The following is a 49,878-nucleotide window of genomic DNA, read 5'->3' as shown; positions in this document are numbered from 1 at the left end:
AGAAATTTCTTTGAGATTTTCGTGGTTAGTTCTTGGGCGTTATTCATGAAGGGGCTGATATTGCAGGGAGCACCTGAACCAAAAGCAAAAGGCAAGCGAGTTAAACCTGGTGAACAGCCAAAACGAAAAATGATAAGCATCCGGAGTTTATTCCCTGATACGGCATAGTTACCAATAAAAAACCATTTTCTTCAGTGTATTTAAGTTAACCTATTGATCAGTTTTTTTTCTGATGGTTCTATTTGTGTCTAATTGTGTCTAAAAAATCAATAAAACAATTAAGGGAAAATCTTCATTTTTCTATTTTTTGCGGGAATTGCTACTTTACTCAGACTATCTGTTGTCGTCTTCTGGCAAGAGCACAGCTACCAGCCAAACAGCTTCAGGTCTTTGGCAGGACGAAAATTGGTTGAAAGAACGGCATGTTGATTCGGGTTGTATCTGGTCTCGGCATGCAGTTTCTGGTCAAGAAGCAGGGCCGGAATATTTCTCACAGGTTGGAATGAACGGTATTTTTTGCCGCGTTAGCGGCTTGGTTCAACAACGTACATAACAACGTGGTGAGGAACTAATCTGACCGCACAGTGTCAAAAACAGTACGGACGAACTGTTCGGGTCTTTGACCTGACAGGTCTACATACGATCAGTGCTGTTCACTCAGCCTGCTTGATATAAATTCAGGATATCACTGGCTTTTCTAGCTTGCGTGTAGCTTATGGAAACTGGTTGTCCCTATTAACTAACAGGTGTTTCTATGATTCTTCCAGCTACCCACACAACCCGGGCCATTTTGGCTCATCCTGTCCATCAGCTTCTGACAACGCAGTCAACAAACCAGTACACGACTGAAAGTTTTGGTAATCAGCCGGGGGCGGAGGTCCTGGCCAACCGGCTTAATCAATTGGGTGAAAACCTGAAACAGGTTCCTGCACATGTACTCGCGCACATCTGCCATAACTTCACCACTGCCTTTAATCTGCATTCAATCCTGATTGCAGAATCCAGCCAGTTGAACGCCATAAAAATCCTGCTGGCCGCTAACAACTGCATGGATCAGGAATCAATTGAGTTATTTGCCAAGAAATTCCATGACATTCCAGACTCCGATCCCAGCGCGACTTTAAGAAACAAAGCGGCGGAAGACAATCAGCTGGTAATTACCCAGCCCGAGGTACATCAGGGTCAACCAACGACATTCAACTATCGACAACCATTATTGGAGCACTTTATTGTCTGCGCATTCCCGGAGCCAGAATTTACTTTGCAACAGCAGACGCAGCTGAAAGATGCATTAACCCTGGCAGGCAGGCAGATTACCGGCAATTGGGGCTTCGGATGTCTGGATGAGCCAGTACCCTATGGCAACTTTAACCGGGAAACCGTCGCCCGCCTCTCTGCCTGTCTGAGCTACCCCAGGCAGCCTGAATGTGCCGAAAAGCTGGCTCAGATATACATGGGACTTCAGGAGGCGTTGTTCAATCCGGAGTCAGATTTGATCCAGCTGCTGAAGGACAACCAGAAGGGGGAACTGGTAACACTGCTGGCGAAGGAAAGCGACAATCCGGCCACCCTGAGCAATGAAGCAGCCTTGATGTTATCACTGGCAGTCAGTGAGAATCATTCGGATGCTGAGAGATTGGCAGAAGAAGGAGAAATTGAGAGATTGACGGAAGAAATTGGTATTTTTTCAATAGATCTGGGCCGTTTTGCCGACGCAAATCTCGTGTTGAATTTCGCCGGGGCTGCCAGCAAAACCCAACTTGCTAATGACGACATCAGGGCAGCAGAGGTAGCAGTTATCCGCTTCGCTTATGAACTTCTGGGTGTGAAAATTCCCTTGGAGTCACTGCATACATAATAGTTGCCACTTCTCCCGAGTCTGGAAACCTGAACGAGGTCGGTCAGTGAGTAATTCATAGCCCACTCATTTTTCAAAAGAACCAGCAACGTTTTTTGGGGGAGTAGAACGAGCCTCAAAATTAAGATCGATCTCTCGATATTCTTCGCGATCCCTGGTCAACATAATCACGGCTCCATCAATAAGACTGGTGCAGGCATCATGTACATGAGCACTGTCATTCATCAAAGAACTGGCCATAAATGAGTCAACCTGATTGGAGCGAATGAGTTCATTCAGTTTTCTGTGCATCTGCTCATCCTGCTCGCTCAGCTCCTGCTTTAACTGTTCCGCATGCTGACGAATATGATCATAATTGCGTCGGACTCCCAATACATCAATAAGCTTCAGGACAGAGGCAAGGCACAGTCTGAGCTGGTTGTATTGGTGGCGTATCTGCTCATTATCCGAATGCAGGTAATGCCCCATATTTTTATAGATATGCTTGACATGTTTGATGGCCTGGACAAAATCACGACAGGCAACTTTAAGTGCAAATAACTCCTGCACCTGCGCTCTGGGAAGATTCCCTTCTATGGCTCCTGAATAGTGAATAATGTCCGCATAGATACCTTTGATATGTCGGATATACAGCTCTTTTATGGTCCATGGCTGATCATCGCGCATCCAGCTGTTCACCAGATCCGTCAGACTGTCCGACTCCCTCAGCTTGTCGCCGGTAAGATATATTCCATAACAGATCAGTTCGAGTGTATTTCTGTATAAATGGTCGCACTCCCGGGTCAGGGCTCTTAGCGCCGTATCCGGATAATTCAGTGTTGCCGGGGTTAAGTAGCGCGCCCGGTGAATGGCAGGATTATCCTCAGTGGCAAGATTCAGATGAGACTGCCTGTCAGGATCGACAAAGAGCGTCTCCAGCCAACGGATAAGCAGCTGGAAAAAAGGAAGTTGAACCACTATTCCCATGACATTAAAGAGACTGTGGAACAGCGCAAGCTTCAGAGTGTAGTCGTCTGCCCCGATTGGAAAGAGTCCGGCAGTAAAATCCACAAGCACTTTTAACTGGGGCAACAAAAGGATAGCCAGAGCAGCGGTGGCCACATTAAACGTAATATGTGCCACAGCCAATCGCTTCCCTGCTGCATTTGCCCCCATCGCTCCCAGCACTGCCGTTATGGTTGTACCGATATTTGAACCGATAGCCAGTGCTAACGCATTATCGTAAGTCAACTGCCCCGCTGCCAGGGCTGAAAAGGTGAGCACCAATACCGCATTGGTGGACTGCATGATGATGGTGGCCAGAACACCAAAGAGTGTGAAGACCAGAATGCCCTGCATTCCTTCCATTGAGAAGCTGCTGAAATCAATCACAGTCTGGAATGCTTCAAAACCCTCTTTCATGTAATGAATACCAAGAAAGAGAAAGCCTATACCCAGCAAAATACAGCCGAAGCCGCTGAATGTTTTCTCCCGCTGGCTCCTCAAAATCAAACCGAAAACGAGTAATGGCATGGCATAGGAAATCAGCTTTAACTTCATACCATACAAGGCAACTAACCATGCACCGACAGTACTGCCCAAATTTGCCCCAAAAATGATGCCAACGCCGGCAGCCAGGCCAATCAGGCCGGCACTGAGAAATGAAATAACAATGACGGAAACCAGCGAACTGGACTGCAGGACTGCGGTCGTGGTGATACCAAAGGCCAGACTTTTCCAGAGACTGTCAGTGGTTTTCTGCAGGAACGCCTCAAGCAGCCCCCCCGTAAAGACCTTAAACCCTTTTTCCAGATAAACCATGCCCAGCAGAAAAATAACCACACCTGCCGTGATCACCTGAAGCTCTGAGCTAACCCAAAAGCCGTAAGTCAATAGCAGCAGTGCTGTTGGAAGAACTACGCGTCCGAGCATATTTAGTCACTTATCCAGGCCAACCGGTAACCCCCAATCGCCATGAGCAGAAAATACGGGGCTATAGCGTCTGTTATCGACGGGTAAACAGGATCCCTCCAATGTATCTGTTCTTCAATTAATCACCATCGGGAAGACGGTTCAGCCCTGGCTGAAAAACGACGGGGCGCAAGCAAGGGTCTGGTCAAATATTGCAACATGGATGACAACAAAAAGCCGCATTGAGCAAGGGCTACGGCCCTGACTTACGCAATACAATCCAGCAAAGTATCTGAATAAAACATGTGCCTTATAACTTGATAAATAGAGGGCAGTAACCGACTGTTAACAGGGGTAACCAGTAAAATGAAGAGCAGCATTTTATAAGGGTCAAACTCACCATTTTCTTGCCAATCAAACAAAATACATTACTTTTATTCATATCGAACGAGTAATAAGCAGAACCATTCTGTGAATTACCCCATACCTGCGTAACTGACAGGTAACCGTTCCAGTCTTGCGTTACAGATATTTGTCGACTTTCTTAATGTCCGTGTTGATGCATTATTTATTGCCTCATACGGTCAAAGGCTCCAGTAGATTGAGGGTATACAATGAAATTACTGGATGAGTTACATCATCGGCTAGGTAGTAAATCCCGGATTCGCTCGCTATTCAAAGATGTCAGTGTTCAGGAGCTGGAAAAAATTCTGGACCGCCTGAAAGGGGTACATAAGGAAAAATTGCAATCCAGGGTTAAAGAGGATGCAAAACGACAGAAAAAGATGAAAGACATTGTCGCTATACACAAAGAAATGGCGGAACTTGGTATTACGCTCTCAGATCTGGACAACATTAACGACCCGGGCAAAACGGGCAAACGCCGACGAACTGTCGCAAAGCATACCTTTCAATATGAAAATCCAGCCGGACAAACTGTGTACTGGGAAGGCTCAACCACTGGAAGACTACCAAAAGACTTTCAGGAGTACCTGGAAAAAACTCAGAAAAAGCGGGCAGAGTGCATTATCAAGTAAAGTCAGGATTCTGTAAAAATCCCGCTTCTCATCTCACCGACATTGATCAGTTACAGCTGTTGCATGTGGATGACCATTGAGCGAATCCAGAGCGTCAGGTCATCCATATCTTCAAGGGACAGTAGTAAAAGGGCCATATCAAGTGGGTCCAACTCGCCTTCATGTTGGAAGACTTCACCTTTGCAGGCTGAAATCATATTCCGCAGTTCATCCACAGCCATCTTTACTTCCTGATTAACCTCCAGCAAAGCCCGGGATTGTTGTTTTCTAAATCCTGCGATGCCCAGGCGGTCCTGTTTTGCAACGCCCGACTTCAAGCTATAAACAACGCTGGCAAAGTGTTGATTCAACTGTTCAACAGAACGCTGCAAGTCTTCGGTAAGCCTGGGAGGTCGGTACGTTAATCGCTCAGCCAGTCGGCAGATCAGGTGTGCCAGGTTATTCTGAGTCTGTAAGAGGGAGAGCACCAGCCCCTTGGGCTGCGCGGTCAATGTTGGCTGGTTGAGCCTGGCCAGAATTTCCTGCTCCAGTTTTTCCACGGCGGGCAGAAAATCAACAAGCCATTTCGCCCGTTCATGCCACTGGTCATCGGCAGTTAACCGGCTCTGCAACTGCCTGTTCAATAGCACCAGGGCATCCAGGATCACCTGTCGATGCTGGCTTAACGGCTTATAGGCAGAGCTGGAAAAAATACTGGTAAAGGTCGTAAGATCCATAACGATCTTATCGACTCAGAGTATCACCGGATTAGGGCAGATTACGCACCAGCAGTGAGTGGGCATTTGGCAACACACCGTCAGGCTTTGGTATTTTTACCAGGTGGCCCGATCCGGGAGCTACATCAATACGTTCACCACGGCGATTTTCCAAATGCTCCAGATTAAACACATAGTTGCCTTTGGGGGTCATCAGCTCCAGGGTATCCCCCAACTCAAAGCGGTTTTTCACATCCACCGTCAGCTGCTGATCGTCAAACTCAACAATTTCACCGACAAACTGCTGCTTGCTTTCCCGTGAGTTACCGGTTTCATAATTCTGATACTCATCGTGCACATGGCGACGATAAAAGCCTTCGGTATAACCTCTGTTGGCCAGATTTTCCAGAGTGTCCATCATGCCCATATCAAATGGATTCCCCGCTACGGCATCATCAATGGCTTGACGGTATACCTGGGCGGTTCTGGCAACATAATAAAAAGACTTGGTGCGCCCTTCGATCTTGAGGGAGTGAATGCCCATCTCCGTCAAGCGACGAACATGCTGGACAGCCCTGAGATCCCGGGAGTTCATAATATAAGTGCCATGCTCATCTTCAAAAGCAGGCATATACTGGTCCGGACGCCCCCTTTCCTGCAACAGGAAAATAGAGTCAGATGTTTCGCCAGTCCCCAGGGTTGGAGTAACCATTTCCGGGCTGCTACTGACCGGAATCACATCACCGCTCTCAGTCTCTTTCGCCTCATGGGCCTGATACTGCCAGCGACAGGCATTGGTGCAGGTTCCCTGGTTTGGGTCTCTTTTGTTGATATAACCGGAGAGCAGACAGCGGCCCGAGTAAGCGATACAGAGCGAACCATGAACAAAGACCTCAATCTCGGTATCAGGGCACTCTTCCCGGATCTCCTGAATCTCCTCCAGGGATAACTCACGGGACAGAATAATCCGCTCAACCCCCTGCCTGGCCCAGAATTTTACCGTGGCAAAGTTCACTGCGTTCGCCTGAACCGAGAGGTGGACTGGCATATCCGGCCAGGTTTCACGCACCATCATAATCAAACCCGGATCGGACATGATCAGTGCATCAGGCCCCATGGCAATAACCGGCTCCATATCCCGGAGATAGGTTTTCACCTTACTGTTATGGGCCGCAATATTACTGGCCAGATACAGTTTTTTGCCCAGGGCGTGAGCCTCATCGATGCCTTTTTTCAGATTATCCAGTTTAAAGTCGTTATTGCGGACTCTCAGACTATAGCGGGGCTGGCCAGCATAAACAGCATCTGCACCATAAGCAAAAGCAAAGTGCATATTCTTCAGTGTTCCGGCTGGCGAAAGGAGTTCCGGTTTCATCATGACCTACAGCTGATGTTCTTGAATGGCGCGCATTATAACAGTGCAACCACAATGCAACAGTAGTGAGAGCACACAGTTACTAAGTGCAAAGCAGGGGATGGCAGGTTTTGATCCTGAGCAGGAATATTAACAGAGGGGGGAAAGCGCAACAGAAGTGAGTGGCGGTCCGTATCAGTTTGCCTGATACGGACCAGAGCAAAGCAAACAAGATTTACTTGATCTTGTATTCCTTGTACTCAACGTGCTTGCGAACAACCGGGTCATACTTCTTGAACACCAGCTTGTCAGGCGTATTACGCTTGTTCTTGGTGGTGGTGTAGTAATGACCAGTGCCTGCGCTGGAAACCAGCTTGATTTTCTCACGAATACCTTTAGCCATGATTTATGCTCCTGCTAAGTTAGCTATCTCGACTTAAAAAGATTGACCGCTGGCGCGCAGATCAGCCAGAACGGCATCAATGCCTTTCTTGTCGATAATACGCATGCCTTTTGCAGAAACACGCAGGCGCACAAAGCGCTTTTCACTTTCAACCCAGAAGCGCTTGTGGTGCAGGTTAGGCACGAAGCGACGACGGGTTTTATTCTGAGCGTGGGAAACATTGTTCCCGGTAACCGGGCGCTTGCCGGTAACCTGACAAACCTTGGACATGTGGATGGCCTCTCAAACCGTCTCTTAAACCAAAATCACCAGCCATGAGGCCGGAAAACTTAACTGAATTCCAGTGTCTGCTTCGGGCAGATCTGCCCATGGTTACAGAGTCAAGAGACCTTCAAGACTCATCAGCAGCTACCCTCATACAAAGATCGGGCTTTATACCAGAATTGGACGCCGCTTGCAAATTCCATCAGGACTACGGATTATGCTTAGCCCCCGCAAAATCAGCAATCCCAAGGCATTTTAGCTATTTCTCGACTATCTTGACGAGAGGCTTGACGAGCAGCTTGACAGAAAAGCTCAACAAGAAGGCTGTCAGCAAAGCCAGGCTGACATTGTTAACGCAACCAGACACTGTTTAATCGGCTCATTGCCAATAGAGCAAACGCAACTTTATACAGCGGTATTGATCGATGTCACCCAAAAGTTGTCACTGCGGAAAACCAATGATAGTAGATCGTTGTGATCAATTTATTCTGGCCCATAAGCATTGACAGTTATGGTAAGTAGTTGGCCAAATTGAATCGTATATTTCTGGCTAAGTGGGCAGTTGCTATGCAAGGCGCAACGTAGGGAGCATAGCCGTAGCTATGTGACCGGAGTTGCAACGGCGCAGAGTGACTGACAACTTAGTCAGAAATATATGATTTCATTTGGTTAACTACTTATAACCCGGCAAATCAGGTGGGACAGTTTGCCGTACTCAATTCCAGTGACAGAGGAATATCATGGACCGCTTTACCGATTTTCGAGCCATCATCGTTAATCAGGTTCAATCGCTTCTGGCAAAGCGCATGTCAACCAAAGAATATGAGCAAATACAGGCGCTTGCTGATGCCTATTACCGGGGAGTTGCCAGCAAAGACCTGACCCGGATCAATACCGATGACTGCTATGGCGCACTCCTCTGCCTGTGGCAGTTTCTACAGGCCCGGCAGCCGGAACAAATCAAGATCCGCGTCTACAACCCGGAACCGGAAACCCACCACTGGCACTCCACACACAGCATTGTTGAAATTATCACGGATGATATGCCCTTTCTGGTGTCTTCTGTGTTGATGGAGCTTGATCGTCAGAAAATAAAAGTTTACAGCCTGAATCACCCCACCCTTCGATTAGAAAGAGACAGCACAGGTCAGCTGCAAGGCATCAGCACGCTACAGGCAGAAATAACCGAGGCCGTTATTCGGGTTGAAATAGACCGCCAACCGGAACAACTGGATTTAGAAAAAGTCGCTGCCGGTATCCGGGATATCGTTGCGGATGTTCATAAAGTGGTTTCTGACTGGGAGGCAATGCAAACCAGGCTGGATGACGCCATTCAATGGTGTCAAAGCCACCCTGTGCCATTACCGGATGTTGAACAGAAAGAAGCGCTTGCTTTTATGAAGTGGCTGAAAAAAGACAATTTTCTGTTCATCGGCTTTCGCTATTACGAGATCATCCATGGGTCAAACACACTAAGACTACGCGCCAACAGCAAAACCGGTCTGGGGACATTTCGGGAGGGCCCCCATCAGCATCCGGTAGAGCAAGAGCTGTCCCCCTATATTGCCTCACAAATTCAGGCACCTGAGTTACTGGTTATCACCAAATCCATCAGCCGCTCAACGGTTCATCGACCCGCACACCTGGACTATATCGGGATAAAACAATTTAACGATGCCGGTGTAGTCACCGGGGAATGGCGTTTTTTCGGACTGTTTTCGTCAACCGCCTACAACGTCCCGCTGGATGACATCCCGCTGATACGAAAGAAAGTGGCCAGGCTTTTAAAAAGCAACAGTTGCCCGATAAACAGCCATCGGGGTAATGCCCTTCGCCACATTATTCATAACTATCCAAGGGACGAGCTCCTGCAGGCAAGTTTTAAACAACTTAAGACCGTCATTAACGGGATTCTTGACTGCCATGAATTGCGGCAGTTGAAAGTATTCCTTCGTCCCGACCCCTATGACCGCTTTATTACGGTGCTTATTTACGTATCCAGAGATAATTTCAACACAGAACTTCGCTTACAGATGCAACAGATCCTGCTCAGTGAGTTGAGTGGCAACAGTATTGATTTCAATGTTCAGCTATCGGAAAACCCAATGGCGCAATTGCAATTTACCGTGCATTGTCGTCATGCCAGCCAGCAGGATATCGATGTTGAACGGCTGGAAGCCATGATTCACGAAGCGATGCTGAACTGGACAGATTACCTGCAACAGGCGTTAAAAGAGGCATTTGGCGAGGCTTCGGGTAACCGGCTGGCACAATGTTATCTGCAGGCATTTCCCGCCGCGTACCGGGAGGATGTTACCCCCCGACAGGCAGTAGCAGACATTCAACGTCTGGAATCGATAAAAGACAGTCATCAGATAAAAACCAGTCTCTACCGTCCGGTTACCGACCATTATCGGTGGCACTTCCGGGTGCTGGGTAAAGGGCCTCTCCTGGCACTCTCAGATGTACTTCCCATTCTTGAGCAAATGGGCGTCCGGGTTCGCAGCGCAAGGCCTTACGCCATCAGCCCCTACCGTCAGGAAAATGCCTGGGTGCTTGATTTCAGTATCGAGCCTGATGGCCATGATAACGCTCTGACAGCCAAAATAAACCCGCCGGACGTTGACAACTCAAACCAGACCAACCTTGAAGATACCCATCTGCGGGAGCAGTTCCGGGAGGTGTTTAATCGCACCTGGAAGGGGGATATGGAGAATGACGGTTTCAACGGCCTGGTGGTTTCAGCCGGTTTGAACTGTGAGCAGGTTGTGCTCATCAGGGCTCTGTCCAAATACCTGATGCAACTGCCAGTGCCCTTCAGCCAGAGCTATATGCAGAAAGTGCTGAACAGTAACCCATCGGTGGTGCGTGAAATCGTAGACCTGTTCAGCATCCGTTTTTATCCGGATTTCCGTGGTGATCGCCTTAACATGGCCAATGCCTGCTCTAACAGGATTTACCAATTGCTGGACAGTGTCGCCAACCTTGATGAAGACCGGATCCTGCGTCACTTTCTCAGTGTTATCGAGGCCATGTTGAGAACCAGCGCCTATCAGAAACAGGGGGAGCCAAAAGGTTATCTGTCGTTCAAACTGCAACCGGAAAAGATTCCAACCTCACCTCAGCCAAGGCCCATGTTTGAAATATTTGTCTACTCGCCTCGCTTTGAAGGCATCCATATGCGCTGTGGGAAGATTGCCAGGGGAGGATTACGATGGTCAGACCGGATGGAGGATTTCCGCACCGAGATTCTGGGGCTGGTCAAAGCCCAGATGATCAAAAATGCCATTATTGTTCCCCACGGGGCCAAGGGGGGCTTTGTCACCAAAAATCTCCCGGCCAATGGCTCCAGGGAAGAAATACAGGCGGAAGGGATTGCATGTTATCGAGCATTTATCTCCGGACTTCTGGATCTGACCGATAACCTGCAGGGCGGAAACATCATCCCTCCTGAAAACGTCATACGCTACGATGATGACGACCCTTACCTTGTGGTGGCAGCGGACAAAGGCACCGCCAGCTTTTCCGATATCGCCAACGATGTATCCCAATCCTATGGGTTCTGGCTGCGGGATGCGTTTGCCTCTGGTGGCAGCCAGGGCTATGACCATAAAAAAATGGGGATCACTGCCCGGGGTGCCTGGGAGTCGGTAAAAAGGATCTTCAAAGAGCGTGAAATCGATACTCAGACCCGGGATTTTACGGTCATCGGTATTGGTGATATGTCCGGTGATGTATTTGGCAATGGCATGCTACTTTCCAACCATATTCGTCTGATCGCCGCCTTTAACCACCAGCATATCTTTATTGATCCTGATCCGGATATTTCAGTCAGTTTCAATGAGCGTCAGCGCCTGTTTAATTTACCCCGGTCCTCCTGGGACGATTACGACCGCAGCAAACTATCAGAAGGTGGTGGCGTATTCAGTCGCCAGCTGAAAAGCATTCTTTTGAGCAAGCAGGCCAGAACCGCACTGGCAACGGATAAAACCATTCTGTCGCCTGCGGAACTTATCCAGACAATTCTGAAAGCACCAGCGGATCTGTTGTGGAATGGCGGGATTGGCACTTACATAAGAGCCTGCAGTGAAAGCAATGCCGATGTCGGGGACCGGTCCAATGATAATGTCAGGATCAGTGCCAGTGAACTGAATACCAGTGCGGTAGGGGAGGGCGGAAACCTGGGCCTGACTCAGTTGGCAAGAATTGAATTCTCCAGCAGGGGGGGCCTGATCAACACCGACGCCATAGACAACTCAGGGGGGGTCAACAGCTCAGACCATGAAGTCAACATCAAGATTCTGCTCAATCAGATGGTGGATGATGGTGACATAACCATAAAGCAGCGTAATAGTCTGCTGGCCAGTATGACCGATGAGATCGCCAGGCTGGTTCTCAGGCATAATTTTTTACAGAGCCAGAGGCTAAGCCTGAGCCTGCAACAGAATGTTCTGCTGTTTAATGACCATCGCTTTCTGATCAGAAATCTCGAACAAAAAGGGCGTCTTAACCGGGCTCAGGATGGCCTGCCATCGGATACAGAAATTAAAGCCAGGGTGAAAGCCGGTGAAGGCCTTACCCGGCCAGAAATAGCCATTCTTTTGTCCCATACCAAGCTGGAGCTGTTTGAATCCCTGGTCTCGGCCAATGTGGCTGATGACCCGATACTGGCGGCAAAACTGCTGGACTATTTTCCATCACAGCTGCGCAACCAGTTCCCTGATCAGATCAAACATCATCCATTAAAAACTGAAATACTGGCGACCCATCTCAGCAACGAGGTTGGCAACCGGATGGGAGCAACGTTTATTGAGTATATCCATCAGGAAACCCGACAGTCGGAGCTTAATTGTGTCCGGGCATTTATGGCGATAAAAGAGATCTTTTCCATTCCATCCATCTGGGATCAATTTGAAAGCCTGGGTTTTGATGTCAAAGATGATATCCAGAGAGTTGAACTGTTTCGAATACAGCAGCATATCGAAAAAGCCTGCATCTGGTTGCTGAAGAATCATGGCTGCCCTATGGATATAGAGTCGCTCATCAGTAACTATAAACCGGGCGTCTGTGCCGTCAGCGGACAACTGGCGGAGCTGCTGGGAGAGGAAGATTGTGCCTGGCTGGGTGGCAGGGTTACCCGGCTTCAGGAAGCACAGCTGCCGCAAACGCTGGCGGAAACCTGTGCGAGCCTTCGATATCTTTATTACGTACTGTTTATGGTCAGTGTGGCGAATGAATATCAATTTACCGTTATTGATGTGGCCTCTGTCTTTTTTGCCCTTGAAGATTATCTGTGCCTGCCCTGGTTAAGAGAACGTATTCGTCAACTGCCGGTTAACGACCTCTGGCAACGCAAGGCACAATCTTCCCTGAAAGATCAGCTGGATCAAACCCTCAATGATAATTGTATTCATGTTCTGACCCATTCACAGGGAAAGCCGGAAGAGCGCCTTAAGCGGTGGCTGGAAAAAAATGCTGAGCTGATTGATCGCTGGAAAGCGACAATCCGGGAAATACAATCCGCCAGAGAGCAAAACCTTGCCATGCTGTCAGTAGCGGTACAGGAACTGTCGCTTATTGCTTCAAGCTAAGGGGCTTGTCCAATTTGCTGAATGCCTCGTGGAGTAACTGGTCAATAGAGAGATTATCATGCAAGCAACAACAAAGGTGCTGGACGGTGGTTGCGCAAGCCAGGTGACAGTCAGTTCCTCCAATACAACCCAAAGTGACAGTAACGGACAAAAATCACCCCTTCCCGGACCACAAAATTATGGTGTATGGAAAGTTGAGCGCCGCTGCCCACTGGATAAAAAAATCAAGTGTTTGTTGTGGGGGAAGGGCCCCTCGTTATCGGGAAAGTGTTATCAAGTGTCTTACAGAGTATAAATTGCTGCCTGAAACACCGGCAAAATCAGGTTGTGGTTTAAGCGTCCAAACAGCGGGGCAGACACCTGAGACAGAGATAAAGAAATGAAAAATACAGGCGCAAAAAAAAACGGTCATCAGGGGAAGATGACCGTTTCATGACGTCTCTATTGTTACAGCAACATCGACAAAGTACACAGCTAAGGGTTTATCGCGATCCGGGTGACTCAGCATCCCATGGAAGTAATCAACCAAGCCCACCCCACAGGTTATGTAACGGTCAACAAAGGCCATTCTTTAGACTCAACTGGATAAAAATTCGGCAGAAAAAAAGCCAGCATCCGGGGGAAGGATACTGGCTATATAGCTTCGGCTACAGGGGAGCAGCCTACCACTCAAGTTAATGTCAACACAAAACACACAGTGAGCAACAAAAAATCAGAATCGAACTACTGCCTTTTTCTCATCCTAATAAACTCAGACAAGCAAAATTCCAAAAAGTTCCCTGAAAAATAAAAAAAATTAAAAAAAAGCCAGCATCCTGAAAAAGGACACTGGCTTTACACGATAGATGCGGGGAAACATATACCGCTTCAACATCAACAACACTTAACACACAAGGAGCAACTCATTTGAGACTCACTATATGAGACAAGCAATATGGTAATAAAGTTCCACCGTTTACAAAAAACTTACAAATAGAAGGAACCCATCAAATACATTGAAACCGTGTACTAATGGGCTTCATCCCAGTTATCCCCAATACCGGCTTCAACCAAGAGTGGAACACTGAGCTCGGCAGCACTGGACATCTGCACTTTTATCCCTTCAACAACGGCCTCAACACTCTCATTGGCAACTTCAAGCACCAGTTCATCGTGGACCTGCATAATGACACGGGCATCAAGCCCCGACGCTTGCAGCCACTCATCAACCCTGATCATCGCCTTCTTGATTATATCTGCGGCAGTGCCCTGCATAGGCGCATTGATCGCTGTTCGTTCAGCCCCCTGACGGCGCATACCATTGCTGGCATTGATTTCCGGCAGATACAGACGACGACCCAATATTGTCTCCACATACCCCTTTTCCCGGGCGAAGTTTTTGGTTGTTTCCATGTACCTTAAAACACCCGGATAACGTGCAAAGTACAGGTCGATATATTCCTGTGCCGATTTTCTGGATACCCCCAGCTGTTTGGCGAGTCCGAACGAAGACATGCCGTAGATCAGGCCAAAGTTAATGGCTTTGGCACTTCGTCGCTGATCACCCGTTACCTCATCAAGCGCCACGCCAAATACTTCAGCCGCTGTCGCCTTATGGATATCCAGCCCATGGGCAAAAGCATCCAGCAGGCCTTTATCGCCAGAGAGGTGTGCCATGATTCGCAGCTCGATCTGGGAGTAATCTGCCGCCACCAGCTGGTGACCTTCCGGTGCAATAAATGCCTGTCGCACCCGACGGCCTTCCGGTGTTCGAATGGGAATATTCTGCAGGTTAGGATCCGAGGAGGATAGTCGTCCAGTGGCGGTTACGGCCTGATGATAAGAGGTATGGATACGACCCGTCGCCCCATTAATCATCTGCGGAAGTTTCTCGGTGTAGGTGGATTTGAGCTTGCTTAAGCTTCGATGCTCAAGAATCAGCTTGGGCAGTTCATAATCCAGGGCAAGCTCCTGCAAGACCTCTTCGGCGGTTGATGGCTGCCCCTTGGGCGTTTTCTTGATAACCGGCAGTTGCAGCTTATCAAACAGAAGCTCCTGCAACTGTTTGGGTGATGATAAGTTAAATGCCTGTCCTGCCACATCGTGGGCCGCTTGCTCCAGTTCCTTGAGGCGCTGGCCAATCTCCAGGCTCTGTTGTTTGAGCAGGACACCATCCACCAGGGCACCATGGCGCTCAATACGTGAAAGAATATCCACCAGCGGCATTTCTACTTCCCGGAACACCGCCGTCAACGAAGGCTCAGCCTGTAACTGCTCCCAGATGGCAAGATGGAGACGTAGCGTAATATCCGCATCTTCTGCCGCATAGGGGCCCGCTTTCTCAAGCTCAATCTGGTTAAACGTCAGTTGTTTAGCACCTTTGCCGGCAATATCCTCATATTTAATGGTTTTATGATTCAGGTAATGCTCAGCCAGGGCATCCATATTGTGCCGGGTGGCGATGGAGTTCAAACAGTAGGACTCAAGCATGGTATCAAAAGCGGCCCCCTTGATTTGAATGTCATATCGGGCCAGCACGCTCTGGTCGTACTTAAAGTTCTGACCTACTTTCTGTTTGGCCGGGTCTTCCAGCAAAGGCTTGAGTTTTTCCAGTACCCAGTTTCTCTCCAGCTGGGCTGGTGCTCCCAGATAATCATGGGCAACGGGCACATAAGCGGCCTTGCCGGGCTCAATGGCAAATGAAACTCCCACCAGTTCAGCCACCATGTAATCCAGGCTGGTGGTTTCGGTATCAAACGCAAACAGCTCTGCCGATTCCAGCTGTGCTATCCAGTCAAGAAACTCGGTCTCCTCAGTGACCACTGAATACTCACCGGTAGTACCTGATGTTTGTTCGTCAGATTCATTGCCATCGGAAACAGAGCCTTCTTTCTCCAACTCGGCAATCAACGTCCTGAATTCGTACTCTTTAAACAGCGCTAACAGTTGCTCTTTATCAAGGGGCTGCATTTCCAGACTTTCAATGGCAACCGGCAGCTCTACATCGGTCTTGATGGTGGCCAGCTGCCGGGACAACAACACAATGTCCTTGTGCTCGGTGAACTTCTCAGCAAAGTTTTTGCTCCCCCGAAAACCAAGCGCAGCCACTTCATCCAACCGCCCGGCAATCTCATCGATACTGCCGATGCCATTAAGCAGAGCCAATGCTGTTTTCTGACCAACACCCGGCATACCCGGGATGTTATCGCTGCTATCGCCCATCAATGCCAAATAGTCAATAATCAGGCTGGCAGGAATACCAAACTTACTTTCAACACCCTGTTGATCGGTATACGCATCATTCATGGTGTCAATCAGCGACACATGCTCAGTCACCAGCTGGGCAATATCCTTATCGCCCGTGGAAATGATGGTGTTGATCTTTTTCTCGGTTGCCTGTCTGGCCAGCGTTCCAATCACATCATCCGCCTCAACACCTTCAATCATTAACAGAGGCAGGCCAAGCGCACGAACAATGTGATGTATGGGTTCTATTTGTGAGCGCAAGTCATCGGGCATTGGTTTCCGGGTAGCTTTGTACTCGCTGTACAGGTCATGGCGGAAGTTTTTTCCCCTGGCGTCAAAAATGACTGCAACATGGCTATCCTGATACTGACGCATCAGACTGCGCAACATGTTTGTCATGACCCGGATAGCGCCCGTTGGTCGGCCATCAGCCGTGCGCAGATTGGCCCGCTCAGAAGCATGAAAGGCACGATAAAGGTAAGATGAGCCGTCGACGAGTATGAGTGGCGGCGTACTGGCTTGTTCTGACATGGATTACGGACTCACTTACGATTCTGGGTAACTGGGTATAGAATGCTCCCCAGCAGTTTAATGGTTTCCACCGCAATTATCATGAGGCTCCTGATGAAACCCTTGATAAAAAGAGCGCAGTTGGTTCTGGTGTTCTTACCCTTGTTTCTTTGTGGCTGTGCGGCACAAAGTCCGGAAGGTTCAAAGCCGGAGCAGCCAACAGCCCGAACGGATAGGGGCCAGAGAGCGGTTGTGTTTACTGATGAAGCCATTAAGAAGATTCCCAGGCACCTGCGCCCTGAAGCGCTGGAGAACAGGGATGACACATCGGTCGTGATTCGTGCCGGTGATTCCAGGACTTATAAAGAGTACCGGGTCGGTGGCCAGCTTTATGCGGTTCAGGTGATTCCCAAGGTAGGTAAGCCCTACTACCTGATAGCCTCAGATAATGAAGGCAACCCCATTGATCCAACAAAACGTATCCTGCTAGTGCCTTCATGGACCATTTTTGAGTGGCACTGAGTACCAACAGAACCATAGATATAATCATCCAGGAACAGGGACTTCATGTCTGTTTATACCCATTTGACACAACAGGAAATCGAGCAACTTCTGATTCGTTATGACCTGGGTAACTTAACGTCCTTCCAGGGCATTGAAAGTGGCGTTGAGAATACCAACTACTTTCTGGATATTGATGACAAAGGCAGTCGCCAGCGCTATGTATTAACCCTCTTTGAGTATCTGCCCGCCGACACGCTGCCATTTTTTATTCACTATACGGATGAGCTTAAAGCGTTCGGCCTGCCTGTGCCCAACCCGATTCGGGATAAGAGTGGCGTTGCTCTCCAGTCGGTAAAAGGCAAACCGGCGCTGATTGTGCAATGCTTTGCCGGGCAGCACCCTGATGCTGGAAACCTCTCTCTGGACCAATGCCAGCAGATTGGTGCGATGCTGGCAAAAATCCACAAGGCAGGACAAGGTTCCTCCCTTTATCAGGAGAACCAGCGGGGACTTGCCTGGCTTGATGCCCAGCAGAAAAGACTCATTCCATTACTTGGCCAGGATGATGCCCACTTTATGGCGGAGCAATGGCACATCATCTCTGATGCTTTGCCTGCGTTTGACAATCTGCCAACCGGGCTGATTCATGGTGACCTGTTTCATAATAATGTACTGTTTGATCAGGGCAGAATCTCAGCCGTGATCGACTTCTATCAGGCCTGTAATGACTGGCTGATCTATGACCTGGCGGTTACTGTAAACGACTGGTGTCTTACCGATAGTCTTGAACTGGATGATCAGCGTACCAAAGTATTGATGGATGCCTATGCACAGGTTCGCCCTTTTACTGAGGATGAGAAAAAAGCCTGGCCATTAATATTGCAACTGGCAGCCTTCAGGTTCTGGATATCCCGACTGGTTACGTTTATTTATCCGGAATCAACGATGGATCAACAACATCAGGGCAGCCTGATTCGACAATTTCTTGATCCAAATGAATTTAAGGAAATGCTTCGATTAAGGATTAAACACGCAGATGACCTGTTAATTCTGCCTGGATGAATTAAAATAACACCACCCTGAAAACAGAGTGGTGTCGTTTTTAATTAAAAAATGTAGGTGCTATTAGCCAAAATCACTTATTACTTATCTAGCTTTTGTGAATTTTTGTTGATATCTAGTTAATTGTGTCAATTTAAGTAAAAGGAGCAAATTCTTGAAATCAATTAATAATGAAATTGTATTGAGCCAATTCATAGGAAGTACCTCTCGATGGGAAAGATATCGGCTAGCTCAGAAAACATTAAGGTATCCGGTTTATCGAGCTATAGAGGGGTATGTATTAATTAGTTTTCTGCTAAGTTTAACCTTACTGTGGATATCAAACGATACTTTTATATCATTATTAGCTTTTAACTCATACATTGTTGGCACACTGGGCGTAGTACATCACGCAAAACTGGCAGCTTACAAGCCATGGATTCTAATGGGAGCTGCATTTGAAGCATTTATATTATGGACATTATATGAATGGATTGTTAGATCATACTTTATACTGTCATACTTTTGGATTTTCTGTGTTTTCATTTTTGTGGCACGTTACTGGCAAAGAGGAGAAAGGGATGTCAACTGGAGTGCTTTTCAGACTACTCGTACGCACAAAATAATCTAATGATTTTAAATTGAAGTACTTAAATTATTGCACTGATAGCTAACACCTGCTATAGATTTCTCCGCAGTGCATAGGGAGGAAGGATGAAGCCTTAAGCCTTGGTTTTAGTTGCAGGTTCATTTGTCAGCTACTGCAAATATAACAAAAACGAAAAAGAGAACACCCAGAGAAATAATAAATGTATTTATCCCTTTATTCATTCCGTTGGGTGAACTTTGTGCTTCTTGATATTTATTATCGGCTTTGTTAGTACTGTTTCTGAATGGGAACTTTTTCTTTATTTTATTTAAAACCACATGTTCATCCAAACTCTCACCAAAAACTTTAACAGCCTTATTCAGCTCTCTTGCTGCTATTCTGTTATCGTTTAGTATGTATTTAAGTGCAGTATTTTGTATAACCTTTTTTGTACCAAAGTACTTTTCTAGGAACTGATGTTCGAGTTTTGCAGCTATAATATTAGGATTTCCAAACTCTTTTGAATCAATTATTAATAGTTTAAAGGCATACCCCAATGGCAAAGATATTTTACATAGATGATTATGTAATTCTAGTAAGTTTGGGTAATACTCTGTTGCAAAATTCCATTCATTTTCTATCTCTTCATCGGCATTATATTCATCTTTAAAGGTATTTGTTTCATAATCACTACTTTTCCCCCAGCTGTTATCATATTCTTCCCTCTTCTTTGGGTGTGAAAGTGTCTCATATGCAACATTGATTTTCTTCATTAACTCTGTTGCATACATTTTATCACCAGAATATTTATCTGGATGATATTTTTTACATAATGCCCTATACGCTGCTTTTATTACTGCATCTTCGACATCTGGTGTAAGGCCTAGCACTTTATAATGATCTTGCATTTTTAACCCCATGATTATTGCTAGCATTAAAAGAATACCATTTTTAAATTTAGCAATTCTTTTATTCGTGACAGCTAATGCTGATCTATACCCTTATTCATTAAGCGTTTTCCATCTTTTTAGAAAATATAGATACTCATAATTTTGCACACTTTCCTACAGATACACCCAATGAGTCTTTATATGGTTTATCTTCTAAACTTGAGTGAGTGAACGCTTTATGAAACCAGCCATTTGGCCTAAAACTGAAGTATTTACAATTTACTTGGGTTAATTTTTTGTTTATATCTAATGGAGTCCAAAATTCAGTGCATACTTCTGTTTCGAAAGGATAATAATGTTCACCGACAGTCCTGATATTGTAACAACCATACTCCACGTCAATCCGATCTTCACTTTTACTTTTTAACAGATTATGGCACTCCGAATAAGCAAAATCATTTTCTAACATTTCCTTACTTATTTTCTTAACAAGGTATTTGTCAGTATTAAATCTGGTTTCAACCCAATTTTTATTCTCCCAGTTAAAGCCAATACTTTTATCACCTATACAAATATATGAAGCACTTTTTTCATCCGATATTGAATTAGCACTCAAAGCTAAAGATAAAATAAACGATATAGTGATGCCACTTTTAAATATTTTCATAATATACTGGTTTGATATCTAATATTCTGAATAATTTCGGCCATTTTTAATTTTACTAAATCGAAGTATCTCAATTTATTCAAACACCTAGTGTAAAATTCAGGGGCACCATAGGTAATCTGGAACTTTTTATACGCCGGGCATGAGCATTAGCTGATGGAGTGAAAGGCCACTGTCTGCGGACCCGCATATATGGTGTTGCAGGGAGGACTGGAGAAAAACCAGTCCTAACCCGACTATGCGCAGATTTATATGCGGGATGCCCGGCTGAGTGCACTTGAAATCCATTGATTAATGCTTTGACCACTCACTTGGGCTGCTGTGGCAATCGAGGCATGGAGTTCCGGGGGAATACGAAGCGTTAATTTTCCAGAGTATGGCTGTTGAGGTTCTTTGCCAACCACGGCACAAGTTTCAAGATAATCTTCGACCGCTTCCTGAAAAGCGTTTTTAAGCTCTGCTACTGACTCACCATGAAACCCAACCCGGTCTTTTATGCCCGCAATATGACCAACAAAACATTCGTCATCATCACTATATTCCAGGCTGGCTGAATAACCTTTGTGTGTCATTGTATTCATGGCTTAACTCCAATTCTGCTTAGAAAGTCCCGTGCATCTTTCACTTGATACGGCTTTGCCTCTTTTTTAGGGTGAGGCCGATGGAAAGTTCCAATTTCCCCATCCTTATGGAATCTTACTCGAGAACCACGACCTTCAATAACTTCAGCCCCAACAGCTATAAAGAGAGATTCTATGGCTCTCCATTCTAACTGCTTGGGGTTTGATTCCTGGTAAATCGCAATAAGCGTTTTTCGGTGTTTGGCATTCATAGAGGATACTACAGGGTATGGTATCACATAATGATACCATTAATTGAGCTTTCTGAGACGTAACGCGCACAACATGATGTTTGAAGCTTGCTGCGGCCCGATGCTCTATCATTAGCTCCCTGGGCTTTTTTAGTCAGTATCAATATTCACGCGAAACTGTTATGTTATAACAAATATTAATGGCATATGTTATGCGCAAAACGGATACACCTTATACTCAACACAACCATAAAGCCTGTATTCAGCAGGCTTTAACGGAAGCTCGTGTCATTTGCCATAATCGTGGTGTCCGTCTGACCCCCCTCAGAGAAAGGGTGCTGGAACTGGTTTGGCAGAGCCATTGCCCGGTCGGAGCCTATGAAATACTGGCAGAGCTAACTCAGGGGGAATCAAAACCGGCTCAGCCCCCTACCGTATACAGAGCCCTGGACTTCCTTCAGGAACAGGGACTGGTGCATCGCCTGACATCCATTAATGCTTACCTTGGTTGCAGCCGACCCAATACGCCACATAACAGCTGCTTTCTGATCTGTACCCAATGCCGGACCACCATTGAAATTGAACACCCGACCATTGAACATTCCCTGGAAGACTGTGCCAGTGAACACGGCTTTATCATTGCGGATGCCTCAATAGAGCTGGCTGGTTTATGCACCAACTGCAAAACGAATTGAATAATCACATATTATGAATCAACCATTAATAGAGTTGAGCAATATCTGGATGAAGTTCCAGAACAGAGAGGTACTGACCGGGATCAACCTGCAGGTGAATCCCGGTGAAATCGTTACCCTGATAGGCCCGAACGGTGCAGGAAAAACCACCCTTGTACGGGTAGCCCTTGGATTACAGGAACCCACATCCGGCCAGCGCTCCGTCAGAAAAGGGCTGCGCATTGGCTACATGCCGCAAAAACTTCATATTGATGACTCCATGCCACTGACAGTCAACCGGTTCCTGAGGCTGACCGGTTGTCGTTTAACCGCCGTTCACGACGCCCTTGGGCGAACCGGCGTCAGCCATGTGCTCCAGTCTCCCCTGCAATCGCTGTCGGGTGGTGAGCTGCAAAGGGTTCTGCTGGCCCGGGCACTGCTGCATAAACCACACCTTCTGGTGCTGGATGAACCTGTGCAGGGGGTTGATGTCACCGGACAAAAGGAGCTTTACCAGCTGATCACGGAGATTCGCAACGCGTCCAGAGACCGGGAGCACTGTGCCGTGCTGATGGTGTCCCACGACCTCCATCTGGTTATGGCATCCACCGATAAAGTCATTTGCATCAATCAACACGTCTGCTGCTCCGGCCATCCTCACCAGGTTAAGCAACACCCGGCGTACCTTCGCCTGTTTGGTGGAGCGTCAGACGAACTGGCGGTATATACTCACCATCACGACCACCATCATGGCGTTGACGGGCATATTCTTGAGCCACAAAGCCCTGTATCTGAAGGAAAGCAATGATGCCGGATATTCTCTTATCTGCCTTACTGGCAGGCTATGGCGTGGCTCTGCTGGCAGCACCACTGGGCTGCTTTGTGGTCTGGCGGCGCATGGCCTATTTCGGCGATACCCTCTCTCACTCTGCTCTGCTGGGGGTTTCACTGGGGCTGATGCTGGATATCAATATCAACCTGGCCGTTATCGCCAGTTCACTGATGATCGCCGCTATCCTGGTCAGCTTCCAGGAAAAACAACAAGTGGCTTCCGACACCCTGCTGGGAATCCTTGCCCACAGTTCGCTATCCATTGGTCTGGTCACCGTCAGCTTTGCGGATAATGTTCGGGTAGATATGATGTCCTATCTGTTCGGTGACCTGCTGGCAACCGGCCCCTCGGACCTTTACTGGATTTACGGAGGAGGTGCCCTGGTTCTGGCGACGCTGGCATGGCTCTGGAAACCGTTGTTGTCCATGTCTGTTCATGCCGAGCTGGCCCAGGTGGAGGGCATTCCGGTCAGGAAACTCAGAATGACACTAACCCTGCTAATGGCCCTGGTGATCGCCGTAGCCATGAAGATAGTCGGTGTTCTGCTGATTACCTCCCTGATGATTATTCCGGCAGCGACCGCCCAGCGGCTGGCGCGCACACCAGAGCAGATGGTGATTGTTTCAGCGCTGCTTGGCATCCTTGGTGTGTCCGGAGGCCTGGCGGCTTCATGGTTTCTGGACACGCCTGCTGCCCCTTCAGTGGTTGTGGCCAGCTTTTTACTTTTTTTAATCACCCGGTTGATAAAAAGAAAGTAATAATAAAACCTGAGTCCGCAAGTTCACAATACAGAAATCTGTTCGAAAAGCCTGCTGCTCAAGGCTTTTCGTGTAAATTCACGGCAAAGTCAGGCAAACCTGATGAATATATCCTCTACAGCTAACACTATGTCTCTCCCTGCACGAACAGCGAACAACAGTATGGAGAAAAACAGCAGCGGCTCATTTGCAGGCAGGGAAACAAATCATGCAAAGACGATCAAGCTTTATATAAAGGAACCGTTTACTCTGACACGTCAGTCATTAATAAATCCGGCTATTTCCAACAAAATAACACTCCAAATCTTTCAAATTGGGGATAAAACTGATGTCTCAATTTGTGGTGACGGTGCTGATGAATACTTAATGTCACTTTTTCAAGACAAAGACGACAAGATTTCTTTTGTTGTCAAAGATCAGGATGAAACAGAGTGTGAATATCAGCCTCCAGTCACCTGGGGAAAAAGATTTGTAAAGTGGATTTCACAAGGGGCTCGTTACTGTACGACTTCCGAAGATAGCGAGTATTTGATTCCAACATGCCATCAGTTTGAACGTTTTTTACACTGTGGATCAGAAAAATACAATATCAAAATCCCTATGAACTATTATCCCTCAACAGTAGTCACTGATATAAAAATAGTTGAGCCATTTAGCTATCTGAATTTGTCGGATACATTCACACAAGAATGGATCCATTCCATGACCTACATAGGCTCCGGTTTCTGCATTGGTAAATTTGGCACAGGTTCCATTGCCATCCAGACTGTTGAAAACTCTATGTTGTATTGGAGCAATAAAGACCGTGAAAGCCCCAGGCCAATTACATTACGCACTGGTAAACTGAGTTAAAGCTTTATGAGAATTTCACCCTGACCAAAATTTAGGCAGGAAGTAACGAGAGAAGTTATGAAAATAAATTTTCCAAATATTTCTGAACACAGCGAATATGCTCAATCGTTTGCCCGGTTACAGATTTCACCCAAAAATTTTGTCTCAACTGAACAGGATCCAGTTGAATCCGTTGATATTGATGAAGGAAAACATTATCTGGTCTGCGTTGAGCACGGCTTTAGAAAAATTGGCATACTGCCTGCGGATATCCAAATATTACTAAAAAGAGATCTTGATATTAGTACTTCAGGGGTAGCTTCTCAAAAAGCACTGAAAAAAGCCGAACCAGCTTCGCAGCAGCCCAGTGTTTCCGGGGAACAACGTCCTGCAAAAACACCTTCGCCAGAAGAAGATGAAGAGTTAACTCCATGGTTTATTAAAGAAATGGCAGGGAAACTTTTAACCAGAAAAATTCTGGTCATCGAAGAACCATTTCAAGTGAAACCTAAAGTAGGGGAATTGGCAGTATATTTAGGAATGATCAGTGATGAAAAAAAATTACCAAGATTTGCCAGAAATACAAAAGTGCTTACAGAAACAACGGATGGATCACTTGCGATGGCTGCCAAAGTGATTACTAATCAACTTTATACTCGGTATTCTGAGGTAACCATTTTAAAGGGCAGTACGACAACAGATAAAATAACTACTTTGAATGCTCCTCTCAAGCGTACATTAGCGGACATTGCTATCGATGTCATCATTACAAAATATCATGACGCTGTTGCGTACAGAAAGGAACTGGCCCGATGGCTGCCAAATCACCCATTAGTAGTCTACATGAAACAGTTGGAAGCTTTAACCACTAAAATTCCTGATTATAAACCGTTGGATGATGAAACAAACAGTAAAACCAATCAACAAAAAAAAGCAATTATTAATTACATCAAAAAAATCAAACAACCATTAATCAATTTGCTAAAGGAACATTATCATCTGCGTTTTATTGAAGCGCACACACCAGAAGAGGATCTCCAGGAAGCGATTGATTATTATCAAAGAAGAACCACCATTCCTGTTCTCGACCTGGCCCAGCTTGATGAGGAATTGTTAAAGCCACACGGTATTGAAACCTTTCTTGATATTCACGCCTTCTTCAAGACACCTTTAATGAATATGAATAAAAAAAATAATTTCAAACATAAAATACGAACGCCTGAGGAAGGTGAAAACTTCACACAATTGGCGAATTTAGCCATTGATCTGGTTTATGAAATCAGTAAATTTATCGAGCTTGAAATGATTCCGACCGATTCTTGACCCATCGTACTTTCGATCAGACCGCTGCCACGTAAAAACTTTTGGTTGGAACTCTCTATTAATTTGCAAAGCCAGCATCCGCTGGCTTTAACATCAAAAAGATTGTAAAAAAGTCAAGACTCAATGACTCTTGTCAATACTTAACAACACAGTCCTGAGCTTACCGGGTTCCAACGGTGGCCGTATAAACCCGTGATAGTGTCCTTGCGGATTAACCAGGGCCAGATTGGCACCGTGATCCACCAGATAAAACTCATCCTCAGGATCAACCACCGGGGTGAACGGGACATTCATCTGAACCGCCAGGTTATAAACACCCGCTATTTCTCCGGTAATGCCGGTGAAGTCCTTATTAAAGTAGGGCACATAGCCTTTCAGTTTGTCAGGGGTGTCTCTTCGTGGGTCCACCGTCACCATCAGGTACTGCATCTCTTTCGCCAGGCTCGGTGACTTCTCCTTGAGCAATGCGTCCAGCTTATTTAACTGACTAAGCGTGGCCGGGCAGATATCAGGGCAGAAGGTAAAACCGAAATAGACCAGGCTCCAGCGCCCCTTAAGATTTTCTGCGACAAATGGCTGGCCGTTATGGTCAACCAGCCCTTCCATGGTGAAAGCCCTGGGTGTTTCAAACACCACCGCTCCCATTTGTTGGAGCTGCTCTTTGGATAACGCTGGCTTGTTGATAAATTTATTCGCCGTCACCCCGAGCACAACAGCGACGGCTGCCAGTAAAATAGTGACCGTCTTTTTCACCCCTTTACTCCTTTCTGTGTCCACAGGGACTCCTTACACCCAGAGATAAAATGAATAGTGGTCCACCAGTAACACCACAAATAACAGCATCAAATAGGTAATTGAAAACCTGAAGGTCTTGATGGCGGCATGAGGTCTGCTGTCACGGAGCAGAACAATGGACCAGTATAAAAAGCGTGCTCCCAGAATGGTTGCACCCACCAGATAGATCACCCCACTCATACCCGTCAGGAATGGCAACAGGGTAACCATAAACATGATGATGGTATAGAGCAGAATATGAAGTTTGGTGTAAGCCTCACCATGGGTAACTGGCAACATGGGAACATCCGCTTTGGCGTACTCCTCCTTGCGATGGATTGCCAGGGCCCAGAAGTGAGGGGGCGTCCAGGCAAAAATAATCAGTACCAGCAAAAGGCCATGGCCTTCAAACTGTCCGGCCACGGCAGTCCAGCCGAGCAGGGGAGGAGCCGCCCCGGCCAAACCACCAATAACAATATTCTGTGGTGTTGCCCGTTTCAGAATCAGCGTATACACCACTGCATAGCCCATCAGGGACGCGAATGTTAACCAGGCGGTCAGAGGATTAACCAGCACAAACAGCATGGCCATTCCCAGCGAACCAATAATAAAGGCAAAAATGACCGCCTGGAGCGGTTCAACCCGACCAGTGGCCACCGGACGATTATGGGTTCTCGCCATCACCGTATCGATCTGTCGGTCAACGACATGATTGATCACTGCTGCGGCACCGGCACACAGAGCAATGCCCAGGTTACCAAAGAACAGAATATCCAGCGGTACCCAACCGGGTGTTGCCAGGTACATACCAATAACCGACGTTAAGATCATCAGCGCGACCACCTTAGGCTTGGTCAGCTCAAGATAATCCTTCCAGTGGGCACTCCCTGCCGGTAATACATTACTTTGACTCATGCTCAGCCCTCTCTTTCCTGCAAATCCTGCAAACTGTTGTTCAAACCACTTTTCTTAAGAGCACCGCCGAATAAGAAGTAGTTATAGGCCACCAGTGATAACAACAACAAGGCACCTCCCAGGTTATGGGCTACGGCAATGCTCAGCGGCAGGCTCCAGATGATATTGCTCAGGCCAAGAGCCACCTGGACCGTCAACATAACCATAACCAGCAGCATCAGTTTTCGAACCGTTGATCCTACAGAACCGCCAACCCTGAAAGACACCCTGAGCGCAATAAGCATTTGCAACGCCAGCAATATTACTATCAGTATTGCTCCTACTCTGTGGGCAAAATGTATGGCGGTTCTGGCCTCAGCATGCAGTTGCCCACCCAGATAATTCGGACCAATGTCCTGCCCGACATCAAATCCCTCTGCAAAATTCATGGGCGGGAGCCACTGCCCCTGACACATTGGCAGATCAGGACAGGCAAGGGCTGCATAGTTAGAGCTGGTCCAACCACCCAGACTGACCTGACCAACCACCAATACCAGACTGAATACTGCCAGCCACTTCAGAAACAGGAACGGCTTATCCGGCACCTTTTCTCGATGCACACCAGACAACCTCAACGTTAAGAGAAACAACAGACTGAAGGTGGCAAAACCACCCAGTAAATGAGCAGTTACAACCTGAGGCCATAGTTTTAGTGTGACGGTCCACATACCAAAAGCGGCCTGCAGGGTAATCAGTGCAAGGATCAGAATGGGCAGCTTGAACGGCTGGCCCGGCTCACGCCGGTATCTGAATGCCTGAATAACAATCATCAACACCAGGAGCATCAGGGAGCCAGCCACATAACGGTGGATCATCTCTGCCCACCCCTTATCAACTTCAACCGGGGCCTCCGGAAAGAGTGACTCGGCATGGGCAATCTCCTGCTGAGTATCCGGCACAGTCAGAAAACCATAACAGCCGGGCCAGTCAGGACAGCCCAGCCCGGCATGCACCAGCCTGGTATAGGCACCCACACCAACCACAATGCTTGCCAGCAGCGTTGCGATCAGCGCCAGATAAAATCCTTTTTTCTTCATTGCCACTCCAGTGAGTTGACTACCCATTACCAACCCTTTTTTTAACCAAAAAATACCACATTAAACAAAAACCAATGACTCAATAATCATTTAGTACCCATTAACCGATATTGGACGCTTTCAGCAGCTTTTGCAGATCTTTCAGCACATCACCACCGGGCTGATCAACCCGGTATCCCATGATCAGATTACCCAGCGGATCAATGATAAAAATACGGTTCTCTGGCCAGTGCTTAAGGCCGAGCGCTGTTTGCACATGGTTTTTGTCCGCGTTCAGCCAGTAAATGCCCGGATGTTCCGTTTCAAGTTCTGAGGAGGGCACCGGTTTTTCCGGAGCAATGTAAAACCGGGTCACCCGTTCAGACTCTTTTCCCAGGGCAATATGCACCTGACGGGTTTTATACAGGCTGGCGACACAATCAGACTCTTCACAACGGGCACTGCCAAACACCACCACTCGCCAGAGGCCCTCTGTTTCTGCGGCATCTACACGCTTTTCACCGTCCTGAAGATGCAGTGCGGCAAACTGGGCGGGTGGTAGTAAAAGCTCGCCTTTATTGCTTCTTCCTTCTGGTATCCATGCCCCGGTAAAGTACATAATCCAGGCCAACCCCATGGCCATGGATGGGATCAAAATGACAAGGGCAAGCTGCAGCCGATTCTTATTCGTGGTTGTCTTGGTCATGATCACCTCACACGTCATGCTTGTTCTTAAGTAGTTGGCCGAATGGAATCTTATTTTCTGGCTAAGTGGGCAGTTACTATGCAAGGCACAACGTAGGGAGCATAGCCGTAGCTATGTGACCGTAGTTGTAACGCCGCAGAGTGACTGTCCACTTAGTCAGAAAATATGATTTCATTTGGTTAACTACTTATGGTTCTTACCTGAGCGGATCATCTGGAACCCATACAGCAAGAGCAGGACCAGTGCCATGGCAAACCATTGAAAGGCGTAGCCCAGGTGCTTCTCTGATTTCAGATTAATCACCATTGGGCGCATCTGTTCAGCACCCGGCTGACCCGCTCTGAGCACCATGTAAAAATCCGGCGTCGTGCTCTCCATGGCTTCCGATATTTTCAGTGAGTCAAACGCCTGGATGCGTTTCGGCCAGCCTTCTTCCCAGATGTCTTCCGCCAGCATAAAGGGTTTGCCCAAGGGCTTATACGCAAAGCCGGTCAGTATCAGATGCTCCGGATCTGTCATCACCTCCGGCAGTCGTTCCCGATCACCAGCGACAATCCAACCCCGGTCAATCAGCAACCATGCTCCGTCATCGGTCAGAAACGGAATGAACAGCTCATACCCGGCCTCGCCCTGGAAAACCTGATTATCCAAAAGAAAGTAGCGATCCGGGTCAAACCGGCCGCTCACCGTAAAAGGGAGATACAACGGATCTTCGTGACGTTGAGCCTGGGAAAGTGACAACGGCTCAAGAGCATGGCGAGACTCATAAGCCTGCTCCAGCATCAACTTTTGCTCGTAACGTGATAGCTGCCAGAAGCCCAGACTCACCAGTACCGGCAGGGTGGCAATCACTAACAGGGTCAACTTCAATCTGAATCCAAACATCAAGTGAACGGTCTTCTATGCTATTGTGTCCCAGAAAGTGCGGAAAATACTGAGTTCATCTCAGGAGTTTGCCTTGTGGATAACTTTCTTGAGCCAGGAATATGTGGATAAAATTCGTCGTTATTGTTCTTTTTATTGCCGTGGTTATCAGTCTGGGTACCGGCTTTTATTTTTTGCTGACTGAGAAGAAGAGTTCGCCCAAACTGCTGAACTCCCTGAAAGTTCGTATCGGTCTCACTGTTTTGATTATGGTGATTATTGTCGCCGCCTGGCTTCATGGAGATATCCACAGCCAGGCACCCTGGTTGTATCGATAACCGTTAAATCAGATAAACGAAAATAAACAGTCCAACCCATACCACATCTACAAAGTGCCAGTACCAGCTGGCGGCTTCAAAGGCAAAATGGTTATCTGCCTCAAAATGTCCCTGAAAAACCCGGACAAGCATCACCGCCAGCATAATGGCTCCCAGTGTTACATGTGCACCGTGAAAACCGGTCAACAAGAAGAAGGTTGAGCCATAAATACCAGCACTGAGGGTCAACCCCAGTTCGTTATAGGCCTCGATGTACTCTTCAACCTGGAAAAACAGGAATGCGGTGCCGAGCACCAGCGTCAGGATCAACCACAGTTTTATCTTGTAGCGGTCATTAGCGCGCAGTGCGTGGTGGGCCAGTGTCAGTGTGATACTGGAAGCAACCAACAGAAGCGTGTTCAACAGCGGCAGGTGAAAGGGATCCACAACATCAGCAGCGCCAACAAAAAGATCATTGTCCGGATTTACCATCAGTGGCCAGCTCGCAGTAAAATCTGGCCAGAGCATCTCGTGGGTCATCGCCCCTTCACCCTCACCGGCAAGCCAGGGGACGGCCAGAACCCGAACATAGAACAGGGTGCCAAACAGTGCGGCAAAAAACATCACTTCGGAAAAAATAAACCAGAACATTCCCCAGCGGAATGTCCGGTCCATCTGTGGACTGTAAAGCCCGGCCCGGGACTCCTGGATGACATTGCCGAACCAGCCAAACAGCATCCAGGCCATAATCAGGCCACCGGCGTAAAACACATAGTGTGCACTAGAGTCCTTAACACCGGCGCTCATGTCATTCATCATCATGCCGGCCCCAAGAAGGGTCAGAAAAAGTCCAATAGACGCAATGATTGGCCATTTACTCTGGGCCGGAACGTAGTAGGTACCTTCGGTAGCCATAGTACTTTCTTTCACCTCTCCTGATCTGACAGGGAGTACGCCTTTTCTCCCGAACAATCTTCTTTAGAAAATAAAGCTCAAAACACTCAGTTCAAATGGGTTACATCAAACAGCGTATAAGACAAGGTTAGCTTTTTTATATGCTTCGGCAGGTCCTGATCGACGATAATCCGCAGTGGCATCACCTTTTCTTCCCATGGCTGCAACGTCTGTGTGGTAAAACAAAAACACTCGACCTTATGCAGAAAGTTGGTGGCTTCAAACGGCGTCACACTGGGAATGGCCTGGCCCACTATTGTTTTACCCGTGGGGTTTTTCGCAACAAAGTTTAGCAGGCCCGGTTCGCCGGGATGCACCGTGACCTGGGGAGTGCTGGGGTAAAAGTCCCAGCTCATGCCCGCATTCTTCGTGGCCACAAACTGCACCTTGATATCGCGGCTGGTATCCACTTTGGCTTCTGCCGCCTTGTACATGTATGGGTCAGGATCCGTCTTGCCGTTCAGGCCAGTCACCTGACAGAACACGTTGTACAGTGGCACCATGGCAAAACCAAAACCGAACATGCCACAAGCTACGAGTATGGAGCGAATGACAGTACGGCGAGTTGAATGCTCGATGGCTTCAGGCTGCTCTCTATCCTGTTCACTCATACAGACTCCTGTCGTTTACTTTACATCCGGTGGTGTGGTGAAGGTGTGATAGGGGGCTGGTGATGGCACACTCCACTCTAACCCTTCAGAACCTTCCCAGGGCTTGGCCTCGGCTTTTGCTCCCCCCCTGATGCATTTAATCACGATAAACAGGAACAGGAGCTGCGTGGTTCCAAACATAAAACCACCAATACTGGCCATTTCATTGAAGTTGGCAAACTGCAGTGCGTAGTCCGGTATCCTGCGTGGCATGCCCGCCAGCCCGACAAAGTGCATTGGGAAGAACGTCAGGTTCATCCCGATAAAGGACATCCAGAAGTGCACTTTGGCCAGCGTCTCGTCATACATATAGCCAGTCCATTTTGGCAGCCAGTAGTAGCAGGCAGCATAGATGGCAAAAATTGCCCCCGGCACCAGTACATAGTGGAAATGAGCCACCACGAAATAGGTGTCGTGATATTGGAAGTCAGCAGGGGCAATTGACAGCATCAGTCCTGAGAAACCACCAATGGTAAAGAGCACCACAAAGGCGGTGGAGAAGAGCATCGGGGTTTCAAAGGTCATGGAACCACGGAACATGGTGGTCACCCAGTTGAATATCTTCACCCCGGTGGGTACCGCAATCAGCATGGTGGCGTACATAAAAAACAGCTCGCCAATCAGCGGGATGCCCACTGTGAACATGTGATGCGCCCAGACAATAAACGACAGAAAGGCGATACTGGCGGTTGCGTACACCATGGAGGTATAGCCAAACAGGGGCTTACGGGCAAATGCTGGAATAATGGCAGAGACAATCCCGAAGGAGGGGAGAATCATGATGTACACTTCCGGATGCCCGAAAAACCAGAAAATATGCTGGAACAGTACCGGATCACCACCACCACCGGCATTGAAGAAACTGGTACCGAAATGAATATCCATCAACATCATGGTCACTGCACCCGCCAGCACCGGCATTACCGCAATCAGCAGATAAGCCGTGATCAGCCAGGTCCAGACAAACATGGGCATTTTCATCATGGTCATCCCCGGAGCCCTGAGGTTCAGGATGGTCGCGATGATATTAATCGCCCCCATGATGGAAGAGATCCCGAGCATGTGGATGGCAAAGATGAAAAATGTTGTTGAAGGCGGTGAATAGTCTGTTGATAGTGGCGCATAAAAGGTCCAGCCGAAGTTGGGGCCACCACCTTCCATAAACAAGGTGCTCACCAGCATCACGGCAGCAAAGGGCAGAATCCAGAAGCTCCAGTTGTTCATCCGCGGCATGGCCATATCCGGAGCCCCGATCATCATGGGAATCATCCAGTTAGCCAACCCGACAAATGCCGGCATAACGGCACCGAATACCATGATCAAACCGTGCATGGTGGTCATCTGGTTGAAAAAAGCCGGTTCGACAATCTGCAGTCCGGGCTGGAACAGTTCAGCCCGGATGATCATGGCCATGGCCCCACCGGTCAGAAACATAATGAAGCTGAACCACAGGTACATGGAGCCAATGTCTTTGTGGTTGGTGGTCAGAACCCAACGCATCAATCCTTTGGCAGGCCCGTGATGATGCTCCTGATCCAGGGAAGAAGCAGTATCTGTTACCGAAGTCATATCTACTCTCCTTACAGGCTCGCCTGCTGGTTATCTGGCATGGTCTGCTTGGCCGGATCTTCTACATATTCGCCAGTTTTCTTGTACTCCACAATCTCTTGAGGGGTCACCATTTCACCGGTGTCATTGCCCCAGGCATTCCGCTCATAGGTGATCACGGCAGCAAGGTCCACCTCACTCAGCTGGCCGGCAAAGGCCTGCATTGCTGAGCCCTTCTTACCGTTCATAACAATATCGACATGCGCCCCGATCTGATCCGCTTCAGTGGCCATCGGGCTGCCTTTCAGCGCCGGGAAGATCGGCGGCATGCCGGCACCATTGGGCTGGTGACATACAGCGCAAGCCTTGGTGTAGGCCTGCTCACCTCTGTCCATCAATTCCGCCATGGTCCATGTTTTGTCGGTCAGCTCACGCTCTTTGCCCGCTGCGGTTTTTTTCGCCTGCAGCCAGGCGTCATAGTCTTCCTGTGACTTGGCCTCAACCACAATGGGCATATAGCCATGATCCTTACCACACAGTTCGGCACACTGCCCACGGTAAGTACCGGGCACTTCAATATTGGTCCAGGCTTCGTTGATAAATCCTGGAATAGCGTCACGCTTGACTGCCAGGGCAGGCACCCACCAAGAGTGAATCACGTCAGCAGCGGTCACCAGAAAGCGAACCTTTTTATCCACAGGAATCACCAGCGGCTCATCCACTTCCAGAAGATAGTTGGGGTTTTTGTCCCGAACATTTCTGATCTGTTCCCGGGGTGTACTGAGGTTACTGAAAAAAGAGACATCTTCTCCGACATATTCATACTGCCACTTCCATTGATAGCCGGTAATTTTGATATCAATATCGGCCTCGTCAGTATTGTAGATTTCCACCAGCGTTTTGGTCGCCGGAATGGCCATCAGCACCAGGATCAGAAAAGGAATGGATGTCCATACAATCTCAACCAGTGTGCTTTCATGGAACTGGTGAGCTACTGCGCCCTTGGATTTACGGTGCTTGAAAATGGAATAAAACATGACACCAAAGACAATCAGGCCGATCACGACACAGATCATCAATATGGTCATATGGAGTCCGTAGATATTCCGGCTGACCGCCGTCACACCTTCGGTCATATTGACTTCCCATGCAGCACGGCTACTACCCGTTACAGCCAGCCCCGCAAGAAGAAGAAAGAGAGATTTCGCCTGCTGCATCATTATTCCCTTACATCCCCTGACTATCCGCTGATCGCAGCGGAAACTTCTTATTATTATTGTGCAGATTTGTTGCGCTGCTTTACTTCTCAGAGGTGCGACTGCCAACGGAGCAGTTTTTCGTCCGGTTGCCTGTGTCACGATACTGACCTTTCCAATGGTCTTGTGTTGTTACCAGCGTTCATCGTCTCCACCCCATGATAAAGCCCGTTTGTGTCATTTACGCAGGTAAACCACAGATGGTTTATTGAGAGGAAGCGAGATTACTTATAATTATCTGATCTGAAAAACCCCACTACATCTATTCAAGAGCAGATATGCAATCAGTATTGAGACCAAAACAAAATGCTTAGCAAACACATAACTGCAAATCCAACACCTCATGCCATAAAAATCCTATGGCAAATCATTCAAAGCAGAACACTCTAAGTCTGACAATAATCGTTATAGAGTATAGTTCTAAAAAACCATTAAACAACATGCTGAAAGAAAATGAAATCGCCAATTTTAAAATACTATAAATGTCGTTTAATAGACTCCTGACATTTCCCATATCACGCCTGTAAAGGGCTGTAATTAAACAATATTTTATTCAGGTTCTATGGTACAAAAATTTATAACCAAGACATTCTGTTGTAACTAAAGACAATCCCCTGTGCAAAAATCAGAGAAGCAGTAAGTCTAACCAGGCTCTATCACCCTTTATAAACAGGGTTCGCCGTTGCCTCTTTGGGATCTTATGAAATCAAACGTTAAGCCACCTGCAAAAATGGCTGTGTTACGACAATTTCTGCTTCTGTCTCATAAACATTTTGAAGCGCTCATACATTTCCCAGTTTTCCATAACACTGTATTTACAGTTGTCGCAGACCGTTACACAACCGGCTTTTAATATGCCATAGTGGCACGTTTTAACGGGTTTACTCAGCTCCCTTTTCAGCCAATACCTTATAATCTTTATTTCATCCAGGCTCCAGCCATCACGCAGGGGCATGCACTCCTTGTTAAAAAATTCGTGAAATTCTTCATCGTCTTTGCTCCAGAGAATGCTCAGGGGAATATTATTTTTAACAATAAAGTCGTTAACGTCTTCACACTCTTCGTCATTCACGAATGCCCACAAATAATTAATACGCTCATGTTTAGCCAGGATCATTGCACTGTGGAACCGGGCCAGTGCCTGATACTCTTCGGGAGCGAACAACTCTTTACCAGACCAGTCTTTGTTCAGGAACTCAGTCAGCTCTGCAGGCAACTTTGCTAATATTGAATCAGCCAGTGACTTTGTTTCATCCTCAGTAGGGCTATCTTCTCTCTTTCCGTCTATCCATCGTTTCCTCAAAAATTCAGATATGTTAAATTCAAGACTGTTTTTAAGTTTTTCCGGGTTGATCTCCAAATCGAGACCGGGAGCGCGTCCGAGGTGAGAATTACAGGGATAAACAAGTAATAAATCATTTTCCTGAAACTTTACCTTAGGTTGTTCTGGCTTTATTTTTACGGTACAAGACGTTAGAGCAGTGATCAGATGTTCATCCACCGACTGCTCTGGACTCCCTGCGCAGACCTGTTGATTGGGAATATAGCGTGCACAGGCAGGAGCCTCATAAACTGACCCATTGGATCCTCCAGTGGCAATAATTGGACAATTGTCTGATTCGGGCATAAGTACAGGGGTCTTAACAGTGGAACTTGCTAACGGATGCATAGCAATTCATATCCTTTAATTTGATAATCGGATTCTATCGATTTATCCGAACGGGTGAATTAATTTATTTCTGTCGATCCAACAGTAAGCAGAGACTTGCCATCTTTAATCATCAGTTCCAGCAATCGCCGACCATTGCCAGAGGCAAGGACCGATGGCCTTTTTGCCCTCGGACAATTCCTTACTTGATAAGACAAGGAGTCTTATGAAAATTCAATCGATAAACCACCTGAGATATTTACTGTGTTACGGCGATCCCTTACCCTGACTCATCAGCATTTTAATGTGTCCGTATGGTTTCCAGTTTTCAGTAATACGGTAAATGCATTCATCACAAACCGTCACACAGTCGGCTTTGAATATACCATAATGGCACGTTTTAATGTATTCGTTCATCCGTTCAGCTTCAGGATAATCCTGACACCGCTGCAGTTCCTCATTCAACCAATACTGAATGAGTTCTAGTTCTATTTCGTCTTCTTCGTCTTCGCTCCAGCCAGCACGCAAGGGTAAACACTCCTTTCTAAAAAATTCGTTAAATTCATCTTCCTCTTTTTCACTCCGGTAGTCCAAATCTTCATCTTCAAGCAAAATAATTGCGCTGTGGAACCTCGCCAGGGCTTGATACTCATCGGGAGCAAACCACTCTTTATCGGACCAGTCTTTGTTCAGGAACTCAGTTAGTTCTGCAGGCAACCTTGCTAATATTGAATCAGCCAGTGATTTTTTTTCCTCCTGAGTAGCAGGACCTTTTCTATGTCCACTTATCCAACGTTCTCTCAAAAATCCAGTTATGTGATAATCAAGCCTGTTTTTAAGTTCTTCTGGATTGATCTTCAAATCAAGAGTGGGTGTTGTGACTCTTCTCACAGAATTACAAGGATAAACGAGTAATAAATCATTTTCCTGAAACTTTGTCGGTGGTTGTTCAGGCCCTGCTTTCACGACACAAGACGTTTGAGTAGTTATTTGACGTTTATCCAGTGGGTGCTCTGGGCTCTCTGTGGAATCCGGAAGATGGCGTAAAGAGGCAGGAATCTCCTGAACTTTACCATTCGACTCAGCAGATGCAATAGCTTGAGGGCTGTCTGATTTGGCCAGAGGTAAATGTGGCTGAACAGGAAAATTTACTGATGAATACATAAGTACTTATTTCCTCTAGTTTGGCTCAAAGACACCATTTTCGGCAAACCAGTGGCAGTCTTATGACAATTTTTCCAACTGGCTCTCAAGGTTTTTAATGCGATTATATGCAGCCCGGCTTTCATGTATGCGGTAACTACGGTCGCAGATTGACACACAATCAGCTTTTAATGGGCCATAATGACAATAATCGACGTAGCTCTTCAGGCGATCATGGTCAGGATATTTCTGACAACGTTTCAATTCGTAGTTCAGCCACTCCTTAATATACCGCACTTCGTCTTCGCTCCAGCCTTTGAGCAGAGGTAAGCACTCCTTTATCAAAAATTTTTTAAATTCACCGCACTTTTCGTACCCGTAACTTGGGTATTCCCAACCTTGTTCTTCACATATCTCGTAATCCATAAGATCGTCTTCATTGAAAAAAATAAATGCAAAATGGAACTTCGCCAGAGCTTGATACTCCTCGGGGACAAACCAGTCTCTACCAGACCAGTCTTTGTTAAGGAACTCATATAACGCTGCCGGCAACCTTGTTATTATTGAATCTGCTAATGACTGTTCTTCTTCCCGGGTGGGTTCATCTTCGATCTGAAACATTTCATAACGATCATCCAATATGCCATGAATATGCCATCTAAGGGCATCTTTCAGTTTTCCCGGATTTACGTGCAAATCCACACTGGAGTGGTCAGAAAAATCTTGTGGGTAAATCAGCAATATATCATTTTCCTGAAACTTCGTCGGTGATTTGCCAAGCTCTGTTTTTACGACACCAGGCTTAACAGCAGTAATTTGTTGTTCATCCAGTGAGAGCTCTGAACGCTCCCCGGAATCAGGTAGCTGGCGTGAACAGGAGGGTGTTATCTGAACGTTGCTATTGAATGCAGTTGCGATAGCAGCTTCGCTGACTTCTGGTTCAGACGGTGGTAAAGGTATTGGCTGAGCATCAGAATTTGCTAACGGAGGCATAGCTCTACAGACCCTTTAGTTAATTTGAGGCCATAGATTTCAGTCAGACAAAATTGACGACTTCCATCGCTTTTCATTTCGCGGTCATTGGATCCAATTGAACAACAGATAGTTCCGGTCTGTTGAAAAAAATTTCTATCATTCCAGGCACCCCTGAGATGCCTCTGGAAAAAGCTGGCATAGCATATATTGTGTGCCATTTTTTTGACTGCACAACAGATTCCAAAATTTAGAAAAACCCTTATTTTGCAGTGTTTTTTATATTATTTTTTATTTATAAAAATATTGAAATATATGAAAAATGAATATTTACCGTCTCTTGTTTTATAGTTGGTACTATGGTTTTTTAAACATCTACCAGACAGCCATTGCCAGTCATTCCTGCTGGCACGAATGGATGAACACAGGGGGTCAATATGGATGTACAGGCAATCCGACAGTTAATCCTTCAGGTCAAAGAGTTGGAATCGCAAAGCAGACATCTGCAAACGCTTATCAGTGATCGGATTGAACAATTACATCGCACAATTGAGCTGCCTGATGATAATGCCTGTGAGACATTGCTGATCTTTACGATGGATTATATTGACCATGTGCCGGATTTTCTGGAAGCGCTTAATGAAGCCTCCCGGCAAGTGGGTATTCATCGGTTTATCTCACCATTTCTGGATATTGCTGAAGAAAACTTTATGGCGGCCATAACCCGGGATCAACCCGTTTCCGGGCTCGATTTATTGCTTGATAAAGCCTATTTTGCCCATCGGCTTATTGAAGAAGTAAACGACCAATATCTTGTAAAAACCGGATCAACGCTCATCCCCATGAATATGACCTGGGCGAACCTGATTGTTCATTCAATATTGGGGGAAAAGTTTGCCAATGCCCTGGATGTGATTGTGGATAAAACGGTGGATCAGATGATGCGCTCGCAAGCGATTTATCATGAAGAGAAATTCCGGGAGTTTATCCATGATCGCAGTGCTGAGGAGTGGATCAGGATCTGGTCACGCTGGAACTGCCTTTCCAACAACCTGGGTATTGAGCTTAAATTTACAGCCTCGGCCTGAACCAGCCAGCCTGATGAACTTTAATTTTATTTCAGTGTCTTAATGATAACCAGTCTACGGTTCCGGTACCCTGACAACATTTGATAAAAGATAATAGAGGTGATCCGTAATCGCAGTACTAACAAGCGGTAAGAATAGGGGATGGTGAAACTGTTCATCAACAAACTGAGCAACCACTTCTGCGATGTGATCTGTATTTTTCGTTATACCTTTTTTCCAGTGATTTCCTCGTTCTCCATAACAATCATTGTCGATCGGACTGATTCACCGTGAATGGGGGTTTTAACTCCGTAAGGCGCCTGTATTTGATCAAGCTCTTCAGTGCTGGATAGCCGAACTACAGGGTCTGATCTCTCTACGACTCTATTCCTGATAAAAAAATTGTTTTTTACAATTATGATGCCTGTAGTTAAGCCTAAGGTTGAACCAACCAGACCTCCGACTATGGCACCATCTATCGCACCTTTTGCAGCTAGCTCTGTTCCCAGGTCATTTTCCAGGAAAAAACCCACGCCACCTCCGATGCCACCTCCCAGAACACCGTTAATGGCACGCATTAATGCAGTATTTCCATTACCCGGATGAACAACCACTGCACTTGTTGCACCACCAGCCATACCGCCTACTACAGCTCCTGCCATACCACCTGCTATAGCCCCGGCAATACCACCAGTAACACAGCCTATAGCTCCTCCTACAGTCGCACCCACTGAGGCATCTTCTAATACCAGCATCAAGCTTCTGAACACATCTAACCTTGTGACCTGAAGTCCTCTAAACGTGCAACATTGCTTCTCAAGATTGAAACACTGCCGGGAGGCCTGTAAACACAGCGCTTCTTCAGGAGTCACGGATACCGGTGCTGGTGGTAACATACAAACTGAACTTGCCCCCGGTTGTTGCCGGGCAGCTCTGGTTGGTTGTCAAAATCCAATTATTTCACGCAGTAAGGTAGACCATCATCAATGCACCCTCACGGCTTTTTTACAGGTGGATCATCAACAAATCGAATAATGTCGGTATGATCATCCAGAATACTCTCTTCCCGGGCAATACGGGCCTCTGGCAAATTCCCCTCCAGCCTCGGATTGACTTCCATCTCATCGCTGAAGCCGCATTCCACGCATTCCCGGTAATCCCGCTCAGTCTCACTGCGGAACATTCGAACTGAATCCATTGTGCCGCAGGAAGGGCATACCGCTCCTGCAATAAAGCGCTTGGTTTTCATGGCTCTTAATCCCTGACTGATGTGACAGTTATACGCAACAGAAAGCACCTCAAGCGCTCTGCTGCGTATTTATTTCAAATAGCCGTCATTTAACGGCAAAACTTATCATGGTTGGTGCAAAAAACTGCAAAGCCCAAGCCATTAAGCCGTTTGAATACCGCTGTGTCGCAGCAACGCATCAATCTCTGGCGCTCGGCCGCGGAAGTTGACAAACAGCTCCATAGGTTCAGCAGAACCGCCTTTTTCAAGCACCTCATGGAGGAAGGACTCACCGGTTTCCCGGTTAAAAATCCCTTCTTCCTCAAAGCGTGAAAACGCGTCAGCGGATAACACCTCAGCCCATTTATAGCTGTAATAGCCCGCAGCATAACCACCGGCAAAGATATGGCTGAAACTGTTCTGAAAACGGTTGAAAGATGGCGGCATCACCACTGCCACTTGCTGGCGCACCTGATCCAGCACGGACTGAACATCAATGTTATCGCGATATTCCTTGTGCAGTTTGAAGTCAAAAAGTGAAAACTCCAACTGCCGGACCATCATCATGGCAGACTGAAAGTTTTTTGCCGCCAGCAATTTATTCAGCATCGCTTCCGGCAGCGGCTCGCCGGTTTCAAAATGACCGGAGATAATGGCCAGCCCTTCCTTCTCCCAGCACCAGTTCTCCATAAACTGACTGGGCAGTTCGACAGCATCCCAGGCAACGCCACTGATGCCAGAAATCGCCGCATAATCCACTTTGGTCAGCATGTGGTGCAGACCGTGACCAAACTCATGGAACAGGGTTACCACTTCGTCGTGGGTTAACAGCGCCGGTTTATCGCCCACCGGCGGTGTGAAGTTACAGGTCAGGTAGGCCACCGGCAGTTGTAACTTGCCATCCTGTTGCCAGCGGGAACGGCAGACATCCATCCAGGCACCACCACGCTTATGTTCCCTGGCATAAAGGTCCAGGTAAAAGCGACCGATCACCTCTCCTTCTCTGGTGATGTTGAAAAAGCGCACATCTTTATGCCAGGTATCCACGTTATCCACGGTGGCAAACTCAACGCCATAGAGTCGATTGACCACGTCAAACATTCCGGCAATGGCTTTTTCCGCCGGGAACCATGGGCGCAGTTCTTCCTGGGAAATGGCGTACCGCTGCTGCCGGAGTTTCTCGCCATAATAGCCAACATCCCAGGCTGCAAGATCTTCAACGCCGTACTCTGCTTTGGCAAACGCTTTCAGTTCCGCCAGCTCCTGCTCCGCCTGAGGCTTGCTTTTGGCGGCCAGGTCTTGCAGAAATTCAATGACTTTATCCGGGGACTCCGCCATCTTGGTGGCCAGGGAGTATTCAGCGTAGTTCTCAAAACCCAGTAACCGGGCCAGTTCATGGCGAAGCTGCAGAATCTGCCTCATGTTGTCCGTGTTATCAAACTCCCCGGCATTTGGCCCCTGGTCAGACGCGCGGGTAGAGAAGGCGGTGTAAACCTCTTTCCTGAGCTCCCGGTTATCGCAATAGGTCATCACCGGAAAGTAGCTTGGAAAATCCAGATTCAACAACCAGCCCGCCTTCTCTTTTGACTCAGCCAGCTGCCTTGCCCCGGCCAGGGCAGACTCGGGTAATCCGGCCAGCTCCGATTCATCGGTAATCAGCTTGCTCCAGGCCATGGTGGCGTCCAGAACATTGTCAGAGAATTTGCTGGTCAGTTCCGACAGCTGTTTTTTGATCTCGCCGTAACGGGATTTCTGCTCATCTTCCAGGGCAACACCGGCTAAACGGAAATCCCTGAGGTTATCGTTAATCACTTTCTGCTGAGCGCTGTCCAGCTGCTTAAACGCTTCAGAATCTGCCAGAGACTGGTAAGCCTCAAACAACTGACGGTTCTGGCCAAGACGGGTAGAGTATTCAGATAGCAGCGGCAAACAGCCATTGTACGCTTCCCGCAGTGCTTCACTGTTGACGACCGCGTTCATATGACCAACCGGTGACCATGCTTGCCCCAACCGGTCATCCAGCTGATCCAGGGGCTCCTGCAAAGAGTGCCATCCGAAAGCGGCACCTCCAAGAGCGGCACCGGAAGCCAGTAACGCGGCAAGCGCCTTTTCATTATCAGCAATAATGGATTCAATGGCGGGTTTTACATGTTCCGGCAGAATTTTGGAAAATGGGGGAAGTTCACTGGATTCCAGTAGCGGGTTAATCATAAGACAGCTCTCTATACTTTTTAAATTTCATGGTAATTATTGGTAATAGATGGGTGCGTCATCCGGTGAATTCAAGCAGAATCCGGTCAATGCACCAGGAGGCTGTCCGAGAATAGCGCCCGTAGCGAGGATGGCAGAAAATTGAGGATAAAAAGTCGGAATTTTTTAGTCAATAGTGGTTCTATTTACTAAAAAATTCCGACTTTTTAGACCAATTTGCTGCCACCGCAGTAGGGCAGTCTATTCTCGGACAGCCTCCTAGCCATTATTTGCATCCACTGAGGCAGAAACACCACAGGAGCCCCGCTCAATGAGTCAAGCCATCCGAAGCTTCAATCATAAAATGCCAGTTCTTGGCGAAAGGGTCTATATCGACGACAGTGCGGTTGTGCTTGGCGATGTCACGATCGGGAACGATAGCTCGGTATGGCCAACGGCGGTTATTCGTGGCGATATGCATTCCATCCGTATTGGCGACAGAACCAGCATACAGGATGGTTCAGTTCTGCACATTACCCATGCAAGTGATTACAACCCCGCTGGCCATCCGTTGACCATTGGTGATGATGTAACGGTAGGGCATAAAGCGGTTTTGCATGGTTGTACTATCCATAACCGGTGTCTGATTGGTATTGGTGCCATTATTCTGGATGGTGCCGTGGTGGAAGAAGAGGTGATTGTCGCAGCCGGTTGTCTGGTTCCCCCGGGCAAGCATCTTGAGAGTGGTTTTGTCTACAAGGGAAACCCGGCCAAAAAAACACGGGAACTATCGGAAACAGAGCGTAGTTTCTTCCAATACACCGCTGGAAACTATGTCAAACTGAAAGATAACTATCTTGAAAATCAGGCTCTTGATAGTCAGGCTCTTGATAAATAGTAGAAGGGCTGCATCCAGCCCTTGATCAAGTCCTTAGTACCACTTAAAAATCATAACGTTAATTACTCCCCCTGCATTTTTTAATCATCCTTGTGACTTAAGTAGTAATGACTCACAGACTGGTCATAACTAATCTGAATTTATCAATACAAGCTATGACTGTTTTCAAGCACTGAGACAAGGAATTTAATATGAGTCAACTTTACAATGTGAACCAGGAAAACAACCCTATCTATAGACAAGCCGAGTTAGCCGATGCGGCCAAAGACAGAGCTGATATAGAAAAATCCAGGGAAGCAGCCCTGGAGTACCACACCAGGCTCCAGTTGGAAGATACCATTGATCTTGACGGCAATGGTGACGGCAGGAGCAACGATTCCCGCTTGCTGTCTATCCTTGCCCGCCAAAGAGTCTTAGGCTGATTTAATGCACTGAATATCCCACCGGAGGCCTTTCTATGCCTCTGGTGAATATGTTATAAGCGCTCCCTGATAAACACAGCTGGCTTTTTCAAACATGGACATTTACTCAACCGTTATACTGCTTTTCCTGATCATGGATCCTTTGGGCAATATGCCTGTCTTTATCTCAGTTCTGAAAGGAGTTCCTGAACAGAGGCGTAGCAAGGTGCTTATCAGAGAGCTGCTGATTGCCCTGGTTATTCTTCTGATCTTCCTTTTTGCCGGAAAATACCTGCTGCTATCACTGCATTTGAAGCAGGAATCGGTGAGTATTGCCGGTGCAATTATCCTGTTTATTATCGCCATTCGCATGATTTTCCCATCCAGCCGGGGTGGTGGCATCATGGGCAGTACCCCAGACGGTGAACCATTTATTGTTCCCCTGGCGATTCCCCTGATTGCCGGCCCATCCATTCTGGCAACGCTGATGCTGGTCTCCAGCCAGCATCCGGGAAATCAGTGGCCACTGGCCATGGCCGTTTTTATCTCCTGGGCATTGAGCGCTGCCATTCTGATGATGTCGGGTAAAATTATGAAATTACTGGGTAGTCGGGGCATATTTGCCATTGAGCGGCTGATGGGGATGATCCTGGTGATGCTCTCGGTGCAGATGTTTATGGATGGTATTGCTCACTATTCGGCATAGTAAATACTTACTGACTGCTTCCTGAAAACAATCAACAAACCGGAAGCAGTCCCTGTACAAGCCCACCATATTTCCACTATCATCGAACTATTTGCCGCCTAAGTTTTCTACCATGGATCTAGATACCTGCGCCAAGGCTCTGAAAGAGTTGGGTCACCCTTCACGACTTGGAATCTACAAACGCCTGGTCAGGTCTGGCCATCAGGGGGGTTTGTGCCCATTCCCTCGAAAAGTTCACTGTACAAAAACTAGACCACTTTTTTTAACCTGAAATAAGTTGCCCTGGATACACCAGACCTCTCCATTACGTCTTTCATGGGTACTCCTTCACTAATCATGGCTTTGGCTTGATCGGTGCTTTTGTGGGGCTTCCTGCCAAACTTAACGCCAGACTCTTTGGCAGCTAAACGACCTTCGTTGGTACGTTCAAGAATGCGCTCTCGCTCTGCTTCAGCAACAGCCGCCAATATCTGGATAATCATTTTTCCCATCGCCCCTTCAGTGCTGAGGCTGTTGTCCAGGAAACGAATGGAAATTCCTTTTTTGTAGCAGCTATCAACGATCTTGATCATGTCTGCCGTGTTACGGCCTAAACGATCCATCTTGGTACAAATGATGGTGTCATCTCTTTCGGCTCTGGTCAGCAGTCGTTGCAGTCCATTTCTGTCGTCTGTTTTGCCGGTCATTTTGTCGGTGAATATCCGGTCTTCACGAACTCCGGCTTTTTTCAGGGCTGAAATCTGAATATCCAGTTTTTGTTGAATCGTTGAAACTCTTGCGTAGCCCAGAAGTGCCATTTTGATCGATCTCAGTATCAAATATCGAAATTGATACTATCAGGTCTCAGAACTAGAAAAACAAGATTTTTGATACCTTTTTTCTCACGCTTCTGTACAGTATCAGATTTTCTAAATTTTGATACCTGAAAAAGTATAAGCGACATATGTCTCAGAAGAACGAGAAGCGGATTCACATTCTAAGCCCAAATGAAGTCAGGGAACTCTACGAACGGCCAGTATTTAATCAGGCTGATCGGGAGGACTATTTTTCCCTTGATCCTCATATGCAGAAAATCATTGATGGTTTGGAAAAACTGGAAACCAGAATCTATTTCATCCTTTTGGTTGGCTACTTTCGAGCCAAGCCAGTAATTCCAAAATTCACCCTGGACGATGTGGCCAGAGATGCAGAGTATATTCGAAAAACCTATTTCCCTAATGAAAACATTGCTCTGGATCAGCTGCCCAAGAGTACCCGCTCTAAACTGGTTGGCAAGATGCTTGAAACATTGGGTTTTGCTCGTTTGTCGAAAGCTCACCAGACACACCTGATAACACGGATGAAGGATGTTGCCACCATCTGTACCGATCCGAGATATATTTTTGATGAAGGACTCGCCTTTCTTGGTCAGCAGCGGATAGCACTGCCAGGTTACACCAGTTTACAAAATCTGGTGACAGAGGCTCTTGTGGGGGAGCAGCAGCGCATCGAGGCTGTCCTCTCAGAGCAGATGTCAGAAACCACACAACACAAGCTGAACAAGATACTCACGAACAAAGGCGCACTGAACAGCCTGTCAGTATACAAAGGATCAGCCCGTGACTTCTCACCCTCTGAACTTGACCGGGAGCTGGAAACCCATAAGACCATCAAGGAAATCTATCCTGAATTAAAGTCACTGATTTCCTCTTTGGGTTTGTCGCAAGGCAATATGGCTTACTATGCCTCCATCGTCCGGCACACTTCTGTTTATAAGGTTCGTCGGTATCCTCACTGGCAGGGACTCTTATATCTGGCCTGTTATCTGTATTTCCGCTACCGGGAAACTAATGACAAGCTGGTCACTTCATTCTGTTATCTGGTTCGGAAATACCGAGACGCGTCTAAAGCCTATGCCCAGCAGAAAGTCGGAGAGGAACTGGAGGCCGTCCGCGAAAAACTGAAGTTTGCCGGGAATATTCTGCATTATTTTGTGGATGAAAACGTCAGTGACAGCCTGACTTTCGGTGAAGTCCGCAAGCAGGCTTTTTCTCTGGTCTCCAAAGAAGAACTGGGAGCGATAAGTAAACACCTGAACAAAAGTGACTTCGACCTGGCCGGATACCGTTGGGAATATATTGATAAGCAGTCCAGGAAGGTGGCCAACACTCTGCGTAAATTGTTCCTCGCTATTGATGTGGAGTGTGATAGCAACCAGATCACTCTATCTGAACAGCTCGAACACTCCAGAACGGAGCTGGCTGAGAAGCGCAAGCTCACCACTTTTAATCAGAGTTTCATCAAGAAAAGCGAGCGACCATACCTGATCGATGATGGAACGCTTCATGCAAAACGCTTTGAGTTTTACCTGTATTACCGAATCAGCAAACATCTGGACAGTGGCAAGGCATATATTACTGAAAGCGAGAAAAATAAACGGCTGGAGGATGACCTGATTCCTGTCAGGGATTGGGAAAAACACAAAGAATTCATCATTGCCAAGACCGGCCTGCAACGCCTATTGACACCGGTTACTCAAACTCTGGATGAACTTGAGGGGCTACTCAATGAACGCATGACTCAGGTAGGCGAAACCATCGCCAGCGTGATGACATTGATAACCCCATTTACAGCCAGATAAAGCATATGGGGATTATCGAAATCATGAATTACGTTAACCGAAAAACCGGCTTTCTGGATGCATTTGAAGGAATCTCTACAAGGAAACGTAATACCAAGGCTGAGGAGGATGATCTGATTGCCTGCATTTTTGGTAATGGCACCAATTACGGGCTTCAACGGATCGCGGCGATTTCAGACCGCAGTGTCGGAGTTTTGCGTGGTGTTAATGATGCGTTTGTCCGACCTGAAACGATCAGTGCAGCGAATGACTTGATCTCCAACGGAATCGCCAGACTGCCGATATTCAAGCACTATACCATCAACGAGTCAGCTCCTTTCGGTAGCATTGACGGGCAAAAATATGCTTGCCGTATCAATACCTTCAAGGCCCGCTATTCCGCCAAATATTTCCGGAAAGGGAAAGGCGTGTCTGCAATGACGCTGGTCTCTAACCATGTGCCGGTTAATACCGCTGTCATTTCCCCAAATGAGTACGAAGGTCACTTTGCTTTTGACCTGCTCTACAACAACAGCAGTGACATCCAGCCCAAGTCTCTGGCAACAGACACCCACGGCATCAACAATGTCAATTTCGCCATACTGGATATGTTTGGCTATCAGTTTTCTCCCCGTTATGCGCGGTTCAAGCGAGCTTTCAATGATCAGTTTGAGGTAGTTGTTGAGAAAGGTGATGTGAAAATCAGGCTGAAAAAGCCTATAAACCGCAGGCTGATTGAGCAGGAGTGGGATCAGATTCAGCATATTGTCTGCTCGCTGAGCCGCAAGTCTACTCAGCAGGGCACTGTGATCAGAAAGCTTTCCAACAATAAACGAAACAGCAGAATCCTGTCAGCCCTGCATGAATATGACCGGCTGATCAAATGCCTTTACCTGCTTGATTACGTCGATAACAAAACTCTGAGGCAGTTCGTGCAGCAGGCACTAAACCGGGGTGAGGCTTATCACCAGCTCCGAAAAGCCATCGCTTCTGTTAATGGCAACCTGTTCCGGGGAGGTAATGATTACCAGATCGACCAATGGAATGACTGTGCCAGGCTGATCGCCAACAGCATCATTTACTACAACTCGGCTCTACTGTCGGCTCTGATTGAAAAATTCCAGAAAGACGGCAACCAAAGAGTCGTCGATATGATTGCAAGATTCTCACCTGTTGCCTGGAGCCACATACAGCTTGCAGGAAACTATGTCTTTGGCAACCGTGATGGTTTGTTGAACCTCTACAGTATGCTGGAGAGTGTTGACCCTCTGGCAAACTATGAGCCTGACGATCAGGATCTTGCGGCTTAGACACTGAAAATGGTATTGATAACATTCTCGCCTTGGCAGAACGCATAGATAGATAGCTTGCTGGTGAAAAGAGAAGAAAGACCTGTCAAGCTGACCAATAATCATTGAAGTCAGCGGTTCCCACAAAGAAGTCATCTAACCTATTGATAAATAAAGATTAAACCCAAAAAAGACTGCGATACTGTGTTTAAATATTCCATTAAATATCAATGGGTTAGCCTATTTGCGGGAATCGCTGCATTGAAGTGGCAAGTTTCTGCTTTGCCGCTTCCCTAAAGCCAGCACTTAGGGTAGACATTAAGCAAAACCTCATTGTTATCAAGGGCTGTAGAGGCTACGTAGAGGCATTACTGACCTCTTGCATAGGGCCTCGGCCTGCAAAATTGCTAAATATAAAGCACCATGTTTTGTGTACTTTGACTGCATGGAAGCCGTTAGTTTTGCGACGGTTCTCGATGAGTACCTTGATTAACATAGGCTTCGGTTGATCAACCAAAAGTACACCTTTCAAATCCTCTGTGTAATTTGTTATGTACTTCCGGAAGTCTTCATAACCGTGACATGCAGGCAGATTTCAGCATAAGTATACGGTTTTTGCTTTATATTCATTGCTTTTGCAGGCCGGACACCAAGTGCTCATCCAGCTCGGCGTTCAGCGCTGTTTCGATGGCGACTTTGGAAAGCATTTGGGTGAAGTCGCTTAAATCACTTTCTGTCTTAATGGATTTTGCGGCTTCACGGGCGAAGGCTTCAAGCTGTTGCTTGTTCATGGTGCCTATCCTCAATCAAAACTGATTATAAGATAGGCAGAGACACAGTTTTATTCACAGTCTCGACCCCTTGGTACGCCCGGCATGGGCATGAACTGATGGGGTGAAAGTCCCCTGTGGGAGAACCTACATCTGACTGGCGGTAAAGACGCCTGCTGAT

At 47.1% G+C, this 49,878-nt stretch carries 44 protein-coding genes and 1 pseudogene; 18 read left to right on the top strand and 27 right to left on the bottom strand.

Annotation, left to right across the window (positions count from 1 at the left end):
• Positions 1-754 precede the first annotated feature (754 nt).
• Positions 755-1,858, top strand: a complete 1,104-nt coding sequence (locus ACO6UY_RS17210; protein WP_422462047.1) for a hypothetical protein — start codon at positions 755-757, stop codon at positions 1,856-1,858.
• A gap of 66 nt (positions 1,859-1,924) precedes the next feature.
• On the opposite strand, the gene ACO6UY_RS17205 is transcribed toward ACO6UY_RS17210, so the two are convergent.
• Positions 1,925-3,769 (bottom strand): Na/Pi cotransporter family protein, encoded by a 1,845-nt coding sequence (locus ACO6UY_RS17205; RefSeq protein WP_422444332.1) that lies wholly within the window; start codon positions 3,767-3,769, stop codon positions 1,925-1,927.
• 593 nt (positions 3,770-4,362) lie between these two features.
• On the opposite strand from ACO6UY_RS17205, the gene ACO6UY_RS17200 reads away from it, so the two are divergent.
• Positions 4,363-4,785, top strand: coding sequence for an H-NS family nucleoid-associated regulatory protein (locus ACO6UY_RS17200; RefSeq protein WP_101745333.1), 423 nt, complete (start codon positions 4,363-4,365; stop codon positions 4,783-4,785).
• A gap of 50 nt (positions 4,786-4,835) precedes the next feature.
• On the opposite strand, the gene ACO6UY_RS17195 is transcribed toward ACO6UY_RS17200, so the two are convergent.
• The 4 genes from ACO6UY_RS17195 to rpmB form a co-directional block, all read right to left on the bottom strand.
• Positions 4,836-5,501: a hypothetical protein gene (locus ACO6UY_RS17195; RefSeq protein WP_422444335.1), complete on the bottom strand. Its 666-nt coding sequence runs from the start codon at positions 5,499-5,501 to the stop codon at positions 4,836-4,838.
• 31 nt (positions 5,502-5,532) lie between these two features.
• Positions 5,533-6,858, bottom strand: coding sequence for a tRNA 5-hydroxyuridine modification protein YegQ (yegQ, locus tag ACO6UY_RS17190; protein ID WP_422444337.1), 1,326 nt, complete (start codon positions 6,856-6,858; stop codon positions 5,533-5,535).
• A gap of 211 nt (positions 6,859-7,069) precedes the next feature.
• The gene (gene rpmG, locus ACO6UY_RS17185; protein ID WP_034834535.1) at positions 7,070-7,237 is read right to left on the bottom strand and encodes a 50S ribosomal protein L33; all 168 of its coding nucleotides are present in this window, start codon (positions 7,235-7,237) and stop codon (positions 7,070-7,072) included.
• A gap of 33 nt (positions 7,238-7,270) precedes the next feature.
• Positions 7,271-7,507, bottom strand: coding sequence for a 50S ribosomal protein L28 (gene rpmB, locus ACO6UY_RS17180; protein ID WP_101745336.1), 237 nt, complete (start codon positions 7,505-7,507; stop codon positions 7,271-7,273).
• A gap of 734 nt (positions 7,508-8,241) precedes the next feature.
• Here rpmB and ACO6UY_RS17175 point away from each other — a divergent pair.
• Entirely contained in the window at positions 8,242-13,092 is a 4,851-nt protein-coding gene (locus tag ACO6UY_RS17175; RefSeq protein WP_422490732.1) for an NAD-glutamate dehydrogenase, read from the top strand.
• Positions 13,093-14,100: 1,008 nt separating this feature from the next.
• Here ACO6UY_RS17175 and polA read toward each other — a convergent pair.
• Positions 14,101-16,848 carry a DNA polymerase I gene (gene polA / locus ACO6UY_RS17170; protein WP_422462043.1) on the bottom strand — a complete coding sequence of 916 codons (2,748 nt, stop codon included), beginning with the start codon at positions 16,846-16,848 and terminating at the stop codon, positions 14,101-14,103.
• Positions 16,849-16,941: 93 nt separating this feature from the next.
• Between polA and ACO6UY_RS17165 the strand changes: the two genes are divergently transcribed.
• The 3 genes from ACO6UY_RS17165 to ACO6UY_RS17155 all read left to right on the top strand — a co-directional run bounded on the left by ACO6UY_RS17165 (position 16,942) and on the right by ACO6UY_RS17155 (position 19,003).
• Positions 16,942-17,349, top strand: coding sequence for a DUF2782 domain-containing protein (locus ACO6UY_RS17165; protein WP_422490731.1), 408 nt, complete (start codon positions 16,942-16,944; stop codon positions 17,347-17,349).
• A gap of 45 nt (positions 17,350-17,394) precedes the next feature.
• On the top strand, positions 17,395-18,393 hold the full coding sequence (locus ACO6UY_RS17160; protein WP_422490729.1) for a homoserine kinase: 999 nt from the start codon (positions 17,395-17,397) through the stop codon (positions 18,391-18,393).
• A gap of 154 nt (positions 18,394-18,547) precedes the next feature.
• Positions 18,548-19,003, top strand: a complete 456-nt coding sequence (locus ACO6UY_RS17155) for a hypothetical protein (protein ID WP_422490727.1) — start codon at positions 18,548-18,550, stop codon at positions 19,001-19,003.
• A gap of 116 nt (positions 19,004-19,119) precedes the next feature.
• Here the strand turns inward: ACO6UY_RS17155 and ACO6UY_RS17150 are convergent, their stop codons facing one another.
• The 4 genes from ACO6UY_RS17150 to ACO6UY_RS17135 all read right to left on the bottom strand — a co-directional run bounded on the left by ACO6UY_RS17150 (position 19,120) and on the right by ACO6UY_RS17135 (position 21,350).
• The gene (locus ACO6UY_RS17150) at positions 19,120-19,896 is read right to left on the bottom strand and encodes a J domain-containing protein (RefSeq protein ID WP_422462035.1); all 777 of its coding nucleotides are present in this window, start codon (positions 19,894-19,896) and stop codon (positions 19,120-19,122) included.
• 109 nt (positions 19,897-20,005) lie between these two features.
• On the bottom strand, positions 20,006-20,518 hold the full coding sequence (locus tag ACO6UY_RS17145) for a hypothetical protein (protein WP_422490725.1): 513 nt from the start codon (positions 20,516-20,518) through the stop codon (positions 20,006-20,008).
• A gap of 248 nt (positions 20,519-20,766) precedes the next feature.
• Positions 20,767-21,099 carry a type II toxin-antitoxin system HicB family antitoxin gene (locus tag ACO6UY_RS17140; RefSeq protein ID WP_422490723.1) on the bottom strand — a complete coding sequence of 111 codons (333 nt, stop codon included), beginning with the start codon at positions 21,097-21,099 and terminating at the stop codon, positions 20,767-20,769.
• Positions 21,096-21,350, bottom strand: coding sequence for a type II toxin-antitoxin system HicA family toxin (locus ACO6UY_RS17135; protein WP_422490721.1), 255 nt, complete (start codon positions 21,348-21,350; stop codon positions 21,096-21,098). The genes ACO6UY_RS17140 and ACO6UY_RS17135 overlap by 4 nt, the downstream gene beginning before the upstream one ends.
• 191 nt (positions 21,351-21,541) lie before the next feature.
• Here ACO6UY_RS17135 and ACO6UY_RS17130 point away from each other — a divergent pair, with 191 nt between their 5' ends.
• From ACO6UY_RS17130 to ACO6UY_RS17110, 5 genes are all read left to right on the top strand, one after another.
• On the top strand, positions 21,542-22,024 hold the full coding sequence (locus ACO6UY_RS17130) for a Fur family transcriptional regulator (RefSeq protein WP_422490719.1): 483 nt from the start codon (positions 21,542-21,544) through the stop codon (positions 22,022-22,024).
• Between the two features lie 13 nt (positions 22,025-22,037).
• The gene (znuC, locus tag ACO6UY_RS17125) at positions 22,038-22,811 is read left to right on the top strand and encodes a zinc ABC transporter ATP-binding protein ZnuC (protein ID WP_422444355.1); all 774 of its coding nucleotides are present in this window, start codon (positions 22,038-22,040) and stop codon (positions 22,809-22,811) included.
• Positions 22,811-23,593: a zinc ABC transporter permease subunit ZnuB gene (gene znuB / locus ACO6UY_RS17120; RefSeq protein ID WP_422466250.1), complete on the top strand. Its 783-nt coding sequence runs from the start codon at positions 22,811-22,813 to the stop codon at positions 23,591-23,593. The genes znuC and znuB overlap by 1 nt, the downstream gene beginning before the upstream one ends.
• A 102-nt stretch (positions 23,594-23,695) precedes the next feature.
• Entirely contained in the window at positions 23,696-24,445 is a 750-nt protein-coding gene (locus tag ACO6UY_RS17115) for a hypothetical protein (RefSeq protein WP_422444357.1), read from the top strand.
• A 57-nt stretch (positions 24,446-24,502) separates the two neighbouring features.
• Complete coding sequence (locus tag ACO6UY_RS17110; protein WP_422444359.1) at positions 24,503-25,747, top strand: hypothetical protein; 1,245 nt, start codon at positions 24,503-24,505, stop codon at positions 25,745-25,747.
• 120 nt (positions 25,748-25,867) lie between these two features.
• Here the strand turns inward: ACO6UY_RS17110 and ACO6UY_RS17105 are convergent, their stop codons facing one another.
• The 5 genes from ACO6UY_RS17105 to ACO6UY_RS17085 all read right to left on the bottom strand — a co-directional run bounded on the left by ACO6UY_RS17105 (position 25,868) and on the right by ACO6UY_RS17085 (position 30,067).
• The gene (locus ACO6UY_RS17105; protein WP_422444361.1) at positions 25,868-26,524 is read right to left on the bottom strand and encodes an SCO family protein; all 657 of its coding nucleotides are present in this window, start codon (positions 26,522-26,524) and stop codon (positions 25,868-25,870) included.
• A gap of 9 nt (positions 26,525-26,533) precedes the next feature.
• Positions 26,534-27,436: a heme o synthase gene (cyoE, locus tag ACO6UY_RS17100; protein ID WP_209275838.1), complete on the bottom strand. Its 903-nt coding sequence runs from the start codon at positions 27,434-27,436 to the stop codon at positions 26,534-26,536.
• 2 nt (positions 27,437-27,438) lie between these two features.
• Positions 27,439-28,512, bottom strand: coding sequence for a COX15/CtaA family protein (locus ACO6UY_RS17095; protein ID WP_422462027.1), 1,074 nt, complete (start codon positions 28,510-28,512; stop codon positions 27,439-27,441).
• Positions 28,513-28,612: 100 nt separating this feature from the next.
• A complete protein-coding gene (locus ACO6UY_RS17090; RefSeq protein ID WP_422444366.1) occupies positions 28,613-29,197 on the bottom strand; it encodes a hypothetical protein in 585 nt (194 codons plus the stop codon).
• Between the two features lie 183 nt (positions 29,198-29,380).
• Positions 29,381-30,067: an SURF1 family protein gene (locus ACO6UY_RS17085; RefSeq protein WP_422490717.1), complete on the bottom strand. Its 687-nt coding sequence runs from the start codon at positions 30,065-30,067 to the stop codon at positions 29,381-29,383.
• A 116-nt stretch (positions 30,068-30,183) separates the two neighbouring features.
• Here ACO6UY_RS17085 and ACO6UY_RS17080 point away from each other — a divergent pair, with 116 nt between their 5' ends.
• Entirely contained in the window at positions 30,184-30,399 is a 216-nt protein-coding gene (locus ACO6UY_RS17080; RefSeq protein WP_101745351.1) for a DUF2909 domain-containing protein, read from the top strand.
• Positions 30,400-30,402: 3 nt separating this feature from the next.
• On the opposite strand, the gene ACO6UY_RS17075 is transcribed toward ACO6UY_RS17080, so the two are convergent.
• The 7 genes from ACO6UY_RS17075 to ACO6UY_RS17045 form a co-directional block, all read right to left on the bottom strand.
• Positions 30,403-31,293: a cytochrome c oxidase subunit 3 gene (locus ACO6UY_RS17075; RefSeq protein WP_422444372.1), complete on the bottom strand. Its 891-nt coding sequence runs from the start codon at positions 31,291-31,293 to the stop codon at positions 30,403-30,405.
• Positions 31,294-31,379: 86 nt separating this feature from the next.
• A complete protein-coding gene (locus ACO6UY_RS17070; protein WP_101745352.1) occupies positions 31,380-31,943 on the bottom strand; it encodes a cytochrome c oxidase assembly protein in 564 nt (187 codons plus the stop codon).
• Between the two features lie 15 nt (positions 31,944-31,958).
• Positions 31,959-33,551 carry a cytochrome c oxidase subunit I gene (gene ctaD, locus ACO6UY_RS17065; protein ID WP_422444374.1) on the bottom strand — a complete coding sequence of 531 codons (1,593 nt, stop codon included), beginning with the start codon at positions 33,549-33,551 and terminating at the stop codon, positions 31,959-31,961.
• Positions 33,552-33,562: 11 nt separating this feature from the next.
• A complete protein-coding gene (gene coxB, locus ACO6UY_RS17060) occupies positions 33,563-34,750 on the bottom strand; it encodes a cytochrome c oxidase subunit II (protein ID WP_422462025.1) in 1,188 nt (395 codons plus the stop codon).
• A gap of 775 nt (positions 34,751-35,525) precedes the next feature.
• On the bottom strand, positions 35,526-36,455 hold the full coding sequence (locus tag ACO6UY_RS17055; RefSeq protein ID WP_422462023.1) for a hypothetical protein: 930 nt from the start codon (positions 36,453-36,455) through the stop codon (positions 35,526-35,528).
• Between the two features lie 246 nt (positions 36,456-36,701).
• Entirely contained in the window at positions 36,702-37,598 is an 897-nt protein-coding gene (locus ACO6UY_RS17050) for a hypothetical protein (RefSeq protein WP_422490715.1), read from the bottom strand.
• Positions 37,599-37,658: 60 nt separating this feature from the next.
• Entirely contained in the window at positions 37,659-38,570 is a 912-nt protein-coding gene (locus ACO6UY_RS17045; RefSeq protein ID WP_422444382.1) for a hypothetical protein, read from the bottom strand.
• Positions 38,571-38,986: 416 nt separating this feature from the next.
• Here ACO6UY_RS17045 and ACO6UY_RS17040 point away from each other — a divergent pair, with 416 nt between their 5' ends.
• On the top strand, positions 38,987-39,637 hold the full coding sequence (locus ACO6UY_RS17040; RefSeq protein WP_422466242.1) for a hypothetical protein: 651 nt from the start codon (positions 38,987-38,989) through the stop codon (positions 39,635-39,637).
• Between the two features lie 203 nt (positions 39,638-39,840).
• Here the strand turns inward: ACO6UY_RS17040 and ACO6UY_RS17035 are convergent, their stop codons facing one another.
• The 3 genes from ACO6UY_RS17035 to prlC all read right to left on the bottom strand — a co-directional run bounded on the left by ACO6UY_RS17035 (position 39,841) and on the right by prlC (position 43,055).
• On the bottom strand, positions 39,841-40,386 hold the full coding sequence (locus tag ACO6UY_RS17035) for a hypothetical protein (protein WP_422490714.1): 546 nt from the start codon (positions 40,384-40,386) through the stop codon (positions 39,841-39,843).
• Between the two features lie 224 nt (positions 40,387-40,610).
• Entirely contained in the window at positions 40,611-40,865 is a 255-nt protein-coding gene (locus ACO6UY_RS17030; protein ID WP_422444386.1) for a YheV family putative zinc ribbon protein, read from the bottom strand.
• A gap of 141 nt (positions 40,866-41,006) precedes the next feature.
• Complete coding sequence (gene prlC / locus ACO6UY_RS17025) at positions 41,007-43,055, bottom strand: oligopeptidase A (RefSeq protein ID WP_422462013.1); 2,049 nt, start codon at positions 43,053-43,055, stop codon at positions 41,007-41,009.
• 310 nt (positions 43,056-43,365) lie between these two features.
• Here prlC and ACO6UY_RS17020 point away from each other — a divergent pair, with 310 nt between their 5' ends.
• From ACO6UY_RS17020 to ACO6UY_RS17010, 3 genes are all read left to right on the top strand, one after another.
• On the top strand, positions 43,366-43,932 hold the full coding sequence (locus ACO6UY_RS17020) for a gamma carbonic anhydrase family protein (protein WP_422444390.1): 567 nt from the start codon (positions 43,366-43,368) through the stop codon (positions 43,930-43,932).
• 191 nt (positions 43,933-44,123) lie between these two features.
• Complete coding sequence (locus ACO6UY_RS17015; RefSeq protein WP_422444392.1) at positions 44,124-44,354, top strand: hypothetical protein; 231 nt, start codon at positions 44,124-44,126, stop codon at positions 44,352-44,354.
• A gap of 94 nt (positions 44,355-44,448) precedes the next feature.
• Positions 44,449-45,039 carry a YhgN family NAAT transporter gene (locus ACO6UY_RS17010; protein ID WP_101745362.1) on the top strand — a complete coding sequence of 197 codons (591 nt, stop codon included), beginning with the start codon at positions 44,449-44,451 and terminating at the stop codon, positions 45,037-45,039.
• A 248-nt stretch (positions 45,040-45,287) separates the two neighbouring features.
• Here ACO6UY_RS17010 and ACO6UY_RS17005 read toward each other — a convergent pair whose 3' ends face one another.
• The gene (locus tag ACO6UY_RS17005; RefSeq protein WP_422466248.1) at positions 45,288-45,836 is read right to left on the bottom strand and encodes a recombinase family protein; all 549 of its coding nucleotides are present in this window, start codon (positions 45,834-45,836) and stop codon (positions 45,288-45,290) included.
• Positions 45,837-45,982: 146 nt separating this feature from the next.
• On the opposite strand from ACO6UY_RS17005, the gene ACO6UY_RS17000 reads away from it, so the two are divergent.
• Together ACO6UY_RS17000 and ACO6UY_RS16995 are read left to right on the top strand one after the other, a co-directional pair.
• Positions 45,983-47,659 (top strand): DUF4158 domain-containing protein, encoded by a 1,677-nt coding sequence (locus ACO6UY_RS17000; protein WP_422444396.1) that lies wholly within the window; start codon positions 45,983-45,985, stop codon positions 47,657-47,659.
• Between the two features lie 23 nt (positions 47,660-47,682).
• On the top strand, positions 47,683-48,948 hold the full coding sequence (locus tag ACO6UY_RS16995; RefSeq protein WP_422490712.1) for a transposase: 1,266 nt from the start codon (positions 47,683-47,685) through the stop codon (positions 48,946-48,948).
• A gap of 629 nt (positions 48,949-49,577) precedes the next feature.
• Here ACO6UY_RS16995 and ACO6UY_RS16990 read toward each other — a convergent pair.
• Positions 49,578-49,718 (bottom strand): annotated as a pseudogene (locus ACO6UY_RS16990) (IS256 family transposase); the annotation flags it as partial.
• Positions 49,719-49,878: the final 160 nt, after the last annotated feature.

It is taken from the genome of Endozoicomonas sp. ALE010 (genome assembly GCF_049310165.1).
Lineage (GTDB): Bacteria > Pseudomonadota > Gammaproteobacteria > Pseudomonadales > Endozoicomonadaceae > Endozoicomonas.
Note: the sequence above shows the minus strand (reverse complement) of the source record. Positions and strands in the feature narration are given on the sequence as shown.

Coding starts and splice junctions, on each gene's coding strand:
- ACO6UY_RS17210 (WP_422462047.1), top strand. CDS start 755: ATGATTCTTCCAGCTACCCACACAACCCGGGCCATTTTGGCTCATCCT.
- ACO6UY_RS17205 (WP_422444332.1), bottom strand. CDS start 3,769: ATGCTCGGACGCGTAGTTCTTCCAACAGCACTGCTGCTATTGACTTAC.
- ACO6UY_RS17200 (WP_101745333.1), top strand. CDS start 4,363: ATGAAATTACTGGATGAGTTACATCATCGGCTAGGTAGTAAATCCCGG.
- ACO6UY_RS17195 (WP_422444335.1), bottom strand. CDS start 5,501: ATGGATCTTACGACCTTTACCAGTATTTTTTCCAGCTCTGCCTATAAG.
- yegQ (WP_422444337.1), bottom strand. CDS start 6,858: ATGATGAAACCGGAACTCCTTTCGCCAGCCGGAACACTGAAGAATATG.
- rpmG (WP_034834535.1), bottom strand. CDS start 7,237: ATGGCTAAAGGTATTCGTGAGAAAATCAAGCTGGTTTCCAGCGCAGGC.
- rpmB (WP_101745336.1), bottom strand. CDS start 7,507: ATGTCCAAGGTTTGTCAGGTTACCGGCAAGCGCCCGGTTACCGGGAAC.
- ACO6UY_RS17175 (WP_422490732.1), top strand. CDS start 8,242: ATGGACCGCTTTACCGATTTTCGAGCCATCATCGTTAATCAGGTTCAA.
- polA (WP_422462043.1), bottom strand. CDS start 16,848: ATGTCAGAACAAGCCAGTACGCCGCCACTCATACTCGTCGACGGCTCA.
- ACO6UY_RS17165 (WP_422490731.1), top strand. CDS start 16,942: ATGAAACCCTTGATAAAAAGAGCGCAGTTGGTTCTGGTGTTCTTACCC.
- ACO6UY_RS17160 (WP_422490729.1), top strand. CDS start 17,395: ATGTCTGTTTATACCCATTTGACACAACAGGAAATCGAGCAACTTCTG.
- ACO6UY_RS17150 (WP_422462035.1), bottom strand. CDS start 19,896: ATGCTAGCAATAATCATGGGGTTAAAAATGCAAGATCATTATAAAGTG.
- ACO6UY_RS17145 (WP_422490725.1), bottom strand. CDS start 20,518: ATGAAAATATTTAAAAGTGGCATCACTATATCGTTTATTTTATCTTTA.
- ACO6UY_RS17140 (WP_422490723.1), bottom strand. CDS start 21,099: ATGAATACAATGACACACAAAGGTTATTCAGCCAGCCTGGAATATAGT.
- ACO6UY_RS17135 (WP_422490721.1), bottom strand. CDS start 21,350: ATGAATGCCAAACACCGAAAAACGCTTATTGCGATTTACCAGGAATCA.
- ACO6UY_RS17130 (WP_422490719.1), top strand. CDS start 21,542: ATGCGCAAAACGGATACACCTTATACTCAACACAACCATAAAGCCTGT.
- znuC (WP_422444355.1), top strand. CDS start 22,038: ATGAATCAACCATTAATAGAGTTGAGCAATATCTGGATGAAGTTCCAG.
- znuB (WP_422466250.1), top strand. CDS start 22,811: ATGCCGGATATTCTCTTATCTGCCTTACTGGCAGGCTATGGCGTGGCT.
- ACO6UY_RS17115 (WP_422444357.1), top strand. CDS start 23,696: ATGAATATATCCTCTACAGCTAACACTATGTCTCTCCCTGCACGAACA.
- ACO6UY_RS17110 (WP_422444359.1), top strand. CDS start 24,503: ATGAAAATAAATTTTCCAAATATTTCTGAACACAGCGAATATGCTCAA.
- cyoE (WP_209275838.1), bottom strand. CDS start 27,436: ATGAGTCAAAGTAATGTATTACCGGCAGGGAGTGCCCACTGGAAGGAT.
- ACO6UY_RS17095 (WP_422462027.1), bottom strand. CDS start 28,512: ATGAAGAAAAAAGGATTTTATCTGGCGCTGATCGCAACGCTGCTGGCA.
- ACO6UY_RS17090 (WP_422444366.1), bottom strand. CDS start 29,197: ATGACCAAGACAACCACGAATAAGAATCGGCTGCAGCTTGCCCTTGTC.
- ACO6UY_RS17080 (WP_101745351.1), top strand. CDS start 30,184: ATGTGGATAAAATTCGTCGTTATTGTTCTTTTTATTGCCGTGGTTATC.
- ACO6UY_RS17075 (WP_422444372.1), bottom strand. CDS start 31,293: ATGGCTACCGAAGGTACCTACTACGTTCCGGCCCAGAGTAAATGGCCA.
- ACO6UY_RS17070 (WP_101745352.1), bottom strand. CDS start 31,943: ATGAGTGAACAGGATAGAGAGCAGCCTGAAGCCATCGAGCATTCAACT.
- ctaD (WP_422444374.1), bottom strand. CDS start 33,551: ATGACTTCGGTAACAGATACTGCTTCTTCCCTGGATCAGGAGCATCAT.
- coxB (WP_422462025.1), bottom strand. CDS start 34,750: ATGATGCAGCAGGCGAAATCTCTCTTTCTTCTTCTTGCGGGGCTGGCT.
- ACO6UY_RS17055 (WP_422462023.1), bottom strand. CDS start 36,455: ATGCATCCGTTAGCAAGTTCCACTGTTAAGACCCCTGTACTTATGCCC.
- ACO6UY_RS17050 (WP_422490715.1), bottom strand. CDS start 37,598: ATGTATTCATCAGTAAATTTTCCTGTTCAGCCACATTTACCTCTGGCC.
- ACO6UY_RS17045 (WP_422444382.1), bottom strand. CDS start 38,570: ATGCCTCCGTTAGCAAATTCTGATGCTCAGCCAATACCTTTACCACCG.
- ACO6UY_RS17040 (WP_422466242.1), top strand. CDS start 38,987: ATGGATGTACAGGCAATCCGACAGTTAATCCTTCAGGTCAAAGAGTTG.
- ACO6UY_RS17030 (WP_422444386.1), bottom strand. CDS start 40,865: ATGAAAACCAAGCGCTTTATTGCAGGAGCGGTATGCCCTTCCTGCGGC.
- prlC (WP_422462013.1), bottom strand. CDS start 43,055: ATGATTAACCCGCTACTGGAATCCAGTGAACTTCCCCCATTTTCCAAA.
- ACO6UY_RS17020 (WP_422444390.1), top strand. CDS start 43,366: ATGAGTCAAGCCATCCGAAGCTTCAATCATAAAATGCCAGTTCTTGGC.
- ACO6UY_RS17015 (WP_422444392.1), top strand. CDS start 44,124: ATGAGTCAACTTTACAATGTGAACCAGGAAAACAACCCTATCTATAGA.
- ACO6UY_RS17010 (WP_101745362.1), top strand. CDS start 44,449: ATGGACATTTACTCAACCGTTATACTGCTTTTCCTGATCATGGATCCT.
- ACO6UY_RS17005 (WP_422466248.1), bottom strand. CDS start 45,836: ATGGCACTTCTGGGCTACGCAAGAGTTTCAACGATTCAACAAAAACTG.
- ACO6UY_RS17000 (WP_422444396.1), top strand. CDS start 45,983: ATGTCTCAGAAGAACGAGAAGCGGATTCACATTCTAAGCCCAAATGAA.
- ACO6UY_RS16995 (WP_422490712.1), top strand. CDS start 47,683: ATGAATTACGTTAACCGAAAAACCGGCTTTCTGGATGCATTTGAAGGA.